This is a genomic window from Pararhodospirillum photometricum DSM 122 (assembly GCF_000284415.1).
GTDB classification, from domain to species: Bacteria; Pseudomonadota; Alphaproteobacteria; order Rhodospirillales; family Rhodospirillaceae; genus Pararhodospirillum; species Pararhodospirillum photometricum.
In genome coordinates this window covers 2,865,876-2,923,546 of record NC_017059.1, presented here as the reverse complement: position 1 = coordinate 2,923,546, position 57,671 = coordinate 2,865,876, and the positions used below count along the sequence as shown (strand labels likewise).

The following is a 57,671-nucleotide window of genomic DNA, read 5'->3' as shown; positions in this document are numbered from 1 at the left end:
GACGGCAGTCCTCATCGCGCCGTCGGCAACCCTGACGGATGCGGACTCGGCCACCCTGTCGTCCCTGACCATCACCCTGAGCAGTCGGCCGGACGGCAACGCGGTCGAAAGCCTTGATCTCAACGCCAGCGCGGCCAGCACGGCAACCGGCGCCGGCCTGACCAAAACCTACACCAGCAGCACCGGGGTCTTGACGATCACCGGCTCGGCCTCGGTCGCGACCTACCAGAGCATCCTGCAAGGGGTGGTCTACAACAACACCAGCGACGCTCCCACCACGACCGCGCGCAGTCTGACCGTGGTCAGCAGCGACGGGTCGGCCTCCAGCACCTCCCGCACCGTGACGGTGAGCGTCACGCCGGTCAACGATGCTCCCACGAACATTGCCGTCTCAGCCAGCTCGATCAATCAGTCGGGCGGCAGCAACGCGACGGTTGGCACCCTCACGGCCACCGATCCAGATTCGGCGTCGTTCACCTACAGCTTGGTGGCCGGCACGGGCGACACCAACAACAGCCTTTTCAATATTTCGGGCACGACGCTGCGCGCGACCGATGCCTCCAGCATGGCAAGCGGCACCTACTCGATCCGGCTCCAGGTGAGCGACGGCAGCCTGACCTACGAAAAGGTCATGAGTGTTACGGTCGTCGATGATGTGGCGCCGACCTTCTCGGTCAGCCCAGCGACAAGCACCGTGGGTCAAACCAGCTTTGATCTGTCGGCCACGTTAAACGAGGCCGGCACGCTCTATTACGTGGTGGTGGCCGACGGCGCCACCGCCCCCAGTGTGGCCAACGTGATTGCCGGCACCGCGGCGGGCGGCGGCGCCGCGCTGAAGGCCGGCAACCAAGCGGTGGCGTCCTCGCCCTACAGCCACACCTTCAGCATCACGGGCCTGACCTTGGGGGCGTCGTATGACGTTTATGTGGTGGCCCGCGACAGCGCCACCACGCCCAACGCCCAGGCTAGTGTCACCAAGCTTGATGTCACGACAACCTCCAACACCTCGCCCACCCTTCCCGCCTCGGCCACCACGACTCTGACCGGCACCAACGAGGATACGACCAGTTCTGTCACCCTCGTCTCGGCCCTGTGGACGGCGACCGGCGCCGCCGACGCCGATGTGGGTGATTCCCAGGGCATTGCGATCACGACCACCACGGGCACGGGCAGTTGGGAGTATTCGACCAACGGCACCACCTGGACTGCGGTGGGCACGGTCTCGAACACCTCGGCCTTGCTGCTGTCCTCGACGGCCAGTGTGCGCTATGTCCCCGACAGCCAAAACGGCGAGACGGCCAGCCTGACCTTCCGCGCCTGGGATCAAACCTCGGGGACCCAGGGCAACAAGGTCAGCACCAGCAGCAACGGCAGCGGCACGGCCTTTTCGGTCAACACCGCGACCGCCAGCCTGAGCGTCACCAGTCTCAACGATGCCCCCACCCTCAGCGCCAACACCAACAGCAAGACCTTCAACGAGGACACGGCCCAGAGCTTCACCGCCGCCGACTTCAAGTTCAGCGACGTGGACACGGGCGATACCCTTCAGTCCGTGACGATTGTCACCACGGTGGCCACGGGCGAGTTGTTCGTTGATGCCAACAGCGACGGTGTGCGCGGCGCGGGCGATACCTTGATCACCGATGGAACCGTGGTGACGGCGGCCAACCTTGCCAAACTGACCTTCCGTCCGGCTGACAACGGCAACGGCAGCCCTTATGCCACCTTCACCTGGAAGGTGAGCGACGGAACCGCCACATCGAGCGCCAGCGGCACCATGACGCTCAACGTCTCGGCGGTGAACGACGCCCCGACCCTCAGCGCCAGCACCAACAGCAAGACCGTCAACGAGGACACGGCCCAGAGCTTCACCGCCGCCGACTTCAAGTTCAGCGATGTAGACACGGGCGATACTCTCCAGTCCGTGACGATTGTCACCACGGTGACCACAGGCGAGTTGTTCGTTGATGCCGACAGCGACGGTGTGCGCGGCGCGGGCGATACCTTGATCACCGATGGRRCCGTGGTAACGGCGGCCGACCTGACCAAACTCACCTTCCGCCCGGCCGCCGATGGTAACGGCAGCCCCTACACCACCTTCACCTGGAAGGTGAGCGACGGCACCGCCACCTCGAGTGCCAGCGGCACCATGACGCTCAACGTCTCGGCGGTCAACGACGCCCCGACCCTGGATCTCAACGGCGCCGGTGCCGGCCTCAACAGCACGGCCTCCTACGCCGTGGCCGGCCCCGAGGTGGCGATCATGCCCGATGCCCTCCTCGCCGATATCGACAGCACCACCTTCGCCCAGGCGACCTTGGTGATTAGCGGCAGTTATGACAGCGGCAAGGATGCCCTGTCCTTTACCAACGATGCCTCCTCCATGGGCAATATCACCGGCATCTGGACCGCGGGCAGCGGGACCTTGACCCTGAGCTCGGCCGGTCAAAGCGCCACCTTGGCCCAGTGGCAAGCGGCCTTGCGCTCGGTGACTTACGTCAACAGCGATACCAGCACCACCAACACCGCAACGCGCACGGTCTCGGTGACGCTGAACGATGGCGCCGCCGCTTCCAACACCGCGACCGCCAGCGTAGCGGTGGTGCGCGCGCCGGTCGTTGATCTGGATGGGTCCAGCGCCAGCTTGACCAAGACCCTGTCGTTCACCGAGGGCACGGCTCTCGGCTTCCCCTCGGACAGCACGATCTCGGACGATGGCACCATCAAGGCCCTGAGGATCACACTGGCCACCCGGCCCGATGGCACCGCCGAGTCGATTTATTACGCCAGTGCGGGAACCACGAGCTTCGTGGCCGGCGGGGAGTCCTTTACCGCTGCGTACAACAGTTCGACCGGCGTCTTGACCATCACCCCTGATGACGGGGACACGTCGCTAGCCACGGCGCAAACAATTGTGCAGGGCCTTTTCTACAACAACACCTCCCAGGCCCCCACAACCACAAACCGCACCATCACGGTGGCCGCCCAGGATAACGCCAACACCTGGGGACCCGACACCTCCTTGACCGTCACGGTTCAAGGCGTGAACAACGCCCCCACGGCCACCAACCTGACCCAGACTCTCAGCGTGGCCGAAGATCCGGCTACCGCGCCCAAGGTGTTCCCAAGCCCGGTCACGGTGGCGGATGTGGACAGCGCCACCCTCACGGCCACCGTCACCCTGGCCAGTCCCGCCAAGGGCAGTCTGGCGAGCGGTAGCGTGGGCAGTTACAACAGCACCACAGGGGTCTGGACCCTGACCGATACACCCGCGGCGGTCGCGGCGGCCCTTAATGACCTGCGCTTCACGCCAGCGGCCAACCTCGATACCAACACCTCGATCAGTGTCAGCCTCAGCGACGGCGTGGCCAGCCCGATGACGGGCACGGTGACGGTGAGCATGACGCCGGTCAACGACGCCCCGACCCTGAGCAACGCCAACCCAACCAAGACCTTTGACGAGGATAGCGTCTTGTCCTTCACGGCGGCCGATTTTGGCTTTGCCGACGTGGATACCGGCGCGGCCCTGGCCTCGATCACCATCGTGAGCAAACCGGCTCTTGGCACCTTGTTTGTCGATGCGGACAACAGCGGCACGGTGTCCACGGGCGATCGCGTCATCGTTAATGGCGACACCCTCACGGCGGCCAACCTTGCCACGCTGAAATACCTGCCGCCGGCCAATGCCAACGGCGCCGCCTATACAACCTTCACCTGGACGGTCAGCGATGGCACCGCGTCGTCGGGTCCGGGCACCATGACCCTCAGCCTCACCCCGGTCAACGACGCGCCGACCCTGAGTGCCACGACCAACAGCAAGACCCTGAACGAAGACACGGCCCTGACCTTCACGGCCGGGGACTTCTGTTTTAGCGATGTGGACACCGGCGACACGCTTCAGTCCGTCACCTTGGTGAGCGTGCCGGCGGCGGGTGAGTTGTTCTTGGATCTGGATGGCGACGGCGTGCGCGGGGCCGGCGACACCTTACTGGCCGCCAATGCGGCGGTTGCGGCGACCGATCTTGCCAAACTAACCTTCCGGCCCGAGGAGAACGCCTTCAATGCGACGGCCTACACCTCGTTTCAGTGGAAGGTTGGCGACGCCAGCCTGACCTCGGCCACGACCGGGACCATGACCCTCAAGGTCCTGCCGGTTAATGATGCCCCCCGCCTCAGCAACGCCAACCCGAGCGTGACCCTGGCCGAGGACACGGCTCGGACGTTCAGCGCGGCCGACTTCATGTTCAGTGACGCCGACCCGGGGGACACGCTCCAGTCCGTCACGATCCTGACCCCGCCCGCCCTAGGTGAGTTGTTCCTGGACAACGATGCCGATGGCATGCGCGGGGCCGGCGATCCCCTGATTGCCAGCAATACCCTCATTACCGCCGCCGATCTCCCCAAACTGACCTACCGCCCGCCGGCCAACGCCAACGGCACGGCCTACACCACCCTCAGTTGGACGGTCAGCGATGGCTCCTCGTCCTCGGGGCCGGGCACCCTGACCCTTACCGTCACCCCGGTCAACGATGCCCCGACCCTCACGACGACAAGCCTCAGCAAGACCCTGGTGGAAGACACGGCCCTGACCTTCGTCGCTGCCGACTTCGGCTTTGCCGACATTGACGCGGGCGACAGCTTGCAGGCGATCACTCTAGTGACGGTCCCGACGCAAGGCGAGTTGTTCTTGGACCAAGACGGCGACGGCGTGCGGGGCGCGGGCGACAGCCTCTTGGTGGCCAACGCCCAGGTCAGTGCGGCCGATCTCCCCAAACTGACCTACCGGCCGGCGGCCGACGGGACCGGCGTGGGCTATGACACCTTCACCTGGACAGTCAGCGACGGCCAAGCGTCGTCGGCTCAAACGGGGACCCTGACCCTCACCGTCACCCCGGTCAACGACCTCCCGCGCGTCACCGGCCTCACTCAGACCTTGTCCTACACGGAAGACCCGGCGACGCCGCCCAAGGTGTTCACCACACCGGTCACGCTCACCGATCCCGACAGCGCCACCATCACGGCCCAGGTCAGCGTCGTGCCCGGCAAGGGTAGCCTCGCCAGCCCGCTGGGAGGCAGCTTCTCGGCCGTCACCGGTCTTTGGACCATCAGCGGCAGCCCGGCCGCGGTCGAGGCGGCCCTCAACGCCTTGACCTTCACCCCGGCGGCGAACCTGGACAGCGCGACCACCCTCAGCGTGAGCCTTGGCGATGGCGTCGGCACCCCGATTCAGGGGCAGGTGGCGATTGCCGTCACCGCGGTCAACGACGCCCCGACTTTAAGCGATCCCGCCCCGACCCGCACCCTGGATGAAGACAGCGTGCTGTCCTTCAGCACCGCCGACTTCGGGTTCACGGATGTGGATAGCGGGGCCGCCTTGGCGTACGTGACCTTGCTCAGTGTTCCCAGCAACGGCGTTGTGTTTGTCGATGTCGATCAGGACGGCACCTATGGGGCGGGCGATATCGCGTTGGGCGACAACACCCTCGTGATGCCGGCCGATCTTGACCGCTTGAAATACAAGCCGGCCGGCCGGGGGACCGGGCAGGCCACCTTGAGCTGGAGTGTCAACGACGGCACGGCCTCGTCCGAGACGGGGACCATGACCTTCACCATCACCCCGGTGAATCATGCCCCGACTTTGGCCGATCTCCAGCCCGTGCGGACCTCGGACGAGGATACGGCCCTGGTCTTGAGCGCCGCTGACTTTGGCTTCATCGACCGTGACCCGGGCGATACCCTCCAGGCCCTGCGGATCACCGCCGTTCCCACCGCCGGCGAATTGTTCTTGGACCGGGACGGCGATGGGCTGCGCGGCAGCGGCGATACCCTGATCGGCGCCAACACCGTGGTCCTGGCGGCCGATCTGGGCACCCTCACCTTCCGGCCGGCGGCGGACGGCAACAACGCCGACGGCTACGCCAGCTTCTCTTACCAAGTCAGCGACGGCACCGCCCTGTCGGCGCAAACGGCGACCCTGACCCTCAAGGTCCGGCCGGTCAACGACGCCCCGGTCGTGAGCGACCTCCCCGCCTCCCTGATCGGGATGGAGGACCAAGCGATCACGATGACAACGGCCGACTTTGGGTTCTCCGACAGTGACGGCGATCCGTTGCATGCCCTCGTCATCCAATCGCTTCCCGCCGTGGGCCAGTTGTTCTTGGACCAAAACGGCGACCGGGTGTTCGGCAGCGGCGATACCTTGGTCAGCAGTGGCATGGTCATTGCCGCAGCGGACATCGCGAAACTGACCTACCGGCCGGAGGCCAACGGCAACGGCTCCTCCTACGCCGCCTTCACGTGGAAGATCAGTGACGGCGCGGCGCTCTCTTCTGACACAGGAACAACGGTCTTCCACATCATCGCGCTCAACGATCCCCCCACGGTGTCGCCGACCCAGGGGACCAAGACCCTGGTGGAGGACACCGCCCAAACCTTCACCGCCGCCGACTTCGGGTTCACCGACGTGGACCAGGGCGACAGCTTGCAAGCCATCGTGATCGTGAAGGCGCCGGTGGTGGGTGAGTTGTTCTTGGATCGGGATGGCGACGGGGTGCGCGGAGGCAACGACACCGTACTGGGCGCAAACGCCGTGGTGGCCGTGGCCGATCTTGGCAAACTGACCTTCCGGCCGGCGGCCGACGCGGCCTCCTCGGGCTATGCGTCGTTCCAGTGGAAAGTCCGGGACACCTGGAGCACGTCGAGCACCATCGGCACCATGACCTTCAACGTCACGGGAGTGAACGACGCGCCGCGGGTGGGCACGGCCATCCCAACGGCGGCGGCCACCCAAGGGGCAACGTTCCGGTTCACGGTGCCGGCCACGGCCTTTGTCGATCCCGATGGCGACCCCCTGACATGGTCGGCCAGCCAGGAGTCCGGCGCGGCGCTGCCCACGTGGTTGTCGTTTGACCCGGCCACGCAGACCTTCTCCGGCACGCCAAAGCGCGGCGATACGGGCACGGTGAGCCTGAAGGTAACGGTCAAGGATAGCAGCAACACCGAGACAAGCCAGACCTTCACCCTCAGTGTTGCCGCAAATAATACCACTCCTAATGTGGGGGCTGGCCTGACGGCGCAAGGTGTGGCCCAAGGTGAACTGCTGTCCTACCAAGTCCCGGCCAACGCCTTCCAGGATGCGGATGAGGGGGACAGTCTGACGTGGTCGGCCAGCTTGGCGAGCGGAGGAGCGCTTCCCACGTGGCTGTCGTTTGACCCGGCCACCCGGACCTTCTCCGGCACAGCGACAACCAGCGGGAGCTACGTCGTGCGCGTGACGGCCACCGACCTCTCGCAAGCGTCCATTTCCCAAACCTTCAGTCTGACTGTGGCCGCATCATCGGGAACGGCCTCCCAAAGCGGGGCGCCGTTTGGCGGAGCGGCCTCGTCCATCGGCACCAACTCCTTCACCAACGCCCCCGCCACCGCCTCCTCAGACACCACGAGGCGCGTCGCCGGCGTGACAGCCCCGACGACCTCCTCCACAGAGACCGGGAACGCCCTGCTCGACAGCGGCACGCCCGTGCGTGCGGGAGCCCTGAGTTCGGGAGCCGGCCCCAATAACGGCGCCGTTCCGACGGCGGTAACGGGGCAGTTGGGCAGTCCCTCGCCCCTCGACAACACGAGCACTCCGGTCACCTCCGGCATTCAGACCTTCGGGAGTTATGCCCCGGCTGGCCTGAGCGGAACCGGCGTCTTGTCGGGAGGAACGGGATTGGGCTCGGGCTCGCTTTCCGCCGAGGGTTTGGGCGGGATCATGACCGGGTCGATTGGCATGGGCGGCCTTCTGGGGTTCTCGGGGACCGCCTTTGGGTTGGACAGACTGGACTTTTCTTCAGAGGCGCCGGCTGTTACCGGGGCTGCCGGAGGGACGGGGTCCACTGAAGGAACCTCGTCCGAGACAGGGACGACTCCCCCCCGGGGACAGGCTCCCTTGGGCCGCACGGGCATACAGCGCGCCCCCAACGTCCAGGGTCTGCTGGAAACGACCGGAGACCCCCAGCTTGTCCTGGAAGACAGCCACAAGTCTTCGCAACCCACAGGGGAAGGCGAGGCCTTTACCACCCACTTGGCCCGTCTGCACGCCCAGTTCGACGCCGAGGCCGCCGTGCTGGCGCGCTCGGTGGCCGCGCTGGCCCGGGGCGCGGTGGGGGAAGAAGCGGCCTGAATGCCAGCCCATCACACACACGTCATTTGACAAGGGGGATAAGAGTGAAGCGCATGGCGATCGGAGTCTCTTTTTGGGGGAACCGCAGGGCACGACTGGGGACTGCCAGTCTGATGGGGCTCTTGGCCCTGGGCGTGTCGGCCTGCGTGTCGCCCACGCCCTATAGCCAAGCCGAGCACGACGCGCGGGCCCAACAAGATGTGGTCTCCATGTTCCAGGACCAGCAGCCCGTGACAGGACCGATCACACTGGAAGAAGCGGTTGCTCGCGCTCTCAAGTACAACCTCGATCGCCGCCTGAAGCTGATGGAAGAGGCGGTGTCACGCCGCGAGGTGGATGTTGCCGAAATGTCGTTGCTGCCCAAGCTGGCGGCATCGGCGGGCTATTCGGCACGTTCCAACTACGATGCCTCGGTCAGTCGGACCATGAACGGGACCAATGCCGGACAGGTGGGCGATACCTACACAAGTTCGGATGCCAAAGCCTTCGAGACCGCCAATCTAGTGGCGAGCTGGAACGTGCTTGATTTTGGCATTGGCTATATCCGGGCCCGCCAGCAGGCCGATCAGTCCTTGATCGTCTCGGAACGACGGCGGCAGGTGGTGCAAAACGTGGTCCAAGACGTGCGCGCCGCCTATTGGCGGGCGGCGGCGGCGGATCGGCTTTTGAAGCGGCTAGACCCCTTGTTGGTCGAGGTCCAAGCGGCGGTGGCCGATGCCGACGCAGCCGTAAGCCTGCGGATCGGCCCCTTGCTTGAGGCCCTGGACTACCAGCGCTCGGTCCTGGAGGCCGAACGCCAGCTCAAGAGCCTGCGCAGCCAGATGACCCAGGCCCGCACCGAGCTTGCCACCCTTATGAACCTGCGCCCCGGCACCCCTTTCCTGATCGCCGCCGCCGAGTTTCCCACCCCGACCCACCTGCCAACCCTGCCGGCCGATACCGACAACCTAGAACTGTTGGCCTTGTCCAATCGCTCGGAGGTTCGGGGGGAATCCTACCAGTTGCGGATCAATGAGAACGAAAGCTGGGTTGCCATTTTGCGCATGCTGCCCGGGCTTGAGTTGAGTTCGTCCTACGACTACTCGGGCAACAAATACCTTCTGAACAACGCCTGGGCCTCGGGCAGCATGCAACTGACCTGGAACCTGTTGAACCTGCTCTCCGGCCCGCGGGCCATCGCCCTTGCTGAAAGCCAAGAGCAGCTTTCCCATGTGCGGCGCCACGCCCTGTCCATGGCGGTGCTCAGTCAGGTGAATGTCGCGGACCTTGCCTATCGGACGGCGCTTGAGGACTACCAGTTGGCCCAGCGGATCGCCGAGGTGGAGAACCGGATTTTGAGCCAGCTTGAGGCGGGCAAGGCGGCGCGCCAACAAGGCCGTCGTGCGGTGGTGCGGGGCCAGATGGGCGCTACCCTTGCGGATCTGCGCCGTGACATGGCCTATGCCGACCTGCAAGCCGCGTGGGGCCGCATGTTCGCAACCGTGGGGGCAGATCCCTTGCCCGAGGAACTGACAGCCGCCGACCTGCCAACCCTGAGTGCCACCTTGGCCCAGACCTTCCAGCGCTGGGAAAAGGGCGAGATCCGCAGCGACATGCCGGTTGCGCCGAAGACGGCGGGGTCGTGAGGGTGCGCAGCGTCCTTCTTGGGACCTCGGTGATGCTCTGCATTGCAACGGGGTCCGCCTTGGCCGACCCCGCACCCAGCGCACGGGGTCTGCTGGTTCCGGCCCGAGAGGCCGTACTCTCGGCGGAAATTGCCGGCCGGCTGGTGTCCATTCCCGTGCGCCCGGGACAGCGTTTCAACAAGGGGAGCGTTCTGGTCGAGTTTGATTGCCGCTTTTACCAAGCCCGCCTTGCCGAGGGACGGGGCAAGTTGGCGGCGGCTCAGGCCCGGCTTGCATCCAACCAGCAATTGCACAAACTGAACTCGATTGGCGACCTGGATGTGGCCATCTCCCGGGCCGAGGTTCAGGAGACCCAGGCCGTGGTCGAGGCGGCGGCCCTGACCATTGAGCGCTGCAAGCTGACCGCGCCCTGGCCGGGGCGGGTCGTGCAGCAGCACGCCAAGACCTTTGAAAGCGTCGAGGCGGGCAAGGAGCTGCTGGAAATTCTGGATGATTCCTCCTTGGACCTGGAGGTCATCGTCCCGTCATCGTGGCTGGCTTGGCTCAAGGTGGGGGCCCCTCTGAGCGTCAGCGTGGATGAAACCGGCACCAATCATCCGGCCCGGATCTCGCGGCTGGGAGCGCGGGTGGATCCGGTAAGCCAGTCGGTGACGATTTACGCCACCTTGGACGGCAGCGCGCCTGATCTTGTCGCCGGAATGAGCGGCACCGCCACCTTCAGCAGCTCTCCATGAGGAGACGGCAAGGATGAGCGAGGAGGGCGCGGTCTACGCCACGTTTCTTCAGTTGGAACGAGAAGCCCGGGACGCAGAGAACGAAGACGCCCTGCGGTTCGTGATGGTCAACCAAACCCGGCGCCTGCTGGCCTTCCGTCAGGCGATCTTGGTCCGGCACGACGGTTCCCGGGTCTCGGTGGCCGCCATCTCCAATGTGCCGGTCATCGACCATCAGGCGCCCTTGGCGAGTTGGATCGTGTCGGTGCTCAAGGTCCTGCGCCCGGACCCCGCCCGGGGAGCGGAACGCCTGGACCCGGCGGCCCTGCCCGAAAGCTTGCGCCAGGACTGGGCCTTGTGGTGGCCGCCTGAGGCCCTGGCCCTCCCGTTGATCACGGCGGGAAGCTGCCTGGGCACCTTGATCTTGGTGCGCGACGTGCCGTTTCAAGCGGCGGAGAAAGTCCTGGGAGAACGATTGAGCGAAGCCTACGCCCACGCCTGGAACGCCCTAGGCAGCCGATCAAAACCGTGGCGTTGGCGCGGGAGACGGGCGATCGCCTGGGGCCTGCTGGCTGTCGGGCTTGGGACGGGTCTTGCTTGGCCGGTCCCCCAATCGGCCCTGGCGCCGGTCGAGATCGTGCCGCGCGATCCCTGGGTGGTGGCGGCGCCTCTCGAGGGGGTTGTGCGGGAAATTCTGATCGACCCCAACCAAGGGGTTCGTCGCGGGGATCCTTTGTTCCGGTTTGAAGAAGCCCCCTTGCGCGCCAAACGCGAGGTTGCCGCCAAACAACTTGCCCTTGCCGAGGCCGATTGGCGGCTCGCTCAGCAGGCCGCTTTCCGGGATACGACACGCAAAGGCGAAGTCGCCCTTAAGGAAGCAACCGTTACCTTGCGCGCCACCGAGCTGGCCTATGCCGAGGAGCTTTTGGGACGCGCCCTGGTCACGGCCCCCACCGATGGGGTAGCGGTGTTTGCCGATCGCGATGACTGGACCGGTCGCCCGGTGGCGGTGGGTGAGCGGGTCATGGTGGTGGCTGATCCGACCCAAACCGAGGCCCGCATCCATCTGCCGGTTTCGGATGCCATCGTCCTGGAGCCTGGCGCGCGGGTCCGCCTGTTCCTGGCGATTGATCCCTTGCACCCGGTGGAGGCTGTCTTACGGCGGGCCAGCTACGACGCCGAACCCACGCCGGACGGTATTTTAGGGTATCGGATCGAGGCCGACTTTTCGGTCCCCTTGCGTCTTGGGCTCCAGGGCACGGCCAAACTGTACGGGACGACGGCCCCGTTTGCGTTCACCCTCTTGCGCCGCCCCATCGCAGGGGTCCGGCAGTTCCTGGGAATGTAACGTGGCCGCGCCCCTGGACCTGATGGCTCTCCCCCTGCCCCCTCTGCGCGATGACCTGTCGCTTCTGCCGGGGCCTCGGGCCGCCGATGGCTCGCCGACGTGGACCCTGCATGACCCGGTGCGCCATCGCTACCACCGGCTGGGGTGGTTGGCCTTTGAGATGCTGGCGCGCTGGGGGGCTGGGAACGGCCGGGCGGTGTGCGAGCAAGTGACGGCCGAAACCACCCTCACCCCGGGGCCGGCTGACCTGGAAGCCCTGCTTCATTTTCTGCGGGCCAATCTTTTGGTCGCCATGGGAACACCGGCCGACCGAACGATGTGGTTACGGCAATGCGAAGCCAATCGTCCACCCTGGGCTCAATGGCTGCTGCACAACTATTTGTTTATCCGAATCCCCTTGGTCAAACCGGATCGCTTTTTGCGCCGGGCATGGCCCTTTGTGCGATTTATTTATACAAAGAGAGCTCTTGCTGTCATTGGCCTTCTCGGTGTGCTCGGTCTTTTTTTAGTGACCCGACAGTGGGATGTCTTTATTCACACTTTCACCCAGTTCGCCAGCCTGGACGGGCTGGTCTGGATGGGGGCGGCCCTGACGCTGACCAAGGTGATGCACGAACTGGGACATGCCTTCGTGGCCCACCGCCTGGGGTGCCGCGTCCCGAGCATGGGGATTGCTTTCCTGGTGCTGTGGCCGGTTCTTTATACGGATACCTCAGACGGCTGGCGTCTCAGCGACCGCCGCCAGCGCCTCGCCATCGGGGCGGCCGGCGTCGTCACCGAACTGGCGATCGCCTTGCTTGCCACGCTTGCCTGGGCGGTGATCGAAGACGGGCCCGCGCGCTCGGCGGCTTTTTTTCTGGCCTCGGCGGGCTGGATCGCCACTCTGGCCATCAACCTCAGCCCCTTTATGCGCTTTGATGGCTATTATATTCTAAGCGACCTTCTCGATGAACCCAACTTGCAGTCGCGCGCCTTTGCCCTGGGACGCTGGGCCTTGCGCGAGATGCTGTTTGGGTTGGGGGATCCGGCGCCCGAACCCCTCCCAGGGCCGAGGCGACGCCTGTTGATTGTTTATGCCTGGGCAACCTGGGTCTACAGGCTCGTTCTCTTTCTTGGCATCGCCTTGCTTGTTTACCACTTTTTCATTAAAATCGTCGGGATCTTCCTGTTTTTTGTCGAAATTGGCTGGTTTATCCTCAAGCCCGTGGCAACCGAAATAATGACGTGGTGGCGCCGACGCCTGGATTTTCGTGTTAATCCCCAGACCCTGGCCACGCTCGCCCTCCTCGGGCTTGGCTTGGCCGCCTTGATCGTTCCCTGGCGCTCGACGGTGCCGTTAGCGGCCGTCTTGGAGGCATCCCACGCCCACGCCCTGCACGCCCCGGAACCCGCCCGGGTGGCCAAGCTCCTGGTGCGGACCGGGGATCGGGTCTCCCGGGGAACTCCCCTGCTGGTCCTCTCGGCGCCCGATCTCGAGGTCCAAAGCCGGCTGGTTGACCTGCGCTTACAGGTCAACCAGATGTCTGTTGAACGCAGTATGACCGACGATACCCTGCGCGGCGATGTCCCCTTGCTCCTCGCAGACCAGCGCGCTTTGCTGGCCGAACAAGCCGGGCTATACGCGCGCAAGGAGACCCTGACCCTGCTTGCCGAGATCGACGGCGAGGTCACCGACCTGCTTCCTGAGATCCGCGAGGGTCTGTGGGTGGCTCCCCAAAGCGTGCTGTTGCGGGTGATCGGCACCGGGCCGGGCCAGATCGTCGCTTATGCCCGGCAAGAAGACCTGAACCGCCTGCCAGCCGACGCCCCGGCCCGGTTTCATCCCGACGATGCCCTAGCCCCCGCGATCGCAGCCCGGGTCAAGGCGGTGGAGACCGTCAACCGACCGGTCTTGGACCACGCCCTGCTGGCCTCGCTTCAGGGCGGCCCCCTTGCCGCGCGTGAAGATCCCCAGCACCGCCTGATCCCGGAGCGCTCGATCTACCGGGTTCTCGCGATGCCCCTGGATACGCCCCCTCCCCGGCAGGTTCAACGGGGCACCTTACGGGTCGAAGGCCAGCCGGAAAGCCTGGTGGCCCGCCTCTGGCGCGGGGCCGTGAGCGTCTTGATCCGCGAGAGCGCCTTTTGAGAAGGAGAGGCCTGGGAAGGCCGCACCTCTTCAGCCTTCTCTTCTTTCGTCGTCAGACCGCTCTTTTCCTGGAGAATCATCTTGCTCTATCGTGGGCAAGTCGTCCCCTGCCCCCCGGGATCTTGCCGTCATGCCCCTGTACGCCGATTTGCACGTGCACTCCCACTATTCCCGAGCCACCAGCCGCGACCTGGACTTGGAACATCTGGCGTGGTGGGCAGCCCGTAAGGGCATTTCGGTGGTCGGGACCGGGGACTGTGTGCATCCGGGCTGGCTTGGCGAGATCCGCGACAAGCTGGTGGCAGTCGGCAATGGCCTTTATCGCCTGCGGCCCGATCTCGAAACGCCATTGTGGGAGACCCTGCCGCCGGCCTGCCGCCGGCCCGTCTTCTTCCTGCTCTCGACGGAAATATCGACCATCTACAAGAAAGACGGCAAAACCAGGAAGGTCCATCACCTGATCTTGCTGCCCGACCTGGACACCGCCGACCGCTTGGCGGGGGCCCTGGGCCGGGTGGGCAACATCACCGCCGATGGCCGGCCCATCTTGGGGCTCGACTCCCGCGACCTGCTCGAGATCACCCTGGCCGCACACGACCACAGCCTGCTGATCCCCGCCCATATCTGGACCCCCTGGTTTTCCGCCCTGGGTGCCCAATCGGGCTTTGACTCTCTTGAGGCCTGCTATGGCGATCTGGCGGGTCATATCGTGGCTCTTGAAACCGGGCTGTCGTCGGATCCGGCGATGAACTGGAGGGTGTCGTCCCTCGATCGCTTCCGGCTGGTGTCCAATTCGGATGCCCACTCGCCGGCCAAGCTGGGACGCGAGGCGACCGCCTTCTCCTGCCCGCCCGGCTACGACACCCTGCGCCATGCCCTGATGACCGGCGAGGGCTACGAGGGAACCGTGGAGTTCTTCCCCGAGGAAGGCAAATACCACATGGACGGCCACCGAGCCTGCGCCGTGCGCCTGGACCCCCGCGACACCTTGGCCTTGGATGGCCGCTGCCCCGTGTGTGGCCGGCCGGTGACCATCGGCGTGGCCCACCGGGTGGAAACCCTGGCGGACCGAGCGGTTCCCATCCCTCCCGCGACGGCGGGCTCGGTGGCCAGCTTCGTGCCGCTGGCGGAAATCCTGGGCGAACTCATGGACTGCGGCCCCGATACCAAGGGCGTGCGCGCAGTCTATGACCGGATGGGAGCCGCCCTGGGACCGGAACTCGAGATGCTCGGCCAAACGCCCCTGGAGGAGATCACCCGCCTCCATCCCGTGCTGGGCGAGGCGTTGGCGCGCCTGCGGGCCGGCACGGTGTATCGTGACGCCGGCTATGATGGCGCGTATGGCGTGATCCGCCTGTTTGCCCCCGGTGAGTTGGACAGCCGGCGCGGCCTGTTGTTCGAGGGGCCGTTGGGAAGCCGCCCACGCCGCGCGCCGCGCCCTTCCCAAGCCCAGCCCCCCTCCCCTCCCGACACCAGCCCCCCCGCCCCCTCCGCCACCCAATGGTCGATCGGGGGTGCTGGCGGCCCTGGACCCCGAACAAGCGGCGGCCGCCGCCGCTCCGGGCCCCTTGCTGGTGATCGCCGGGCCTGGCTCGGGCAAGACGCGCCTGCTCACCCACCGTTTGGCCCATTTGATCCTGGAGCAAGGGGTGCCGGCCTCAGCTTGCCTTGCCGTCACCTTCACCCGCAAGGCCACGCACGAGTTGAAAACGCAGCTGCGGAGCTTGCTGGGCGACGCCTTGCCCGAGGTACACAGCTTCCATTCCCTGGGCCTTTCGATCCTGCGCGCCCACGCCGATGTCTTGGGTCTGCCGCCCGACTTTCGCATTGCCGACGACAGCGAGCGCCGCAGCGTTCTCGCCCAAGCGCTGGGCCTGTCGCACGACAAGGCGGGGGCTTTGTTAAAAACCCTCTCGGCGCTCAAACGCACGGGCCAGACCGGCACCCCGGCCGAGGAGCAGGCCCGCGCGGTCCTGGAGGCCGAGAGCCGGGCGCAAGCCTGGGTCGATCTCGACGACTTGGTGAGCGGGGCCGTGAGCGTGTTGGACAGCAGCCCCGCCGTGGGGGAGTCCTGGCGCCGCCGCTTTGCCCATATTGTTGCCGACGAGTTCCAAGACGTCGATGAAAGCCAATACCGCCTGTTGCACCAGCTGGCGGGACCGGGGTCCCTGTGCGTCATCGGCGATCCCCATCAGGCCATCTATGGCTTCCGTGGGGCCGATGCCGGTTGCTTCGCGCGGTTTGCCACCGATTGGCCCGAGGCCCCCGAGGTCCGCCTGTTTCGCAACTACCGCTCTTCCGGCACCATCGTCGAGGCGGCGGCGGCCCTAATCGGCCAGCCGGCCGACGGCCAGACCCGGGGCCGGGAAGAGCCCATTGTGGTCCAAGCCAGCCCCACGGCCCAGGCGGAGGCCGAAGGCGTGGTCGCCACCCTCGAACACCTGATGGGAGGGCATGATCTCCTGGCCGCCGGACGGATCGCCGGCCAGGACCGCCCCTTGAGCTTCGCCGACGTGGCGGTACTGTACCGCACCGATGCCCAAGCCGAGGCGTTTCGCGGTGCCTTTGACCGGGCCGGCATTCCCTATCGCAAGAGCAGCCCGGCGCCCTTGGCCCAGCATCCTGGAGTGCGCGCCGTGCTGGCCGCGTTGGAAACCCTACCGCCCGGGCCTCCCCTGCGCGAATGCGTGCGGGCCGCAGTCGCCAGCGCCCAGGGGGAAGCCCCCGAGGCCTCCCGCCTCGCCCGGGATTGGCTCGTCGCCCTGATCGACGACGGAGTCGACGATCTGGAGCGCTTGCGCGAGGCCTGCGCCCTGATGACTGAGGCTGATTTTCATGACCAGCGGGGGGATCGGGTCTCGCTGTTGACCATGCACGCTGCCAAGGGTCTGGAGTTTCCGGTCGTCTTCGTCACCGGCTTGGAGGACGGGCTGATGCCGCTGTCGTGGGGCGGCGCTTCCCCCGATCCGGCGGCCTTGGCCGAGGAGCGGCGCTTGCTCTATGTCGCCCTCACCCGGGCCCGCGATCGCCTGATCCTGACCCACGCTCGCGAGCGCTTTTGGCACGGTGCGGTGCGCGCTCGGGTCCCCTCGTCGTTTTTGGCCGATCTGCCTGCCGAGTTTCTGGGACGGCCGACGGGGGGCGCCCCGAGGCGGGCGCGACAGTTGACGTTGTTCTGAAGGGAAGGCTGGGGAGGCGCGGCCTCCCCAGACCCCTCGTTTTCTAGGGGTTTGTTGGAATATTGTTCTAGAATGAAATTATAAAGCCACTTACTCAACTGGGATAAGTCTTCCGGTTTCGAGGGTCTTCACCTCGCCTCCCAGGCTTTTCAGGTAGTCGATGACCAAGGTGGTCATCAGGCGTCCGGCGCTGGCATCGACCACCGGGCGTGCCGTGCCGAAGGTGTAGCCATCCCCGCCGTCGGCGGTGAAGTTGGTGGTGGCCAGGGTATAGGAGGCGGCGGGGTCGAGCGGCGTGCCGGCCACCGCAACCGTCACGAGGCGCGACCCGGCGGGTTTTTTGCGATCCCAGGTCAGGGTGAGCCCCGAAACCTGAGGAAAACGGCCGGCCCCCTCCTCGACCGCCGACAAGCCATGCTCCAGGGCCGCGCGCAGCTCCGCCCCCGTGAGACGCAGCACCATCACCACGTTGCCAAACGGAAGCTCGGTCAGGACATCGCGGGCCGAAAGCGAGGCCCCCGCGTCGTACAGGCGATCGGCCCGGATGCCGCCGCCATTGACCAGGGCGACATCGGCCCCGGTGCCGATCCGCAGCGCATCGGCGATCAGATCGCCCATGGTGCTCTCCTGGGTGCGCACGGCGGCGCGGCGGCTGTCGAGCGGCACCCCAAGCGTGACCAAAGGTTGCCCCAAGGCGTCGTCGAGGGACGCGTGCCATTGAGCGATGAGCCCGGCCAGGGCGGGATCCGGGGTTTGGCCCACGTTGGGGATCAGGCGCACGTCCGGGCGAGTGGTGACAACGGGGCCGGTTTTGGTGGGGCGTTCCTGAAGGGTGAGGTCGATCACGCCGAGCGCCTTGGCGTCGCTGCCGGCCTTGAGAATCACCCGTCCCTGGTCGCTCCACACGATCCCCTCGTGATCGTGCCCGCCCACAATAACGTCAATGGCCGGGACCCGCTCCAGCAAGGCCCGGTCGTCGGCGACGTCTTGGTGGGTCAGGGCGACAATGACATCCGCCCCCTGGGCCTTGAGCGCCGCGACCGTCTCGCGCACCGTTTCAACCACCGGGGCAAAGCGCACCGTGGCCCCGGGAGAGGACAGTTTGGTCGTTTCGGGCGTCAGCACCCCCAAGAAGCCGACCTTATAAGCGCCGACCGACCGCAAGGCGGTGCGCTCCATACCGGCGAAGGGCTGGCCGTCTTGCCCCAACACATTGGTTCCCAGCCAGGGGAAGGGGGTAGAGCCCAGCAGACGGGCCAGCACCGGGGCGCCGAAATCGAACTCATGATTGCCCGGCACCGCCACCTCAACGCCCACCTGCCCCATGGCGGTGAGCATGTGGGCGCCCTGGTCGAGCCCCGAAAGCAGCGACGGCGAAATCAGGTCCCCGCCAAAGGTCACCACCGTTTGGTCGGCGCCCGGGCGGCTCCGTTCGTGGGCGACCAGGGTCTTGAGGGCCGCCAGCCCCCCCGCCCCTTCCGCGTCGGGATCGACCTCATACACATCGTTGACATGCAACAAACGCAAGACGGCACTGGGCCGCCCCTCGGCCCACGCCGGTCCTCCCAGCAACAGGCCCACCACCAGCAGTCCCGCGCCCCAGCGCGCTCGCCTTGTTCCCGTCATGCCCCGCGCTCCTTATTGGTTGGATAGTCCTCCCCATATTTCCTCCTCCTCACAGGAAAACCAGAGCAAAGGAAGGCTGGGGAGGCGGGCCTCCCCAGACCCCTCGTTCCCTCAGGTCCTTCGCCCCAGGATCGGAGGGGTCTGGGGAGGCCCGCCTCCCCAGCCTTCCCTTTTTCCCTCCTCAAAGCAAAGCGCCCCCCGCTTGAAGAGCAACCATAGCCTTTGCTATGGTGCCGCAGCGTCAGCCGTCCCGGCCGTCGCGCACCGGACTGACAACGATCAGGATCCCATGACCGAACATACCCTCGCGCTGGCCGCAGATTTTCCGGCCGCCACCCAAGAGGATTGGCTGGCTCAGGTTACCAAGGCCCTGAATGGCGCGCCGTTCGACAAGAAAATGGTGACGCGCACGTATGAAGGGTTTGCGATCCAGCCCCTTTATACGCGGGCGGACTGGCCCGGCGACCAGGACCCGGCCGGCTTCCCGGGCGCGACGCCGTTTACGCGCGGCGCCACCGCCACCGGCTCGGCCGTGGCCGGCTGGGACGTGCGCCAGGATGTGACCCATCCCGACCCGGCCGTTGCCAACAAGATCGTGCTGTCGGAACTGGAGCGCGGCGCCACCAGCGTGGGCGTGCGCCTGGATCTCGCTGGGCGCGTGGGGCTCGATAGCGATGCCACCGCCGCCGCCGATCTGGCCGGGGCCGAAGGGGTCATGATTGGCTCCCTGAGCGACCTCGAAACCCTGCTGGCCGGGGTCTATCTCGAGATCGCCCCGGTGTCCCTGGAGGCCGGCGCCGCCTTCGAGGCCGCGGCTGCCTTGCTGGCCGCCCTGTGGGAGCGCAAGGGAATCGCCGCTGGGGCCGCGCTGGGCGCCTTCAACGCCGACCCCCTGGGGGCCCTCGCCACCACCGGCGTTCTGCCCATGAGCATCGAGCGCGCCTTGGAGCGTCTGGGAGCCCTGGCCGCCTATACGGCCGCCACGTGGCCACGCGTCACCGCTGTGCAGGTCAGCGGCGCACCGTATCACGATGGCGGGGCGAGCGAAGTCCAAACCCTGGCCGCCATGCTGTCCACCGGCGTGGCCTACCTGCGCGCCATGACCGCCACCGGTCTTGATGCCGGCACAGCGGCGCGTCAGATCGTCTTCTCGCTGCCGCTTGATGCCGACTTCTTCACCGGCATTGCCAAGCTGCGCGCCCTGCGCCGCCTGTGGGCCCGAGTGTTGGAGGCGTGCGGCGTGCCCGAGTCCGACCGCGCCATGCGCGTGGCCGCGACCACGGCAGCGCGCATGCTGACGCGGCGCGACCCGTGGGTGAACATGCTGCGCACCACCGTGGCCGGGTTTGCCGGTGCCGTGGGCGGGGCTGACACCCTGACGGTGACGCCGTTCGATGCCGCCTTGGGGATCTCCACCGACTTCGCCCGGCGCATCGCCCGCAACGTTCAGATCCTGCTGATGGAAGAGAGCAGCGTCGGCCGGGTGGTCGATCCGGCGGGCGGCTCGTGGTACGTCGAGACCCTGACCAACCAGATCGCCCGCGAGGCCTGGACGCGCTTCCAGGGGCTGGAGCAAGCCGGCGGCATGGTGAACGCCCTGACCGAGGGCACCTTGGCCCGCGATATTGACGCCACCTGGACCGCCCGGCGCAAAGCCGTGGGCCTGCGGCGCGACGCGGTGACCGGGGTCAACGAGTTCCCCAACCTGAACGAAGCCCCGGTTGAGACCGAGGCGGTGGATCTTGCCGCCCTGCGCGCCGCCGCCGCGCCGCGTCTGGCCGCCGCTCGCGCCACGGTGCCCGATGTGGCCTGTGCCGACACCGCCATCAAGGCGGCGCTCAAGGGCACGACCCTCGGTACCCTGGTCGCCGCGCTGTCCGATGGCATGGCCGGTCGTGCCGTGGCCATCAAGCCGCATGTCGTGGCCGAGGATTTCGAGGCCCTGCGCGATGCCGCCGACGCCTGGAAGGCCGACAAGGGCCAGTATCCCCAGGTGTTCTTGGTGACCTTGGGGCCGATTGCCGACCACACGGCCCGCGCCACCTTCGCGCGCAACCTGTTCGAGGCCGGCGGGATCGAGGCGGTGCCGGGCGGCGTGCTGGAAACCGTGGAAGACGCGGTGGCGGCGTGGCAGGCCAGCCAAGCGCCGGTCGCCGCACTGTGCGCCACCGATGCCCTCTACGCCGAGCAGGCCGAGGCCGTGGCGCGCGCCCTCAAGGCGGCGGGTCTCAGCCGGCTTTATCTGGCCGGCAAGCCGGGCGAGGCCGCCGAGGCCTGGGCTCAGGCCGGCATTGACCAGTACATTCACGTGGGCTGCGATGTTCTCGCCACCCTGCGCGACCTGCATGCCCATCTGGGCCTGCCCGTGGAAGGAACCACCCCATGAGCACCATTCCCGATTTCTCCCGGATTGATCTCGAGAATGGCGCGCCCGCCGGCACCGCCGAGGCCTGGGCCGAGCGCTTTGCCGCCGGTGCCGATCCGGCCGCTGTGTGGGAAACGCCGGAGCGCATCAACGTGCGCCCGCTCTACAGCGCCCGCGATCTTGAGGGCCTGGACTTCCTCAACACCTTCCCGGGCATCGCGCCCTACCTGCGCGGCCCTTATCCCAGCATGTATGTGACCCAGCCCTGGACGGTGCGCCAGTACGCGGGCTTCTCCACGGCCCAGGCCTCCAACGCTTTTTATCGGCGCAATCTGGCGGCCGGTCAGAAGGGCTTGTCGGTGGCCTTCGACCTGGCGACCCACCGGGGCTATGATTCCGACCACCCGCGCGTCGCCGGCGACGTGGGCATGGCGGGCGTGGCCATCGACAGCATCCTGGACATGCGCACCTTGTTCGGCGGCATCCCGCTCGACAAGATGAGCGTCTCCATGACCATGAACGGCGCCGTCTTGCCGATCATGGCGCTGTTCATCGTGGCGGGCGAGGAGCAGGGCGTCAGCGCCAAGGAACTGTCGGGGACGATCCAAAACGACATCCTCAAAGAGTTCATGGTGCGCAACACCTATATTTATCCGCCCGTGCCCTCGATGAAGATCATCAGCGACATTTTTGCGTATACGTCGCAGAACATGCCGCGCTTCAACTCGATTTCGATTTCCGGCTACCACATGCAAGAAGCCGGGGCCACCGCCGACCTGGAGCTGGCCTATACCCTGGCCGACGGCGTTGAATACGCCCGCGCCGGCATGGCGGCGGGCCTGGGTATCGACGCTTTCGCCCCGCGCCTGTCCTTCTTCTGGGCCATTGGCATGAACTTCTTCATGGAAGTGGCCAAGATGCGTGCGGCGCGCCTGCTGTGGGCCAAGCTGATCAAGCCGTTTGACCCCAAAAATCCGCGCTCCTTGTCGCTGCGTACCCACTGCCAGACCTCGGGCTGGTCGCTGACCGCGCAGGACGTCTTCAACAACGTGACCCGCACCTGTATCGAGGCGATGGCCGCGACCCAGGGCCACACCCAGTCGCTGCACACCAACGCGCTCGACGAGGCCCTGGCCCTGCCGACCGACTTCTCGGCGCGTATCGCCCGAAACACCCAGTTGTTCTTGCAGCAGGAGTCCGGCACCACCCGGGTGATCGACCCCTGGGGCGGCAGCTACTACGTCGAGCGCCTGACCCACGACTTGGCCGCGCGCGCCTGGGCGCATATCGAGGAAGTCGAGCGCTCGGGCGGCATGGCCAAGGCCATCGAAACCGGCATCCCCAAGATGCGCATCGAGGAAGCGGCCGCCCGCACCCAGGCCCGTATCGACGCCGGGCGCCAGACCGTGGTGGGCGTCAACAAGTTCCAAGTGGAAAACGATGCCGCCATTGAGGTGCTGAAGGTCGAAAACGCCGCCGTGCGCCGCGAGCAGATCGCCCAGTTGGAGCGTCTGCGGGCCGAGCGTGACGCCGTCGTCGTCGAGCAGACGCTGCACGCCCTGACCCGGGCCGCCGACAGCGGCGAAGGCAACTTGCTGGCGCTGGCCGTTGAGGCGGCGCGGGCTCGGGCCACGGTGGGCGAAATCTCCGACGCCCTGGAAAAGGTCTACGGGCGGCACAAGGCCGAAATCCGTGCCATTTCGGGGGTCTACAGCAAGGAGGTCGGGACCATGGGCGGCGCCGTGGACCGCGTCAAGCGGCTGGTCAGCGAGTTTGAAACCAACGACGGGCGCCGTCCGCGCATCCTCATCGCCAAGATGGGACAAGACGGTCACGATCGCGGGCAAAAGGTCATTGCCACCGCGTTTGCCGACCTGGGCTTTGACGTGGACATTGGGCCCTTGTTCCAGACCCCGGCCGAAACCGCGCGTCAGGCTGTGGAAAACGACGTGCATGTGGTGGGCGCCTCGTCGCTGGCCGCGGGCCACCTCACCTTGGTGCCGCAGTTGCGCGAGGAACTGGCCAAGCTGGGCCGTGAGGACATTTTGATCGTGGTCGGCGGGGTGATCCCGCCCCAGGATTTCGACGCTCTCTACGAGGCTGGCGCCGCCGCCATCTTCCCGCCCGGCACCAACGTGGCCGAGGCGGCAACGGGGCTGCTGGATCGTCTGAGCGCGGCGTTGGGGTATACGACCAAGGCGGCGTAAGGGCTGAGGAAAGAAAAGAGGAAGGCTGGGGAGGCGGGCCTCCCCAGACCCCTCGTTCTTTGGGGGAATAACCAACAACGGTGGTTTAGAATTTTATGGCTCGGTTTGTGCTTTCTCTCGATGACTTGGTAAACGGGGTTTTGGCGGGGGATCGGGCGGTTGTGGCGCGGGCCATTACCTTGGTGGAAAGCCGGCGGGCCGATCATCAGCGTTTGGCCCAGGAGATGTTGACCCGTTTGTTGCCGCACGCCGGCCGGGCCCATCGGGTCGGGTTGTCCGGTGTGCCCGGTGTAGGCAAATCGACGTTTATCGAGGGCTTGGGGTGCCGGCTCACCGCCCGGGGGCACCGGGTCGCCGTTCTGGCCGTCGATCCCTCGTCGTCGCGATCGGGTGGCTCCATCCTGGGCGACAAGACGCGCATGGAGCGGCTTTCGGTGGATCCTAACGCCTTCATCCGTCCCTCGCCTTCGGGCGGGCGGCTGGGCGGGGTGGGCCGAGCCACTCGTGAGACCATGATCGTCGTCGAGGCCGCTGGTTACGACGTGGTTCTGGTGGAAACCGTGGGCACCGGCCAGTCGGAAACCCTGGTCGCCGACATGGTCGATTTCTTCTTGGTTTTGATGCTGCCCGGGGCCGGTGACGAGTTGCAGGGCATCAAGAAAGGCATCTTGGAGTTGGCCGACATGATCGCGGTCAACAAGGCCGATGGCCCCAATCGGGACAAGGCGGCCTTAGCGGTCTCGCAATATCGTGCCGCCTTGTCGATCATGACGCCAGCCCATCCCGACTGGGTTCCCCCTGTGGTCTCCTGCGCCGGTCTTTCGGGCGAAGGGCTGGATGAGCTGTGGGAGAAGGTGTTCGAGTACCGCACCCGCATGACCCAAAACGGGGCCCTTCAGGCTCGCCGTCAGGGGCAACAGGTTGATTGGATGTGGTCCATGGTGGAGGACCGCCTCAAGGATGCGGTGCATGGGCATCCCGAGGTGCGGGCCTTGTTGCCTGTGTTGACCGAGGCGGTGACCCGGGGGGGGACCACGGCGACTTTGGCGGCCACCCGGATTCTCGAGGCTTTTGGGGTGACGGCAGAGTAAGAAGGCTGGGGAGGCGAGGCCTCCCCAGACCCCTCGTGCGTTTAAGGCGCGGTTTTGTTCCAGACGATATCGAGGGTCTGAAGGTCCTGGACGTGGGGGCCGACCCCGATGATGAAGCGGCCGGGTTCCCAGATCCGGCGCAAGTCTGGGGTGTGAAATTCCAGATCATGCGGTGTCAGGGCAAAGGAGACGGTTTGCGCCTCGCCCGGAGCCAGAGCGATCTTTTTGAACCCGCGCAGCAGCCGGCCGGGTCTCACCACGCTGGCCACCGGATCCGTCACATAGAGTTGGACGACCTCCCGGCCAAACCGGGGGCCGGTATTGGTCACGGTGACGCTCACCGTCAAAACGTCGTCGCCCCACAGGCTTGTTTTGTCCGCCGTGACCGGGCCATAGGCGAAGGTGGTGGTGCTGAGGCCGAACCCAAAGGGGAAGAGCGGTTCTGACGATCCATCAATATAACAGCGGGTCGAATATTTGCCCGGGTCATTGGTGGGAGAGCCGGGACGGCCAGTGGTGGGGCGGTCGTAGGACAGTGGCACTTGGCCGACGTGGTGGGGCCACGTGGTGGTCAGTTTGCCCTCAGGCGGACGGTCGCCAAACAACAGATCCGCAATGGCATTGCCGGCCTCGCTGCCCCCGAACCACGTGATCAGCAGGGCGTCCACGACCTCGGCCTCCCAGGGCAAGGTCAAGGGGCGGCCGTTGAGAACCACGAGCACCAAGGGTTTGCCGGTGGCCTTCAGGGCGGCCAACAAGGCCCGCTGGCCCTCAGGCAAACCGATGTCAAGGCGCGAGGCCGCCTCGCCCGACATCTCGGCGGCCTCGCCCAGCACGGCCACCACAACATCGGCGGTGTTGGCCACCGCCACCGCCTCGGCGATCAGAGCGGCCGACGGCCGGGGATCCAGGCTCACCTTGGGGCCGGCAAAGTTGAGCAGCTCGATCATCCTGGGGTCTTCGGTAATGTTCGCCCCCCCGGGCGGCGCGAACCGCCCCGTGCCCAATCTTGGTCCGAATTCCCTCCAGCACGGACACCGCCGCTTCAACGTTGCCCTGGAAACTCCAGGGCCCCAGGATGTTCTTTGGGTCGTCGGCCAGCGGTCCAATCACCGCCACGGTCTGGCCGATCTTGGGCAAGGGCAACAGGCCCCCGGTGTTCTTGAGAAGCACGCAGGCGGCAGCGGCCCCCTCGCGGGCCACGGCGCGGGTTTCCGGGTCGGCCAGGGTGATGGCGGCGCGGGTCTCGTCAAACCGGGCAAAGGGATCGGCGAACAGGCCAAGGTCGTATTTGGCGGCCAGCACGGCGCGGCAGGCGTCCTCAATCTGGGCCTCGGTCACGCGCCCGGCCGCCAGCGAGGCTTCAAGACGGGTGAAATACCCGTGGCCCATCATGTCCATGTGGACGCCAGCCCGCAACGCGCGTTCCGACAGGGTTGCCAGCGGATCATCCTCGTTGATCTGGCCCGCCTCGTCGCCCAGACCGTGGGCGATCATCTCGGGAATGCCGTCGAAATCCGAGACCCGCAACACCCCAGGCAGGAAGCGCTCCAGGAGCGTGGCATCGGCATGGGAAGGAAGGCCGTTGAGCGCCGAAAACGCCATCATGGCCGACCCAACCCCAGCGGCCACCGCCGCCTGGAACGGCGGCAGATAGACGTCATAGAGGTGGGCCGGGCTCATGTCGGCATTATTGTAATCCCGGCCGCCCTGGGCGGCGCCATACGCCACGAAGTGTTTGACGCAGGCCATGACGCTGTCCGGGTTGGCGAGATCGTCGCCTTGCAGCCCCGCCACCATCGCCTCGGCGAGGCAGGCCCCCAAATAGGGATCTTCCCCCGACCCCTCAGCGATCCGCCCCCAGCGGGGGTCGCGGGCGATATCGACCATGGGCGAGAACACCCAGTTGATCCCACTGGCACTGGCCTCACGGGCAGCAACCCGGGCCGCCTTGCGCACAAACTCGGGATCCCAGGTGCACGACAGTCCCAACGGAATGGGAAAGACCGTTTCATGACCATGGATGACATCAAAAGCCAGCAGGAGCGGAATGCCCAGGCGCGAGCCCTGTACGGCAATCTCCTGGATTTCCCGCAAGGCCTGGGGACCGCCCACACCAAACGAGCAGTTGTGCAATCCGCCCAGCAGCCCGCCCACCTTGCCGGCCCGGATCTCGTCGGCCCGGTCGGACTCCAGGGGAATGTTGCTGGTTAGCAAGTTGAGTTGGCCCAACTTTTCCTGAAGGGTCATCCTCGCCAACAACGCCTCGACAAAGGCAGCCCTCTCAGCGGGATCCCCTTTGCGGGGCGTTGGAGTGATGCGGGTCATCCTCTTCGTCCTTTATCCCATAGGACAGGGGAAGCGGGCACCGCCCCCCTGGGAAGGGAGGGGCCTGGGGAGGCGAGCCTCCCCAGCCTTCCTATCCTTATACAGCGTTGGCCAGAACGCGAAAGATCACCTCAGGCGTGTAAAGACCCGCAAGGCCAAAAGCCGCCATGTTGCCCCGCGCGTTCTCGACGATGGCGGGAAGGTCGGTCTCCGGGATGCCCAGGTGCGACAGGCGCGTCGGGGTGCCGATTCTGGCGAACCAGTCTTCCAACGCGGCAATGCCCTGCTCGGCCGTTTGAACCCCAAAGAGCGTCCGCGCAAACCGCTCGAACTGGGCCAAGTTACGGGAATGGAACCATTTCATCCAAGCGGGCACCACCACCGACAGCCCCGCCCCGTGCGGCACGTTGTACAAGGCCGACAGCGCATGCTCGATGGCGTGATTGGGGTAGCTGAATCCCCCAGCCCCCGCCGACGTCAAGCCATTGAGAGCCAGGGTCGCCGCCCAGGCAAACTGAGCGCGCGCCGCATCATCGGCCGGGTCGGCCAGCAGCGCCTCGGTGGTTTCGATGACCGTGGCAATCAGGGATTCAACAATCCTTGATTGTAGCTTGGGATAAGAGGGCGCGGTAAAATAAACCTCGATCAGATGAGCAATGACATCGGACGCGGAATAAATCAAGTACTCCCGCGAGATGCTGCGCATCAACACCGGGCTCACGATGGAAACCTTGGGGAACAAGGCGGGCGACATGATGAAGAACTTTTCCTTAGTCTCTTCATTGGTCACCACGGCGCCCGGGTTCATCTCGCTGCCCGTCGCCGCCAAGGTCAAAATGGCAAACACGGGAAGCGCGCTGGTGATCCGCGCCTTCCCCGAAAACAGATCCCAAACGTCTCCCGCGTAGACCGCCCCGGCGGCGATGGCCTTGACACTGTCCAGCACCGAGCCCCCACCGACGCTCAAGACGGCGTCCACCTGATGGGCCTGCACCAGCCCAATCCCCTCCCGGACCTTTGAAATGACGGGATTGCTAACGATCCCCCCCAGTTCAACCCAGGCGACGCCCTGCTCCGCGAGGCTGGCGGTGACGGTCTCAAACAGACCATCGCGCTTGATGCGCTCGCTGCCATAGCACAGCAGAACTTTCTTAAGACCATACCCCGCCACGCGTACACCAATCAGAGGCTCCTTGCCGGCACCAAACTCCAGCGTGGTGGGATTAAAAAAAGTGAAGGCATCCATGGATTTGCCCCTCTGCGGGATGACACAGGCACAAAGGATAACGTTACGGCCAAACTGGGGGGAAGCGCAATGAGCCCTGAGCCACGATAGTGTCCCGAGGAGTGGTGTTATACCAACTCTCACTAATTAGATGTTTAGTCCCGGGAATTGGTGGTACGGATCGTGGTTGAAGCGATCTGGTTCGGTTGACTAGGTTTTGCAGACGAATTCGTAGGGTGTGAGCCTTCGTAAGGTCTTCAGTCTTCGAGCGAAATTGTAAGCGTTCACGAAGTCGGCCAGATGTCGGCGGAGTTGATCGTGATCGTCGTAGTGGATATCGCCGAAACGCGCCGATGACGGCTTCCTCCCCGGAGGAGAGCACCGTTGATCCGGCATTCTTCGGGCCCGTCTTTTCGTCCGCCACGGAGGAGCGAGCTTTCCACTTGGCGACCGTCTTGGGGTTGATCCCGTACCGGCGGGCCAGGCCCCTCTCAGGCTCTCATGCTGTATCGCTCGACGCACCGCCTCTGTCGTCGTGGCGCTCCCGTGAAGAATCTGGCCCATAGCGCATCCTTCCAGTCCTGTATCGAGAATGCACCATCAATTCCCGGGACCAAACATATAGGGTTTCAGGAGAAAGAGATGTCTTGCCGGCCATGGGGTCCATCCCGCTCGAAGTTCGAAAATCGGGCGACCCTGCCAGCGGAGAGAGGACGGGGTCAAGCGCGGGTGGGGGGGAGGATTCCCGCACCACATACGCCTTCGCCTGTTACCTATGTGTTAACTGTGCCGAGTCTGGGACGCAAAAAAGGCGTTAGCCCTTGAGCTAACGCCTTTTTTCATGAATTTTGGTTGCGGGGGCCAGATTTGAACTGACGACCTTCAGGTTATGAGCCTGACGAGCTACCGGGCTGCTCCACCCCGCGATAAGGCTATTTGACAGTGTAAAGAGGGTTTTTTGACAGACGGCTTTGAAGGCCTGGCGGCGACCGACTCTCCCACGCCTTAAGACGCAGTACCATTGGCGCTGAACAGTTTCACGGCCGAGTTCGGGATGGGATCGGGTGTTTCCTGTTCGCCATGACCACCAAGCCATCGAAGCCGTCTGATGATGTCGTTATGGGAATTTACAAGCGCTAGTGTTGGGGAGCGTGCCCAAGCCGCGAAGGTGAAGCACCTCGCCCGGCCCCAGGATCCGCTGTTCGCCCGAAGCCAGCGAAACCCGGTACTGGGGCGCCAAGTCTTCGAGGGTTTCCACCGACACGCTGCCCCTGGGCAATGGCGTGACCTCGATCACGGACCCATCGCGCCCCCGGATCACCAGGGCAAACGCCTCGCCATCCAGCAACAGCGCGGCGGTCAGGTCCGCTTTCATCTGAAACGCGGTAGTCCAGGGGTTCGGGAGTCGGGTCATCAAGCGTTCCAGCGGATGATCGTCCGCACGTCGCTTGTCGCCACCGTCGCTTTCGTACAGGTGGACGGGAAGCATAGCGACGGATTCAGAAATCAAGCGCACCGCTGCCAGCACCGGGGCGTATTCAAGCGCCGAGTCAGGCGAAACACTGATCCCCGCCGCCGTCTCATTCGCGGCCAGGATCAGGCGCTCTAACTCGCCCCAGCCCCGCGTTTCCTTTTTGCCTCGACCAAACCAGCGCATCAGCGACTCCATAGCCCAGCGCACAATCTTGACGAGTCGCGGCGATAGAGTCAAGGCGTCATCGGTGTTCGATTATCGTTCCTTGTCAAGCTGTTAAAACGTCATTAACTCATGATGCGCCGCAGAAACTCCGCCCGCTGGCCTTCGCCCAGGCGGCTTTCATCGTGTCCAGCGGGCTCTTGCGCTTGCGGTACCCCATCTCGACCGCCGCCGCGTTGCACGACAGCTTGCCGCCATCGACATCCGCCAGGAGTGCCGSCCCCCAAGCCGCCCGCACCATCGCCACCACCTTGCGGGCGTCTGGCGCGTCACCCCGCCGTGGTTTTTCGTTTCATGATTGTTTTTAATAAACCTAATAAATCATTAGGTGCTAATTTGGCCGTGTCCGGGGGGGCACGGTTACCCGGGGTTACCCGGGGTTACCCGGGCGTCTTGGGGTGGGGTAACCTAAAAATATTTTTATTATCAAAGTATTATTATATAGGTTACCCTAGTTACCCCAGTTACCCCACAAAAACAAAGAACCTCAACTTTCCTCTTTCGCTCGGTAGTAAGGCACTGCCAATTCAGCTTTTACGCGCCGGTTCAGCCGCCAGTCGGGAAGGCATTTCTGGTGAAGCCAGCGGTGCCCACCGTCACCTGACAGGACGGCAAGGGGGGCATCCGGCTTTCCGCAATGCACGCAAATGCACATCCCAGGGTCGGGTTCGGGGTTCGCGTTCAGCCACTCCACGATGGCCGTTTCGCGCTCCGCGTCCGTCATCCTGATAAATCCGGGGTAACCGGGGGAACCGGGGTAACCGCTTTGATTTTGCTCATCTTTTCCGGTTACCTCGTCCGGGTAACTCGGGGAACCGGGGTAACCTGGAGGCCCCTGGAAGCGGCGAAGAACGTCGAGAACTCCCATGGTCAAGCCTCCTCACCGATTTTCAGGGCGTAGAGCGGCAGTGCGCGGCCCGCGACTTTGATGTTTTTCCGCCGTTTGCCCTTGTCGCGCTCGGCAATCCATCCGGCTTCGTCTACGGCATCAAGGATCCGGGAAAGATCAAAACCGGGGCATGCCTCACGCAGCGCTTCACCGGTCAGGTAATGGACGCGCTCCCCGTCATCGCCGCGCCACCAGCCGGCCCGATCACGAACAACGGTATCCCCGCCGAGGGGCGAGAACCGCGCCTCGGCTTTCGTCACGAACCCCCGGAGGGCCGATAGGATGGCGTCCGTTTCCGGTGCGGCAGAGCCCTTCTGGAGCCCCCTCCATGAAGTGAACGCCCCCACCGCCGCCGCCATCGCCTCGCCCGCAGAGAAGGGGAGGATCCCCACCTCAACAGCAAGCTCACCGGCCAGTCCGACTAGGGCGAAGGCCCCCGCCGCCCGGCCTTCCATCCCTTCAGCGCGGGCGAACACATCGGCCTTGAGTGCCTCGGCGTAGAGCGCGGGCAGGTCTTCCTCGCAGGTCAAAAGCGCCTCGACAAAAGCCGCGCCAGCGACGCCATGGCTCAAACTGGTGGCGCGCTTGATTCCGTCGGCGAAGGCGCGTGGTTCCTGACCATGGCAATTGTCGAAAGCGCCGTGCGCCCGCGTCGTCGCCGGGATGGACAGCTCCCCAGACTTCCTTTCTCTACCCTGCCTTAATACATATGCTGGCCGCCGTTGATCGAGAGCGTGGCGCCGGTGATGAACTCGGCGTCATCGGCGACCAGGAACAACACGCCGCGGGCGATGTCTTCGGCCCGGCCCAGGCGGCCCACCGGGATTTTGGCGATGATCTTCTCCAAGACGGAGTGGGGCACGGCGCGGACCATGTCGGTGTCCACGTAGCCCGGGGCGATGGCGTTGACGGTGATGTTCTTGGGCGCGCCTTCCTGGGCCAGGGCCTTGGTGAAGCCGTGGATGCCTGACTTGGCGGCGGCGTAGTTCACCTGGCCGTACTGGCCGGCCTGACCGTTGATCGAGCCGATGTTAACGATGCGGCCGAAGCCGCGATCGCGCATGGAGTCGATCACGCAGCGCGCGGTGTTGAAGCACGAGGACAGGTTGGTGTGGATCACCGCTTCCCAGTTCTCCGGGGTCATGCGGTGCAAGGTGCCGTCACGGGTGATGCCGGCATTGTTGACGAGGACTTCGACGGGGCCGAGGTCGGCGACGATGCGGCCGATGCCTTCCGTCACCGACTCAAAGCTGGCGACGTCGAACTTGTAGACGGGGATGCCGGTTTCCTTCTGGAAATAGGCGGCGGCGTCATCGTTGCCGGCGTAGTTGGCGGCCACGCGGTAGCCCGCGTCGCGCAAGGCGGTGCTGATGGCAGCGCCGATGCCACGGGTTCCGCCGGTCACAAGGGCAACACGTCCTCTGCTCATGCTTTTATCCTCCCTAAGAAAGGTCGTTTTTGATGGTTTAACGCTCGACGCACAGGGCGACGCCCATGCCCCCGCCAATGCACAGGGTGGCGAGTCCCTTACGCAGGTCGCGCCGCACCAGTTCATGGAGCAAGGTGACCAGCACGCGCGCGCCGGAGGCGCCGATGGGGTGGCCCAGCGCGATAGCGCCGCCGTTGACGTTCACGCGGTCCGTATCCCAGCCCATTTCGCGGTTCACGGCGATGGCCTGGGCGGCGAACGCTTCGTTGGCCTCGATCAAGTCGAGATCGCTGACCTGCCAGCCGGCTTTGGCCAGGGCTTTTTTCGAGGCGGGAATGGGGCCTGTGCCCATCAGGGCGGGATCGACGCCAGCGGTGGCCCAGCTTTTGATGTGGGCGAGCGGGGTGATGCCGCGCCGGGCGGCCGCTTCGGCGGTCATCAGAACCAGGGTGGCGGCGCCGTCGTTGATGCCCGAGGCATTGCCGGCGGTGACCGTGCCGTCCTTGGCGAAGGCCGGGCGCAGGCGCGAGAGCATTTCAAGGGTGGTGTCGGCGCGCGGGTGCTCGTCCTTGTCCACGATGACATCGCCCTTGCGGCCCTTGAGGGTCACCGGGACGATCTGGCCGGTGAAATGGCCGGCCTTGATGGCGGCATCGGCCTTGGTCTGCGAGGCCAGGGCGAAGGCGTCTTGGTCTTCGCGGGTGATGCCGTAGGCCTTGGCGACGTTTTCGGCGGTCTGGCCCATGTGGTAGCCGTTGAAGGCGCACCACAGGCCGTCCTTGATCATAGTATCGACCAGCTCGGTCGAGCCCATCTTGACGCCGGCCCGCAGGTAGCTGGCGTGCGGCGAGAGGCTCATGCTCTCCATGCCGCCCACGACCACCACGTCGGCGTCGCCGGTCTTGATCGCCTGATACCCGAGCGCTACGGTGCGCAATCCCGAGCCGCACACCTGATTGATGCCGAAGGCCGTTTTGTCGGCTGGGATGCCGGCGTTGATCGCTGCCTGACGCGCCGGGTTCTGGCCCTGGGCCGTGCCCAACACGTGGCCGAGAATCACTTCGTCCACCTCGGCGGCTTCCGTTTTGGCCCGTACCAGGGCTTCCTTGATCGTGACCTCGGCCAGGGCGTGGGCCGGCAGACTGCTGAGGCTTCCGTTAAAGGCGCCGACCGCGGTGCGGACGGCGGCAGCGATGACGATATCAGACATGTCGTTCTTTCTCCCTGGGTTTGTTGCTCGGGCCTGAACGAGAAGACCGAGGTTGGATCTCGGACACCATACGGGTTCGGATCCGCCGCGACAACGGTTGGAGCAAAGACAGGTTGCGTTAGGGAAAGGAACCCGCTCTCCACGCTCAGGAGAGGGCGTGAAGCCACTCGATCACCAAAGGATAGAGATGTGCAGGTGAATCGCGTCCTGCCACCAGTCCCACATGTCCCTGGGGCAGATCGTGGACTCGGGCGCCGGGCAGAAACGTGCGTAAGGGAGCGCTGGCGGTCCGGGGCACCAGCGTGTCGCGCGTGCCCTGGATGAGCAAGGCGGGCGCGTGGGGCGGGCGTACAACGTGGCCCTGGACGGTCCAGGTGCCGCGGGCCGGCGCGTTGGCGGTCAGCCAGAGCCGGGCAATGTCGTGCGCGGTGGGGGTGGCGAGATCGACGCCATCGTTGAGCCAGTCTTCGATCGCCACGAAATCCCGCGCCCGCGCCGAGGCGGGATCGAGCCGGCTGAAGGAAGCGTAGCGCCGGGCCACGGCGCCGGGATCGGCCAGGATGAACGGCGCCTGGAGCAAATCGGCGGGGACGGGACGGGTCGCCGATCCCGCCGCCAGGGCCGGCAGAAAGGCGCGCACTAGCCGGAACAGGGGGGTGTCGGCCGCCTGGAAGTCCCACGGCGTGGCCAGCAGGGCGAGGCCGGCGACGGGGCGGCAGGCGGCCAGGGCCAGGGCCAGCAGCCCGCCCATGCAATACCCCAGGACCGCCGGGGGCCGGGGGGCCAGGGTCTGGACCGCCGCCAGGGCCGGCATCAGGCGCCGGGTTACATAATCCTCCAGGGTGAAGCGGGCTTCCTCTGGGCCGGGGGTGTCCCAATCGAGCAAGACGGGACGCACGCCCGCCCCGGCCAGGGCGCGGCATAGGCTGCGCTCCGGGGCGAGGTCGAGGATGTGGGCCCGGTTGATCAGCGAGGGCACCAGCAAGATCGGTTGTGCCTGGGGCCCGGCCTCGGGGGCATAGTCGCGCAGCACCGTGGTTCCGGCTTGCCAGAACGGCGGGGGGTCGGGCAGGGCGCGACGGTAGGGATGGGCGTGGTAGGCTTCGACGCCGTTCAGGAACGCATCCAAGCGCGCCGCCGCTTCTTGGGAGAGAGCGGCGGGTAGGGCGGCGGGCCATGCCGGCCGGTCAGCCCTGAAGTTTGGCCAGTAAGCCTCCCAAAGCGGTTTCCAGAAGGGCCACACGGCGTTCCAGGGCGGCCACCCGCTGGACCAGCTCGCTCCCATCCAGGGACCCAGCGTGAGGGTTTGCAGCACCAAATGCAGGGCCATCGGGCGCGGGCCCAGGCGGGGCGGCGGATGGGGCATGGGGGGTCCCTGGCGCGGTCTCCGGGGTCTGGGGGGCTGACCAGCCGCCCAGGTGGGCCATCTCGGCCATGAAGGAAAGCGAGCGCGCCGTCGCCTCGGCCAAACGTGGATCCTGGGCAACAGCCGCGATTTGGCGTTCCCAAAGATCCAAGGTGCGGCGGGCGAGGGCGGCCACATCGGGGGGGGGCGGGGGCGGGGGAGCGGAGGGGTCTTCGGTCATGGTTTTTCCACTATAGCGTGGTCTTGGTCTGGGGGCCACCGGGGAAAAGATCCGGTTGTGGGGGGCTTCGCGGTGGGAGCAAAAATAAAAGGAAGGCTGGGGAGGTGGGGTCTCCTCAGGCCCTCTCTTCCTTGGGGGGAAGTCGATGTTTTTGTTGCGTTCCTTGGGGGGGAGGGGTAGGCTCGGAACACATTGACTTCCCGATGATCGTCGCGGGAGAGTCCGCTGCGCCGAAACGGCTGGCAGTGGCGCCGAAGGAGCAACCGCCCCCGGAACCTCTCAGGCACCCAGGACCGCGATCGTTCCAGGGAACTCTGGAAAGTGGTGGGGCATCGCTCCTCACCCTCCGAAGAGGCAAGCCGGTTTCCCCGGTGACTCTTTCAGGGCCCAAGACAGAGGGGGGCATCCCGTCCGGTTTTCCACGCCGGATCCTGCCCTTGATGTCATGGAGGCCCCCCTTGGCGGTGTCCGACCTATCCTCGTGTTTAAAGACTCCTTTGTTTGATCTGCATCAAACGTTGGGGGGAAAGCTTGTTCCGTTTGCCGGCTATGCTTTGCCGGTGTCCTATCCGGCCGGGGTGTTGCGCGAGCACCTGCATACCCGGGCCCAGGCTTCCTTGTTCGATGTATCCCACATGGGCCAAGTCGTCCTCGGCGGGGCCGGGCGCGTGGCCTTGCTTGAAGCCTTGACCCCGGGGGCGTTTGCCTCCCTGGGGATCGGGCGGCAGCGCTATACCGTGTTCACCAACGACCACGGCGGGATCTTGGATGATCTCATGGTCAGCAATCGGGGCGATGACCTGTTTGTGGTCGTCAACGCCGCGTGCAAGGCCGCCGATTTTGCCCTTCTCGAAGAAGCGGCCCCTCGCTTTGGTGCCCACGTCACCCGGCTTGAGGACCGCGCTTTGCTGGCGCTTCAGGGCCCCGAGGCGGTGGCCGTGATCGCTTCCTTGGATCCCGGCGTTCTGGCGCTGCCTTTCATGGGCGGGGCGACTCTGAGCCTGGACGGGGTGGCGTGCTTTGTCACCCGCTCGGGCTACACCGGCGAGGACGGGGTCGAGATCAGCGTTCCGGCCGAGCACGCCGCCGTCTTGGCCCGGCGCCTGCTGGACGACCCCCGCGTGGCCCCGGCCGGGCTGGGCGCACGCGATTCCCTGCGGCTGGAAGCCGGCCTATGCCTGTATGGCGCCGATCTTGACCAGACCATCACCCCGATCGAGGCCGGTTTGGCCTGGGTGGTGGGCAAGGAGCGCCGGGCCCAGGGAGGCTTCCCCGGCGCCGCCGTGATCCTTGAGCAACTGGCCCACGGGCCAGCGCGCCGCCGCGTCGGGCTGGCCTTCGACGAGCGGACCCCCGTGCGCCCCCCCGCCGAGGTTCTGGACGGCGACGGCCGCGTGGTGGGGCATGTCACGTCGGGCGGCTTTGCCCCCAGCCTTGATGCCCCCGTTGCCATCGCCTTGGTTGAGGCGGCCTTCGCCTCCCTTGGACAGGCCCTCACCGTGCCCGTGCGCGGCAAGCCCCGGCCGGCGCGGGTCGTTCCCATGCCATTCGTGCCTCATCATTACGCGCGGCCCGCCGCCACCACTCAACCGATTCACACTCAGTCCACGACGGGGGGAAACCACTCATGAGCACGTTGTATTTTACCGAGGATCACGAATGGATCCGCGTCGATGCCGACGGCGAGGGCACGGTCGGCGTCACCGATCACGCCCAGCAGCAGTTGGGCGATATTGTCTTTGTTGAGCTGCCGGCGGTCGGCGCCACCTTGGCCCGCAACGGCGAGGCCGCCGTGGTTGAGTCGGTCAAGGCGGCCAGCGAGGTGTACGCCCCGGTGTCGGGGGTTGTCACCGCCGTCAACGTCGATCTGCCGGAGGCGCCGGGCACCGTCAACGAGGATCCGATGGGCGAGGGCTGGTTCTTCCGGGTCAAGCTCACCGACCTGTCGGAGCTGGACGACTTGATGGACCAGGACGCCTACGACGCGTTTGTTGCGTCGCAGGACTAGTCGCGCGATCGGGGGAACGCGGGGCTGCCGCCCCGGACCCCGCCTGGAGGCTAACGCCTCCAGACCTCCTCTTCCTTTTATTTATTGGTCCTTCTTCTCCCCTCCTTTCTGAGAAGCGCGCTTCTCAGAAAGGAGGGGAGAAGAAGGACCATGAACAGAAGAAAAAGGGGGGCTGGGGCATCGCCCCAGGCGGGTCCGGGCGGCAGCCCGGCGTTCCCCCGATCAGGCACCAGCCCCCCAAAGGACACACCCCATGCGGTATCTCCCCCACACCCCGGGCGACCGGGCGCGGATGCTTGCCCGGATTGGAGCGGCCTCCCTCGACGATCTTTTTAGCGACGTGCCGCGTGCGGCCCTGGAGCAAGCCGTATTCGATCTGCCCTCGCACCAAGGCGAGATGGCGGTTGAGCAGGCCCTGAGCGCGCTAGCGGCGCAAAACCGGCCGGCCGGCGCCGGCCCTTGTTTTCTTGGAGCCGGGTGCTATCGCCACCACGTGCCGGCCGCCGTGGATTATCTGGTGCAGCGCGGCGAGTTCATGACCGCCTACACTCCCTATCAGCCGGAAATCAGTCAGGGCACCTTGCAAGCCCTGTTCGAGTTCCAAACCCAGGTGGCGCTGCTCACTGGGATGGAGGTGGCCAACGCCTCGATGTATGACGGGGCAACGGCCTGCGCCGAGGCGGCGGCCATGGCCACGCGGGTGACGCGGCGCTCGCGGGTGCTGATGAGTGGCGGTCTGCACCCCCACTATGCGGCGGTGACCACCACCTTGCTCGACGCCCTGGGCCACGCGCCCGAGGCCCTGGCCCCCGACCCGATGGGCCTGGAGGATCTGCTGGGCCGGGTGGACAGCCGCACCGCCTGCGTCATTGTGCAAACCCCGGACGTGTTCGGCCGCCTGCGCGATCTGCGGGCCCTGGCCGAGGAATGCCACGGCGTGGGCGCGCTGCTGGTGGTGGCGGTGACCGAGCCGGTATCCTTGGGGCTGATCGAGCCGCCGGGCGCCATGGGGGCCGACATCGTGGTGGCCGAAGGGCATGCCCTGGGCTCGGCCCTGTCGTTTGGCGGGCCAGGGGTTGGCTTGTTTGCCACGCGCGACAAGTTGGTCCGGCAAATGCCCGGGCGTTTGGTCGGCGAGACGGTGGACGAGGACGGCCGGCGCGGTTTTGTCCTGACCCTGTCCACCCGCGAGCAGCACATCCGCCGCGAGAAGGCCACCTCGAACATTTGTACCAACGCCGGTTTGGTGGCTCTGGCCTTTTCTATTCACCTGAGTCTGCTTGGCAGTGAGGGACTGGCCCGGCTGGCCCGGATCAACCACCAGCGGGCGCTGGGACTGGTGCGGCGGTTGGAGAAGATTCCTGGCGTGCGGGTCTTGCCCCAGGCCTTTTTCAATGAAGTGGCGGTGCTGTTGCCGCAAGACGCCGGCCCGGTGGTGCGGCGCTTGGCCCAAGGCGGCATCCTGGCCGGGGTGCCGGGCGAGCGGTTGTGGCCGACCTATCCCGAACTGGCGCCTGTTCTGTTGATCGCGGCGACCGAGACCAACACGGACGCCGACCTGGACGCCCTGGCGGCGGCACTGACGGAGGCCCTGCGATGAGCCCGACCCCGACGATTTCCGGCCATCGCGGCCTGGACCACGAAGAGCCCCTGATTTTTGAACTGGATCATCCCGGCGCCACCGGGGTGGACCTGCCCGAGCCGGATACGCTGCCCGATCGCCTGGGCGGTCTGACCCGCACCACGTCCTTGGGATTGCCCGGCCTTAGCGAGCCCGAGGTGGTGCGCCACTATACCCGGCTGTCCCGGCAGAACTACCACATCGACGGCGGCTTTTATCCCTTGGGGTCGTGCACCATGAAGCACAACCCCCGGCTTAACGAGCGCATGGCCCGCCTGCCGGGCTTCGCCGATGTGCATCCCTTCCAGCCCGAGGAAACGGTGCAAGGCGCGCTGGCGCTCATGGACCGGCTGGCCCACTGGCTCAAGACCTTGACCGGCATGCCGGCCGTGGCCTTGTCGCCGGCGGCGGGGGCGCAAGGTGAGCTGTGTGGCGTGTTGGCTATTCGTGCCGCCCTGGCCGATCGTGGCGAGTTGGAGCAGCGTCGGATCGTTTTGGTGGCCCAAAGCGCCCACGGCACCAATCCGGCGACGGCGGCGGCTTGTGGCTTCACCGTCGAGGCAGTGCCGGCCGATGCACGCGGCCGGGTGGATCGGGCGGCCTTCGAGGCCCGGCTGGGACCGGACGTGGCGGCGGTGATGCTCACCAACCCCAACACTTGTGGCCTGTTTGAAAACGATATCATCGCGTTGTCGGCGGCGGTGCACGCGGCCGGCGGCTACGTCTACATGGATGGCGCCAATTTCAACGCCCTGGTCGGCCGGGTGCGGGCCGCTGATTTGGGCGCTGATGCCATGCACATCAATTTGCACAAGACCTTCTCGACGCCGCACGGCGGCGGTGGGCCGGGCGCCGGGCCGACCGTGCTGTCGGCGGCGTTGGCGCCTTTCGCCCCGCTGCCCTTGGTGCTCCACGACGAGACCGGCTTCCACCTGATCGAGGACGAGCGCGCCGCCCACGCCGCCGGGCTCAAGCCTTTTGGCCGCCTGAAAGGCTACCACGGGCAGTTCGGGGTTTTTGTTCGGGCGCTGGCCTATATGCTCAGTCTCGGCATCGACGGCCTTCGCCAAGCGAGCGGCGACGCGGTGCTCAATGCCAACTACCTGTTGGCGTCGCTCTCCGACACCCTGAGCGCCTCGTATCCGGGCCCGTGCATGCACGAGGCCTTGTTCGATGATCGCTTCTTGAAAGACACCGGCGTCAGCACCTTGGACTTCGCCAAGGCGATGATCGACGAGGGCTTCCACCCCATGACCATGTACTTCCCGCTCGTGGTTCACGGCGCCTTGCTGATGGAGCCCACCGAGACGGAAAGTCGGGAGACCCTGGATCAGTTCATCGCCACCGTGAAGGGCTTGGCCCAACGCGCCCAGGCCGGCGATGTCGCCTTCTTCAAAGCCGCCCCAACCCGGACCCCGCGCCGACGCCTAGACGAAACCCGCGCCGCACGCCAACCCGTGTTGCGCTGGCAAGCCTTGGTGTAAGAACACCGGGCTTGGTGCTTGGCGCGGTAACGCGGGGCTGCCGCCCCGGACCCCGCCTGGAGGCTGACGCCTCCAGACCTCCGCTTTTCTTTTTATTACTTGGCCCTCCTGTCCCCCCTCCTTTTTGAAAAGCGCGCTTTTCAAAAAGGAGGGGGGACAGGAGGGCCATGAACAGAAGAAAAAAAGGGGTCTGGGGCATCGCCCCAGGCGGGGCTCGGGGCAGCAGCCCCGAATTGCCGCGACAAGCACCAGGCTCTGTCAAGCAAAGGAGGCCTTCGTGTCCGCGGCTTTTATTTTTCTCCGCACTACGTTTCTTGAGGGCTTGCGAACCTATTGGACGTTGGTGCGCCTGATGATTCCGGTGATGATCGGGGTCAAGGTTCTGGTCGAACTGGGGTTGTTGCCGGTGTTGGCGCGCCTCGCCGCTCCGGTGATGCAGGTGGCGGGGCTGCCCGCCGAGACCGGGCTGGTGTGGGCGTCGGCGTTGCTGGTCAACCTGTATGGTGGCGCGGTGGTGCTCCTGGCCCTGCTTCCCACCATGCCGTTGACGGCCTGCCAAGCCACGGTGATTGGCCTGATGATGCTGATGGCCCACGCGATTCCTCTGGAGCAGAGCATCGCGCGCCGGGCCGGGGTGGCTTTTGTCTTTTCGGCGCTGTTGCGGGTGGGCGGGGCGTTTGCGGCGGGGGCGTTGTTTGCGTTGGTTTGCCAGAGCCTGGGCTGGCTTCAGGGACCGGCACCGGTGCTGCTGACGGCCATGAGTGGCTCGGGCGTGCAGCAAGGGGCCTGGGATGTGTGGGCTCTCGACTCCCTGCGCTCGCTGGCGATGATTCTGGGTATTGTGATCAGCTTGGTGTTTTTGCTGCGGGTGCTTGATCGCCTGGGCGTGACGGCGCGCCTGACCCGAATGCTGTCGCCGGTGCTGGGCCGGGTAGGGATTGGCGGGCGGGCCATGCCGCTCACCATGGTGGGGGTGTTGCTGGGCTTGTCGTATGGCGGGGCCTTGATCATCCGCGAGGCCCAGGCCGGAAGTATTCCTCGGCGGCAGGTGTTTTTGGCCGTGTGCCTCCTCAGTCTAACCCATAGCCTGATCGAGGATACCCTGTTCGTGATGGCACTGGGGGCGCACTGGATGGGGATTGTGGTGTGGCGGGTTGCCTTTACCTTGGCCGTGATCTGGTGCCTCGATCGCTTACTTGACCGCCTGCCCGAGCCGGTGAGCGAGCGTGTCTTTTATGCCGGGTCCAGTAGCAAGACTTGAGTCGGTATCATTGTTCCTGGTTTACGAATTGGCAAGGGGTTGTCGCGCTATGATACCAAAAGAGCGGTCTGCGAGGGGGCAGGGGGGATATCATGGGCACGCAGAAGGCCATCACCATTCTGCTGATCGAGGATAACCCGGGCGACAGCCGCCTGATTCAGGTCCTTCTCGCGGAGCAGACGGCTTATTCCTTTGAGATCACCGCGCGAAGCACGTTGGCGGAGGGGCTTCAGGCTTTGGAAGCCCATCCCTTCGATGTGGTGCTGCTGGATTTGTTTTTGCCCGATTCCCAGGGTCTTGGCACCTTGCGCGCGGTGTTGTTGCAAGCCGGCGAGGTGCCGGTGGTCGTGCTGTCGGGCCTGGATGATTTCGACATGGCCGTGGGTGCGGTGCAAAATGGGGCCCAGGACTACCTTGTCAAAGGCAAAGGAGACGGCGAGGTCATTCGTCGGGCTATTTTCAACGCCATCGAACGCCAGCGCTACCGCGCCCAGTTGCTGTTGGCCGAGGCTGTGTTCAACCACACCGACACCGGGATGATGGTCACCGATGCCCGGGGCATTGTCACCCGCGTCAACCCGGCCTTTCTCGAGGTCACCGGGTTTGTTGAAAGCGAGGTGGTTGGGCGCCTGTCGTGGGTGTGGGATTCTGACTTGCATGACCCGAGCTTTCATCGAGACATGCGTCGCCACCTGGAAACACGCGGCACCTGGGAGGGTGAGGTGTGGAGTCGGCGGCGCGATGGGGCCATTCATCCCGAATGGATGCGCGTCAACGCCGTGCGGACTCCTACCGGGGCGATTTTGGGGTATGTGACGATTTTTTCCGATGTCACCTTCCGCGTCCGCGCCGAGGAGGACTTGGTGCGCCAAGCCACCACCGATCCCCTGACCGGCTTGCCCAACCGCGCCTTGTTTCAACGGATCTTGAGTTCGGGCGTGCAGCGCGCCTTGCGGTATGACCGGTTGTTAGGCCTGCTGTTTATTGATCTCGATGGCTTCAAGGCCATCAACGATCGCTTTGGCCACGAAGCCGGCGACGACCTGCTGCGCGAAATGGCCCGCCGCCTGCGGCGCGCCGTGCGCCAGTCCGACGAGGTGGCCCGCCTGGGTGGCGACGAGTTCACCGTCTTGTTGAGCGAACTGCGGGGGCTGCCCGACGCCGAGATGGTGGCGGCCAAGGTCGTTCAGGTTCTGGGCGACCCCGTGGTGGTCGAGGGGCAAAGTGTGCGGGTGTCGGCCAGCGTCGGCATCGCCACCGCTCCGGCGCACGGGATCGATGCGGACCAACTCCTTCGCGCCGCCGACGAGGCGATGTATGCCGCCAAAAAGGCCGGCAAGAACCGCTATGCTTTTGCACGCGAACGGAGCCTTTGATTTTTCATGGGCTTATTGTCCTCGGGGAGTGGCGTGGTGCTCCCGGACACGATACACTTTGCCTCTGTGGATGGGGGGCCTGTCCTTGCGCCGGCACTCCATCACCCGTCGCAGGGGGGCTGCCGTGAAGAGGGGAAAAGAAAATGGACATCCTTCTGGTTGAAGACAACCCGGGTGATGCCCGTTTGGCGTCAGAGGCCTTCAAAGAGGGCGGCCTGCCCACCATTTTGCATATGGTGCAAGATGGGATCGAGGCCATGGCCTTTCTGCGCCGCGAGCCCCATTACAGCACCGTCCCTCGACCTGATCTGATTTTGCTCGACCTCAACTTGCCTCGCAAGGATGGGCGCGAGGTGCTGGCCGAATTGAAGCAAGATCCCGATCTCAAGCGCATTCCGGTCATCGTCCTCACGACGTCGCAGGCCGAGGCCGATATCATGCGCAGTTACGATCTTCACGCGAATTGTTACATCGTTAAGCCGGTTGATTTCGACCAGTTTATTGATGTGGTGCGCGGGATTGAACAGTTCTGGTGCACGTTGGTCAAGCTGCCGCCGCGTTAAGAAAAAGAAGGCTGGGGAGGCGTGGCCTCCCCAGACCCCCTCGGGTCTTTTAGGGGTTCAGAACCTTCGGGACGTAGTTGTTGCGCAGGCGATAGGCGTCGGGCAGGCCCCGGCCCAGCAACGGACGCAGATACATCAAGAAGGCGTCGGTCACGTCGTTGCCGCTGGCGGCGATGAAGTTGTCGGGCATAACGCGGGTCTTGCCGGCGACCTCGGTCAGTTCGGTGAAATGATAATCGACCGAGTAGAAACCGGTGCGATGGATGGTGACCGACCCATCGCGCGAGCCCCACATGGCGAACTGCACCGCCTTTTCCCCGACCTCGCGGGCCTCGCGTTGGTCCACGTCGGAGACGCAGCCGACGAAGGAGCGCTGGAGGTAGCCCAGGGTATCGCCGCGCACCCGCTTGATCCCGGTCTTTTTCTTGACGAGATCAACCAGCAGGTCGGCCAGGGCGCCGGTGCCGGAGAGCTGGACGTTGCCGTGAGCATCGCGCTCGACCTGATCGGTCAGGCGGGTGATGATCGGCGCGCCGGTCGCATCGTGGATGCCTTCGGACACCGCGACCACGCAACGGCCGTAGGTGTCGTAAACCCGCTTGACGTCGGCGACAAACTGCTCGGGATCAAAGGTCCGCTCGGGCAGGTAGATCAGGTGGGGGCCGTCGTCGGGGAACTTCTTGCCCAGCGCGCTGGCGGCGGTCAAAAAGCCGGCATGGCGGCCCATGACAACGCCAATGTACACCCCAGGTAGGGCCCAGTTGTCGAGGTTGATGCCCATGAAGGCCTGGGCCACGAAGCGCGCCGCCGAGGGAAAGCCCGGGGTGTGGTCGTTGACCATCAGGTCGTTGTCGATGGTCTTGGGGATGTGGACGCAGCGCAGGTCATACCCGGCGTTCTTCGCCTCGTCCGACACAATGCGTACGGTATCCGAGGAGTCGTTGCCGCCGATGTAAAAGAAATAGCCGATCTCATGGGCCTTCAGGACCTTGAAGATCTCCTGGCAATATTTCAAATCCGGCTTGTCGCGCGTTGAGCCCAGCGCGGACGAGGGGGTCTCGGCCACCATCTCCAGGTTGTGAGTCGTCTCCTGGGTCAGGTCGAGGAATTCCTCATCGACGATGCCGCGCACGCCATGGGCGGCGCCGTACACCAACTCGACATTGCGGAACTTGCGCGATTCCAAAACCGCGCCGACCATGGACTGGTTGATGACGGCCGTGGGTCCGCCGCCCTGGGCGACAAGAACCTTACCCTTGAACATGCTGCCTATCCTCATGAGCTTGAGGGTCTTTGGGAAGGAAGGTCGGCACCCTAGCGCACTTTCCCCGGCGGCGGGAGCGAAAAGCAGGACCGTCGCTCTGCGTCCGAAGGCCCAAAAGACGGCGGGGTCTGGGGAGGTCCCGCCTCCCCAGCCTTATCTTTTCCCTTGGCCCGATGCCCCTGGAGCCCGGCCCGGGTGAATGCTATAGGTGATCTTTTCCAACGTGTTGCAAACGGGATCCTCCCATGCCCCTTCTTGTTACCGGAGCCAGCGGCTTTGTCGGCGCCGCCGTCGTGCGGGCCTTGCGGGCCCGGGGCGAGCGCGTGCGGGTGCTGGTGCGCCCCACCTCGCCTCGTCGCAACCTGGAGGGCTTGGACGTCGAGGTGGTCGAGGGCGATCTCGCCGACCCGGCCTCGCTCCCTGCGGCCGTGGCCGGGGTGCACGGGCTCTACCATGTCGCCGCTGATTACCGGTTGTGGACCCTCGACCCCCAGGCCATGATCCGTACCAACGTGGACGGCTCGGTCGCCATTGTGCGCGCTGCCCAGGCGGCGGGGGTCGAGCGCATCGTTTACACCAGCTCGGTTGCCGTCTTGAAACCCCGGGCCGATGGTCAGCCCGCCGACGAAACCACCCCCAGCCGGGCCGAGGACATGATCGGCCCCTACAAGCTCTCCAAGTTCCTGGCCGAGGAAGCGGTGCGCCGTCTGGTGCACGAGGAGGGGGCGCCGGTGGTCATCGTCAATCCCTCGACACCCATTGGCCCCGGCGACGTGCGGCCCACCCCGACCGGCCGCCTGATCGTCGAGGCCGCCTCGGGCCGCATGCCGGCCACCGTCGATACCGGCCTTAACATCGTCCATGTCGATGACGTGGCCGCCGGCCATCTGCTGGCCTACGATAAGGGCGTGATCGGCGAGCGCTATATTCTGGGCGGCGAAGACCGCATGCTGGGCGACCTGCTAACCGAGGTTGCCGGCCTGCGCGGCCGCAAGGGCCCCCTGGTCCGTCTGCCTCACGACCTGATTGTCCCCCTGGCTTGGGCCGTCGAGACCTGGGCCCGCCTGACCCGCCGGGAAAAAGAGCCGTTTGTGACCCTTGATGGCCTGCGCATGGCCCGGGCCCGCATGTTCTTTTCCTGCGATAAAGCCCGCGCGGCTCTGGGCTACGCGCCCCGCCCGGCCTCCCAGGCTCTCGCCGACGCGGTGACGTGGTTTTATGACAATGGGTATGTGCGGTAGTCTCGAGACGGTAGGGATAAGAAGGGAAGGCTGGGGAGGCTGGCCTCCCCAGACCCCTCACCACGTTAGAAGGAAAGCCCCAGGAATCGAGGGGTCTGGGGAGGCCAACCTCCCCAGCCTTCCCTTTTCTCCTTTCCCGCCACAGGAATAACGCCATGAGTGATCTTGCGCCCTTGTCCTATCCCGATGCTCAGATCCGGCGGATTCTGGCCCAGGTTCGGACCCTTGCGGTGGTTGGAGCCAGTGCCAACTGGAACCGGCCGAGCTACTTTGTAATGAAGTATCTTCAGGGCAAGGGCTACCGGGTCATCCCCGTCAACCCGGGGATCGCCGGCCAGGAACTGCTGGGCGAAACCGTGGTGGCCAGTCTGCGCGACATTGGCGAGCCCGTGGACATGGTCCAGGTGTTTCGCCGCTCCGATCAGGTGGGGCCGGTGGTGGACGAGGCCATCGCCCTTGGGATCGGCGTGGTGTGGATGCAATTGGGCGTGCGCAACGATGAAGCCGCCGCCCGGGCCGAGGCCGCCGGGCTGGAGGTCATCATGGACCGCTGCCCCAAGATCGAATACGGCCGGCTGGGCGGCGAGTTGGGCTGGAGCGGCGTCAACACCGGCCTGATCCACAACCATCCCCCCGAGCCGCCGCGCGCCCGGCCGCGCAAGGATCACGACCAAGCGCCGCGCGGTCAGGCCTATGGCTTCGAGACCCGGGCCATCCATGCCGGGGCGGCGCCCGATCTGGCCACCGGGGCGCGCATCACCCCAATTTATCAGACGGCCTCCTATGTGTTCGAGGATACGGATCAGGCGGCGTCGCTGTTCAATCTGCATACCTTTGGCAATATTTACTCGCGGCTGACCAACCCGACGGTGTCGGTTCTCGAGGAGCGGGTGGCGGCGCTGGAGGGCGGACGGGCCGCTGTGGCTGCCGCCTCGGGCCATGCGGCCCAGTTTCTTGCCTTCTTTACCCTGCTGGAGCCCGGCGACTGCTTTCTCGCCTCGCGCAACCTTTATGGCGGCTCGCTGACCCAGTTCAGCCAGTCGTTCAAGCGCCTGGGCTGGCGCTGCGCCTTTGTCGATCCCACCGACCCGGAAAACTTCCGCCGCGCCCTGACCCCTGACTGCAAGGCCATCTTTGTGGAAAGCCTCGCCAACCCGGGCGGCATCGTCGTGGACCTGGAAGCCGTGGCCGCCATCGCCCACGAGGCCGGCGTGCCCCTCATCGTCGATAACACCCTGGCCAGCCCCTTCCTGTGCCAGCCCCTGGCCTGGGGCGCCGACTTGGTGTGTCACTCCACCACCAAGTTTCTCGCCGGCCACGGCAACGCCCTGGGCGGCGTGGTCGTCGAGTCCGGGCGCTTCAACTGGGCGCAAAACGACAAGTTCCCCTCGCTGACCAAGCCCGAACCCGCCTACCACGGCTTGACCTTTTACGAGACCTTTGGCGACTTTGCCTTCACCACCAAGGCCCGCGCCGTCGCCCTGCGCGACTTCGGCCCGGCCCTAGCCCCGATGAACGCCTTCCTGACCCTCACCGGCATCGAAACCTTGCCGCTGCGCATGGAGCGCCACGTTGCCAACGCGCTGGCCGTCGCCCGTTTTCTCGACCAGGATCCCCGCGTGGCCTGGGTTTCTTACGCCGGCTTGCCCTCCAGCCCTTTCCACGCCCTGGCCACCAAATATCTGCCCAAGGGGCCGGGCGCCGTCTTTACCTTCGGCGTCAAAGGCGGGTTCGAGGCCGGGACCCGGGTGGTCGAGCGCGTCCGCCTGTTCTCTCACCTCGCCAACGTCGGCGACACCCGCAGCCTGATCTTGCACCCGGCCTCCACCACTCATCGCCAACTGAGCGACGAGCAGCGTCTTGCTGCTGGTGCCGGGCCCGATGTCGTGCGCTTGTCCGTGGGCCTGGAATCCGTGGACGATCTGATCCGCGATCTCGACCAAGCCTTGGGCTGAGGACTGACGCCCTCATCCAGGCCCCCGTATGTTTTTTCAAGGAATGGCGGGGTCTGGGGAGGCCCCGCCTCTCCGGCCTGTCCTTTTTCTCCGTTCCCTCCCGGTCAGTCGAGTTTTTAGAGGAGGTAGGATGGACGAGGTTGCGCAACAGGTTTTGCTGGAGTTCGTCAACCGCGCCCGCTTGCAGCCGGCCGTGGAAGCGGAGCGGCACGGGGTGGTTTTGCCGCCTGGGGTGTTACCCGTTCCGCCCGTGGCCCCCAGTGCTTTTCTCGCCGACCTTGCCCGGGCCCACAGCCAAGCGATGGCCGAGCACGGTCTCTTCGGTCATCAGGGGCGCGACGGGCGCGGACCTCTTGACCGGGCCGTGGCGGCGGGCTTTCCTGTGACCGGCTCCTGGGCCTTTGGCGAAATTCTCTCCGTGCGCCTGCTGGACGGTGATGACGTTCCGTTGGCTGACCAGCACGCCGACCTGTTCCGCTCCCCCGGTCATCGCCAGATCATGCTGAGTCCCGACATGCGCGAGGTCGGGATCGGGCTGGCCCAGGGGGCCTGGAGCTTTGAGACAGGCGTCGGGGGCCCTGCTTCCTTTCTTACCGAGACCTTTGCCGCCAGTGGCCGCGCGGTGTTTGTCACCGGCGTGGTCTTTCGCGATGGCAATGCCGACAAGGCCTACGACGCGGGCGAGGGCGTGGGCGGTATTGTTGTGAGTTTCGATGGCCAGGAGACCCGTACCACCGAGGCGGGCGGCTATACCTTGGCCCTGACGGGACCTGCCCAAGGTATGATGACCCTGGGGGCCGCCACTCTTCCCCTGACCGTTGCGGCTGTGAACCGCAAGATCGACCACGATCTCACCTCCGGCCGCGTTTTTGTCCGTGACGATGGCTCTTATGGCGAGGGAGGCCTTCCTGGCCGATGAATGGGCGGGCGATCACGGGATGAGGGCTTGTGTCCGGGAGGTGTAACAAGCATAACGGCACCTAAATGAATTTTAGGGGGACCCCATGACCGAGATCGCCTTTCAGGATGCCTACCCCGAAGACCTTAGTCACTGTTACGGGTGTGGTCGGCACAACCCCCAGGGCCACCAGCTCAAGAGCTTCTGGGACGGGGAAGAAACGGTAGCCGAATTTCAGCCCGAGCCCCAGCATACCGCCGTGCCCGGCTTTGTGTATGGGGGGCTGATTGCCTCGTTGATCGACTGCCACGGCACGGGGTCGGCGTCGGCCGCCGCCTATCGCGCCGAGGGCCGGGCCTTGGGGAGTGAGCCTCCCTTGCGGTTTGTCACGGCGTCGCTGCACGTGGACTTTTTGCGGCCGACCCCGCTGGGGCCGGTGCTCAAACTCCGGGGCACGATTGAGGAGGTGAAGGAGCGCAAGGTGGTAGTGGCCATGACGGTGTCGGCCAACGATCAGGTGTGCGCCACGGGCCGGGTGGTGGCGGTGCGGCTGCCGGCCGCCATGGCGTGACGGCGAAAAGAAGGCGGGAGGAGGGCGAATAACCCTCTGATGTGGTCGGATTAAGATGTTGACTTGAGCGCTGGGTTAAGAGAAGATGCTCTCCATGGACAGGGCGCCCCCGTTTCCCTCCCGGTGGCTCCCGGTCCTGATCCCGGGATCGGTGCACAACGATCCCTCGCCAAGGCCCCCGATGTCGGTCCGTAGGATCGCCGGGGGCCTTCTAATTTCCAGGGGGGCAAGAAGGCAGGCCGGGGAGGCGCGGCCTCCCCAGACCCCTCGACGAGTTATCCGAGGGTGGTCTTCATTTTTTCGACGTCGAGTTCCTTTTCCCAACGCGAGACAACGATCGTGGCGACGCCGTTGCCGATGAAGTTGGTCAGGGCGCGGGCTTCCGACATGAAGCGGTCGATGCCCAGGATCAGGGCAAGGCCGGCGACGGGGACAGAAGGCACAACGGCCAAGGTGGCGGCCAAGGTGATGAAGCCGGCGCCTGTGACGCCCGAGGCGCCTTTGGAGGTCAGGATGGCGACGCCCAGCAAGGTCAGTTCCTGGCCCAGGGTCAGCTCGATATCCAAGGCCTGGGCGACGAACAGGGCGGCCATGGTCAGGTAGATGTTGGTCCCGTCGAGGTTGAAGGAGTAGCCCGAGGGGACGACGAGGCCGACGACGGACTTGGAGCAGCCCAAGCGCTCTAACTTGCTCATCAGCGGGACAAGGGCGGACTCGGACGAGGACGTGCCCAAGACGGTGAGAAGCTCTTCCTTGATATAGACGATAAAGCGGAAAATATTAAAGCCGGTGATCAGGGCGATGGTGCCGAGCACCACAAAAATAAACAGAAGGCACGTCAGGTAGAAGCTGCCCATCAAGGACAGAAGCGGTGCCAGCGCCGCCACGCCATATTTGCCGATGGTGAAGGCCATGGCGCCGCCGGCGCCGATCGGGGCTAGCTTCATGATGACATTCATCATGGCAAAGAAGATGTGGGAGCACTCTTCGATGAAGCGGTGGACAGCCTGCCCGGCTTGTCCCAGGCGCATCATGGCGTAGCCAAACAACACCGAGATGAGCAGCACCTGCAACAAGTCGCCGTTGGCGGTGAAGGCGTCGGTGAAGGTCTTGGGAATAATGTGCAAAACGAAATCGACGGTAGATTGCTCGCCGGCCGCCTTGGCGTATTTGGCCACCGCCTGAGCGTCGAGATGGGCGGGGTCGGCGTGGAAGCCTTCGCCGGGGCGAATGACGTTCATGACCACAAGGCCGATCACTAGGGCCAAGGTCGAGACGACCTCGAAATACAAGAGAGCCTTGCCGCCGACCCGGCCCACTTTTTTCATATCGCCCGCACCGGCGATGCCCAGCACCACGGTGCAGAAGATGATCGGCGCAATCAGCATTTTAATAAGAGAGATAAAACCGTCGCCCAGTGGTTTCAGGCTGACACCAAGGTCGGGTTTCAAATACCCCAGAAAGCCGCCGGCAAAAATGGCAACAACGACCCAAAAGTATAGATGTCCTGTCAGGCGCTTCATCGATCTTCCTCTCTCTCGTCCAGAAGACTCTGGAAAAAAGGGTTTCAGGGACTCCGGCTAACCGGGGAAACGTGTATCGGCGACCAGGGGGGAGGGTCGCGCGGCGCGCATCCTCGCCGATCGGCGGGCCCTTGGCGAGTGGTATCTTGGTGCGAAAAGCTGCTTTTCTTGGTTTTTCGGCCGAAAAAGTCTCTTTATCGCGCGTGACGGGAGTTTGTTCTTGGGAGAGGTGGGGGCATTGCTTTCCGTTTTCGTAAACCTCTCGCTTCCCTGCTTTGGTAAAAGGAGAGGGAAATAACAAAGTCCCTTCGCAAAACGTCTCTCCTCGCGCTTTTGGTGTTGCAGCCTCTCGTCTGACGTCGTCATCTCCCGAGAAAAGAAAACCCGAGGGGCGTCTTGTTCCGAGGGGCGGTTCTATAGAGGTTCCAGCCTAAATTTGAGGTATGCGTATTACGAATATCAGAAACCTTTTCGTCACATGCCTGCGCGCGCCTCGCTCGCGGGCGGCGGGAAAAATTGCCTGGGATCATGCTGTTAGGGGGAGGGGCGGCGTGAAGTCGGACGTTGCCGGGGTATCGCCCATCTGCTAAAGTCCCGCGACCTTCTCCCGGGATCCGTCCGCCGGGCGCGATCCTCGTGCCGGGTGGGAAGGGCCGGGTTTCCCCTGTCTTGCTTCGGCGGTCCCCGCGCGAGGCAGACGCGACGGAACAGTTCAGCGTTGAGCACCAGCACGCCACACCCGACCGACCCGGATATCTCTCCCGTCTCCATTGAAGAGGAAATGCGGCGCAGCTATCTGGATTACGCGATGAGCGTGATCGTCAGCCGCGCCCTTCCCGACGTGCGGGATGGCCTGAAGCCGGTTCATCGCCGTATCCTGTTCTCGATGAAAGAGAGCGGGTACGAATTCAATAAACCCTACCGCAAATCGGCCCGCATCGTCGGCGATGTCATGGGTAAATATCACCCCCATGGCGACTCGGCGATTTATGACGCCATGGTCCGCATGGCCCAGGGCTTTTCCATGCGGCTGCCCCTCATCGACGGGCAGGGCAACTTCGGATCCATGGACGGCGACAAGGCCGCCGCCATGCGCTACACCGAAGCCCGCTTGGCCAAAGCCGCCCACAGCCTGCTGGACGACATCGACAAGGACACCGTCGATTTCCAGCCCAACTACGACGAAAGCACCCGCGAACCCATCGTCCTGCCGGCCCGCTTTCCCAACTTGTTGGTCAATGGCGCGGGCGGCATCGCCGTGGGTATGGCGACCAATATTCCGCCGCATAACCTGGGCGAGGTGATTGACGCCTGCTGTGCCCTGATTGATGACCCCACCTTGTCGGACGACGCCCTGCTCACCTTGGTGCCGGGGCCGGACTTTCCCACCGGCGGGCTGATCCTGGGGCGCTCGGGCATTCGCTCGGCCTTCCTGACCGGGCGCGGCTCCATCATCATGCGCGGGCGCTGCGAAATCGAGGACATGGCCCGCGACCGCCAGGCCATCGTAGTGAGCGAGGTTCCTTACCAGGTCAATAAAGCCGCCATGGTCGAGAAGATCGCCGACTTGGTGCGCGAGAAAAAGCTGGAGGGCATCTCCGACATCCGCGACGAATCCGACCGGCGCGGCGTGCGTGTGGTGATTGAAATCAAGCGCGATGCCGTGGCCGAGGTCGTGCTGAACCAGCTGTATCGCTTCACGCCGCTGCAAACCAGCTTTGGCGTGAACATGTTGGCGCTGACCCAGGGCAAGCCCGAGTTGATGACCCTGCGCGGCATCATCTCGGCCTTCATCACCTTCCGCGAGGAGGTGATCCGGCGGCGCACCATCTTCGAACTCGGCAAGGCGCGCGAGCGGGCCCATACCCTGGTCGGCCTCGCCATTGCGGTGGAAAACCTGGATCCGGTCATCGCCCTGATCCGTGCCGCGCCCGATCCTCAGTCAGCCCGCGAGGCCCTGATGGGCCGCGACTGGCCGGCCCGGGAGGTCGAGCCCCTGATTCTTCTGATCGACGAACCCGGGCGCACCGTGGTGGACGGTCATTATCGCTTGTCGGAAGCCCAGGCCCGCGCCATCCTTGACCTGAGGTTGCACCGTCTCACCGGCCTGGAACGCGACAAGATCCACGGCGAACTGCGCGAGATCGGGGCCAAGATCGAGGAATACCTGGGCATCTTGCGCTCACGCGAGCGGCTTTACGAAATCCTGCGCGCCGAACTCGTCGAGATGAAGGAAGCCTACGCTACGCCGCGTCGCACCTTCATTGAGGAAAACGAATTCGAGCACGACATCGAAGACCTGATCCAGCGCGAGGACATGGTCGTCACCGTCACCAGCACGGGCTACATCAAGCGCGTGCCACTGGTCACCTACCGCGCCCAGCGCCGAGGCGGCCGGGGTCGCTCGGGCATGACGACCCGCGACGAGGATTTCGTGACCTCGATCTTCGTCGCCAATACCCACACCCCCTTGCTGTTCTTCTCGTCGGATGGCTTGGTTTACCGCCTCAAGGTCTACCGCTTACCGCTGGGCACCCCCCAAGCCCGGGGCAAGGCCATGGTCAACCTGCTGCCCTTGTCCGAGGGCGAGCGGATCACCACCGTGATGCCCCTGCCCGAGGACGAAGACACCTGGGGCGACCTGGATGTGATGTTCGCCACCGAATCAGGCAACGTGCGGCGCAACCGCCTGTCGGACTTCTCCAACATCATGGCCAACGGCAAGATCGCCATGAAGCTGGACGAGGGCGACCATCTGGTGGGCGTGCGGACCTGTACCGATCACCAGGACATCTTGCTGACCACCGACCAGGGCAAGGCCATTCGCTTCCCGGTGACCGAGGTTCGGGTGTTCGCCGGGCGGACCTCAACCGGCGTGCGCGGGATCAAGCTGGCCGAGGGCGACCGAGTCAACGGCTTGTCGGTCCTGACCCATGTCGAGGCCACAGCCGAGGAACGGGTGGCCTATTTGAAGCAGGCAAGCGCCTTGCGCCGGGCCGCCGGAGGCGAGGGCGAAAGCGAGGAAGAGACTCTCCTGGAAGCCGATCCCGGCCCCTTGTCCCCCGAGACCTTCGAGCGTCTGCGGGCCCAGGAAGAGTTCATCCTGACCGTCACCTCACGCGGCTTTGGCAAGCGCACCTCGGCGCACGAATACCGCATCGCCGGACGCGGCGGCCAGGGCATCGCCAACATCGAAATGAGCGAGCGTAACGGCCACGTCGTCGCAGCCTTCCCCATCGGCCACGAGGATCAGGTGATGTTGATCACCGATGCCGGCCAACTGATCCGTATGCCGGTCAACGACGTGCGGATCGCCGGGCGGAAGACCCAGGGCGTGACCTTGTTCCGCTTGTCGGACGGCGAACGGGTGGTTTCAGTCGCTCACCTGCCGGAAATGGCGGGCAGCGAAGGTCCCGAGGGCGACGACGGCGACACAACACAGGCCGACACCACGGAGACAGGCGATGACGCGTGAGCGGATCGGGATCTATCCCGGGACCTTTGATCCGGTGACCAACGGCCACCTCGACATCATCGGCCGCGCCACCCGGCTGGTCGATCGCCTGACGGTGGGAGTAGCGGCCAACGCCGGCAAGGGCCCCCTGTTTTCCCTGGCCGAGCGGGTCACGATGGTCGAAGAGGTTCTGGCCACGCTGCCGACCCCGGGCGTGACCATTGAGGTGGTGCCGTTCTCCAACCTCCTGATGGACTTCGCCGTCGGCCAAGGGGCCTCGATTCTGGTGCGAGGCCTGCGCGCCGTTTCGGATTTCGAGTACGAATTTCAGATGTGTGGCATGAATTCCCGGCTCAATCCCTCGATCGAGACCGTTTTCCTGATGGCCGCCGAGGGATGCCAATTCATCTCGTCGCGTTTTGTAAAGGAAATCGGCCGCTTGGGCGGAGATATCACCGGGTTTGTGCCGCCGCTGGTTCACGACCGCCTGATGACCCGCTTCAAGGAACTGGACGCCCAAGAAACCTCCCCGGCCTCGCCTTAAAAGGCGGGGAACCCGGGCCTGGGAAAGGGATCTAAAAGAAGATGGGACGACTTTCTCGTTTTGTGGGGACCATGGGGGTCCTCCTGAGCTGCATKGGGATAGGAATGACGGACGCAACGGCCGCCGATCCAGAAAACACACTCTATATGGACCTGGAAACGGGCCGTGTGGTGATTGAAATGCGCCCCGATCTGGCGCCCAAGCACGTGGACCGCATCAAGACCCTGGCCCGCCAGGGCTTCTATGATGGCACCGTGTTCCACCGAGTGATCGACGGCTTCATGGTGCAAGGCGGCGATCCCACCGGCACCGGCCGTGGCGGCTCCGAGCTGCCCGATCTCCCGGCCGAATTCAGCCCGTCGTCCAAGGCCCGCCACGTGCGCGGCGCCTTGTCGATGGCCCGCACCGCCAATCCCAACAGCGCCAACAGCCAGTTCTTCATCATGCTGGCCCCGGCCACCCACCTGGATGGCCAGTACTCCATCTGGGGGCAGGTCACCCAGGGCATGGATCTCGTGGACCGCATCAAAAAAGGCGATCCCCGGGCCAATGGCGCCGTCACCGATCCCGACAAGATCGTCCACCTGCGCGTCGCGGCCGACGTAAAGTAAGGCCCTCGCAAAAATCTGGTTGACAGGTCCGGTCGTTCCGCCGTATATCCCGGCTCCCTTCTGGACCTGCCTGCCTCGCGCCGGTAGATCCCTTCATGAGAGCCCGTAGCTCAGCCGGTAGAGCAGCTGACTTTTAATCAGCGGGTCGCGCGTTCGAGTCGCGCCGGGCTCACCAAAATCTAAGCCGGATCAATGCGTTAATCGCTGAGATCCGGCCATGATTTCCAGGCTAGACACTCCAGATCAGACGGCTAGACACTTGGGGTCTTTCTAGGCTTGGCCATGGACTCGTCAAGGCGGTCAATAGCCTTGCTCGCCCTCTTCTTCTGGGCGCTGTATTTCCGGGTCATCTCGGCTGTTTGATGCCCGGTGATTGCGGCGATATCCTCCCAGTCCATTCCCACCTCGCGCAAGCGGGTTGCGGCCGTGTAGCGCAAGCCATGCGTGGTGACGCCCTTCAAACCGGCCGTCTTGAATGCTCTTGACATGCGGTGCCGGAAGCCATCCGCCAGCATTGAGCCCAAAATCCTGTCGCCCTCAAGCCCGGCCAGCCAGGGGCCCAGAACGTCCCCAAGGGCGGTACTGATCTTCACTTCCACCATCGCGCCGGTCTTTTTTTGGTGGACCTTGATCACACCCCCCACCACCTGGCCCCGCTCCATTGCCAGCACATCGCCACCGCGCTGGCCGGTATTGAGGCACAATTCAAACGCCACGCGCTCCCAGGTCCCGGCGGGCCACGTTGCGCGGAAGGCGTCGATCTGCGCTTCTTCCCATGGCTTGTGACCCGGCCCTTCCTTCAGGCCTTTCGGTCGGGCCGCCACGTTCACCGTGACGCCGTATGTGGTGGGGCGGTCCAGGGCGTAGTTAAAAAGGATCCGCAACATTTGGATGATGTAGTTTGCTTTGCGGGGTGTACTCGCATACTTGTCGCGCAGGGCAAAAATAAAATCGCGTGGCATGGTCTTAACGGGAAGATTTCCGTAACTTACTTTTAGTAATTCAAGATAAGTCGAATAATCTTTTCTTGTTTTTTCTGATTTTTCTTTGAATTCTGGTGACTTTTTGTAGTCCTCGATCAGATGCGCCAGTGATCCGCGCCCAAACGCCGGGTGCGGCGCCACCTCGAAAGAGGCGTGGATGCGCTGGTAGGCGTCGATGAACCCGCCGTCCCCCGGCAGTAGCGCCGCGCCATCTGGCGCCGTTACACGAACTCGCTTCCCGCTGCGTCGGTAGTAGGCGTATCGTTTGTTTCCAGACCGATAGACAATTAGGTACGGCAGGTCAACGGGTGACATCTCAAAGCGCTTTCATCCAGGCGGCGGCACCTTCATCATTCTGGCTGCGACCGGCCTTCCGGTCCAGCCAAGCATCCAGATCTTCCCGAAGCCATACCTTACGACCTGGGGACAACCATACAGGATTCGGAGCGTCCCCCTTCGCCACTAGGGCGGCGAGGGTTTGCTCTGAAAGGCCAACATAAGCGGCGGCCCGCTCAGCACTCAGTCCCCGTGGCCACGCCTGGATGACGACGCTGGTGGCCATTTCTATCCCTCCCCGATCGGAGAATTAGCGATCTCCAGCAAAACGTCGGCATGACACGGTTGGTCCAGTGGGCACCAACAGGCAAGATTTCTGCCGCGAAGCCCGGGAATGAGCTCTTGGAACCACCATTGAGCAAGCACCATTTCGCGGTAGGCCTGGACGGCGGTGGCGGCATCTGAGACGGGCCACACGCTCCAGAAATCAACGTTACGGCGCCAATCTGGGTGATCAACCGCTCGGCTGGGATCGACCACAAAATGGTTCCCCCATATCGTCGGTCGCCCAACGTAGACCGTGTCCGGCGGCATGCGCCAGCCCTTGGCGCGGAGGCGCTGGATCCTGGCGGGGCGGTCAGTCATTTTTCGCCCTCGGCAATGGCGCTCCCACCATTGAAAACCCCCCTCATCGCTCTTAAAGATACGCAAGACGGCTTCGATCACGTCATTCACGAGCTTTTCTGCTGGCGCCATGAACCGCTCTTGCCGCCAGACATCATCCCGCAAGTCGGCGCCCGTTATGTCGGCGCTTTGCAGGTGGCGCGCGGCAAGGGTGCGGGCGATTTTTTCAGTGATCATGCCGACTCCTCCAGTCTTGACAGCTCTTCGCGGCCGGCATCGGTCAGCATGTAAATACCCAACACCCTTAGGCCCCCTGGCGCAAAGCGGATTTCAACAAGCCCTTTTTTAATGAGGCTATTGATGATATTGAGTCTTGCCCCCTCTAATTTTACTTTTGGGCCAGACTGCCGAAAGATGATGATTTTTCTAACATTGCCGGCCTTAATGGACTTGAGGGTTTCTTTCTGGAGGGGCGTCATTCCCCGCCCTCCAGCTTGGCGATCGCGGCCACTGCAACCATGACCGCTTCGAATAGTGCGTTGTTGATTTCCTCCAGGTCCTGCAACGAACTCCAGTTGGAGCGAACATGGGCTTCGAAGGTGGCA

Annotated in this window: 42 protein-coding genes, 2 tRNA genes, 1 rRNA gene, 2 pseudogenes and 1 riboswitch (2 of these 48 cut by a window edge); of the genes and pseudogenes, 24 read left to right on the top strand and 23 right to left on the bottom strand. The window is 64.9% G+C overall.

Translation table 11 applies throughout. From position 1 onward, the window contains the following. The 5 genes from RSPPHO_RS21580 to RSPPHO_RS13080 form a co-directional block, all read left to right on the top strand. Positions 1-8,164, top strand: the 3' portion of a protein-coding gene (locus tag RSPPHO_RS21580; RefSeq protein ID WP_041795521.1) for a tandem-95 repeat protein. Its footprint begins 2,015 nt before the window's first position; the window shows 8,164 of its 10,179 coding nt (coding positions 2,016-10,179); the start codon falls outside the window, past its left edge; it ends in the stop codon at positions 8,162-8,164. A 113-nt stretch (positions 8,165-8,277) separates the two neighbouring features. Next, positions 8,278-9,789, top strand: coding sequence for a TolC family protein (locus tag RSPPHO_RS18395; RefSeq protein WP_041795519.1), 1,512 nt, complete (start codon positions 8,278-8,280; stop codon positions 9,787-9,789). Then, on the top strand, positions 9,786-10,523 hold the full coding sequence (locus RSPPHO_RS13090) for an efflux RND transporter periplasmic adaptor subunit (RefSeq protein WP_242390497.1): 738 nt from the start codon (positions 9,786-9,788) through the stop codon (positions 10,521-10,523). The genes RSPPHO_RS18395 and RSPPHO_RS13090 overlap by 4 nt, the downstream gene beginning before the upstream one ends. Before the next feature lie 13 nt (positions 10,524-10,536). After that, positions 10,537-11,850: an efflux RND transporter periplasmic adaptor subunit gene (locus RSPPHO_RS13085; RefSeq protein ID WP_014415690.1), complete on the top strand. Its 1,314-nt coding sequence runs from the start codon at positions 10,537-10,539 to the stop codon at positions 11,848-11,850. A 1-nt stretch (position 11,851) separates the two neighbouring features. Beyond that, entirely contained in the window at positions 11,852-13,978 is a 2,127-nt protein-coding gene (locus RSPPHO_RS13080; RefSeq protein ID WP_157879241.1) for a site-2 protease family protein, read from the top strand. Positions 13,979-14,054: 76 nt separating this feature from the next. On the opposite strand, the gene RSPPHO_RS20575 is transcribed toward RSPPHO_RS13080, so the two are convergent. Beyond that, entirely contained in the window at positions 14,055-14,684 is a 630-nt protein-coding gene (locus RSPPHO_RS20575; RefSeq protein WP_197535610.1) for a hypothetical protein, read from the bottom strand. Positions 14,685-15,345: 661 nt separating this feature from the next. On the opposite strand from RSPPHO_RS20575, the gene RSPPHO_RS20570 reads away from it, so the two are divergent. Further along, a complete protein-coding gene (locus tag RSPPHO_RS20570) occupies positions 15,346-17,157 on the top strand; it encodes an ATP-dependent helicase (protein WP_339325413.1) in 1,812 nt (603 codons plus the stop codon). Positions 17,158-17,247: 90 nt separating this feature from the next. Here RSPPHO_RS20570 and RSPPHO_RS13070 read toward each other — a convergent pair whose 3' ends face one another. After that, positions 17,248-18,783: a bifunctional metallophosphatase/5'-nucleotidase gene (locus RSPPHO_RS13070; protein WP_014415687.1), complete on the bottom strand. Its 1,536-nt coding sequence runs from the start codon at positions 18,781-18,783 to the stop codon at positions 17,248-17,250. 289 nt (positions 18,784-19,072) lie between these two features. Between RSPPHO_RS13070 and RSPPHO_RS13065 the strand changes: the two genes are divergently transcribed. From RSPPHO_RS13065 to meaB, 3 genes are all read left to right on the top strand, one after another. Next, on the top strand, positions 19,073-21,169 hold the full coding sequence (locus RSPPHO_RS13065; protein WP_041795514.1) for a methylmalonyl-CoA mutase subunit beta: 2,097 nt from the start codon (positions 19,073-19,075) through the stop codon (positions 21,167-21,169). Then, a complete protein-coding gene (scpA, locus tag RSPPHO_RS13060) occupies positions 21,166-23,355 on the top strand; it encodes a methylmalonyl-CoA mutase (protein ID WP_014415685.1) in 2,190 nt (729 codons plus the stop codon). The genes RSPPHO_RS13065 and scpA overlap by 4 nt, the downstream gene beginning before the upstream one ends. 95 nt (positions 23,356-23,450) lie before the next feature. Further along, the gene (meaB, locus tag RSPPHO_RS13055) at positions 23,451-24,446 is read left to right on the top strand and encodes a methylmalonyl Co-A mutase-associated GTPase MeaB (RefSeq protein WP_014415684.1); all 996 of its coding nucleotides are present in this window, start codon (positions 23,451-23,453) and stop codon (positions 24,444-24,446) included. Between the two features lie 41 nt (positions 24,447-24,487). Here meaB and RSPPHO_RS21575 read toward each other — a convergent pair whose 3' ends face one another. From RSPPHO_RS21575 to RSPPHO_RS21200, 15 genes and pseudogenes are all read right to left on the bottom strand, one after another. Beyond that, positions 24,488-25,282, bottom strand: a complete 795-nt coding sequence (locus tag RSPPHO_RS21575; protein WP_277905332.1) for a glycoside hydrolase family 3 C-terminal domain-containing protein — start codon at positions 25,280-25,282, stop codon at positions 24,488-24,490. Next, positions 25,233-26,774 (bottom strand): glycoside hydrolase family 3 N-terminal domain-containing protein, encoded by a 1,542-nt coding sequence (locus tag RSPPHO_RS13050; protein ID WP_014415682.1) that lies wholly within the window; start codon positions 26,772-26,774, stop codon positions 25,233-25,235. The genes RSPPHO_RS21575 and RSPPHO_RS13050 overlap by 50 nt, the downstream gene beginning before the upstream one ends. A gap of 97 nt (positions 26,775-26,871) precedes the next feature. After that, positions 26,872-28,020: an iron-containing alcohol dehydrogenase gene (locus RSPPHO_RS13045; protein WP_041795512.1), complete on the bottom strand. Its 1,149-nt coding sequence runs from the start codon at positions 28,018-28,020 to the stop codon at positions 26,872-26,874. A 126-nt stretch (positions 28,021-28,146) separates the two neighbouring features. Continuing rightward, positions 28,147-28,332 (bottom strand): annotated as a pseudogene (locus RSPPHO_RS22060) (IS481 family transposase); the annotation flags it as partial. After that, positions 28,328-28,563: pseudogene (locus RSPPHO_RS22055) on the bottom strand (helix-turn-helix domain-containing protein); the annotation flags it as partial. The pseudogenes RSPPHO_RS22055 and RSPPHO_RS22060, both read right to left, overlap by 5 nt. Before the next feature lie 285 nt (positions 28,564-28,848). Continuing rightward, positions 28,849-28,925 (bottom strand) — tRNA-Met (locus tag RSPPHO_RS13040). A gap of 51 nt (positions 28,926-28,976) precedes the next feature. Next, positions 28,977-29,091: ribosomal RNA gene (rrf, locus tag RSPPHO_RS13035) — 5S ribosomal RNA — on the bottom strand. 25 nt (positions 29,092-29,116) lie between these two features. Next, entirely contained in the window at positions 29,117-29,656 is a 540-nt protein-coding gene (locus RSPPHO_RS13030) for a phage portal protein (protein ID WP_157879240.1), read from the bottom strand. Between the two features lie 109 nt (positions 29,657-29,765). Continuing rightward, on the bottom strand, positions 29,766-29,936 hold the full coding sequence (locus RSPPHO_RS20170; protein WP_157879239.1) for a hypothetical protein: 171 nt from the start codon (positions 29,934-29,936) through the stop codon (positions 29,766-29,768). 246 nt (positions 29,937-30,182) lie between these two features. Next, a complete protein-coding gene (locus RSPPHO_RS20165) occupies positions 30,183-30,563 on the bottom strand; it encodes a hypothetical protein (protein ID WP_157879238.1) in 381 nt (126 codons plus the stop codon). 2 nt (positions 30,564-30,565) lie between these two features. Then, positions 30,566-31,156, bottom strand: a complete 591-nt coding sequence (locus RSPPHO_RS13025; protein ID WP_014415680.1) for a hypothetical protein — start codon at positions 31,154-31,156, stop codon at positions 30,566-30,568. Between the two features lie 128 nt (positions 31,157-31,284). After that, complete coding sequence (gene phbB / locus RSPPHO_RS13020; RefSeq protein ID WP_041795510.1) at positions 31,285-32,013, bottom strand: acetoacetyl-CoA reductase; 729 nt, start codon at positions 32,011-32,013, stop codon at positions 31,285-31,287. A 37-nt stretch (positions 32,014-32,050) separates the two neighbouring features. Beyond that, positions 32,051-33,223, bottom strand: a complete 1,173-nt coding sequence (locus tag RSPPHO_RS13015) for an acetyl-CoA C-acetyltransferase (RefSeq protein WP_014415678.1) — start codon at positions 33,221-33,223, stop codon at positions 32,051-32,053. 145 nt (positions 33,224-33,368) lie between these two features. Further along, positions 33,369-34,352, bottom strand: coding sequence for an alpha/beta fold hydrolase (locus tag RSPPHO_RS13010; protein ID WP_242390496.1), 984 nt, complete (start codon positions 34,350-34,352; stop codon positions 33,369-33,371). A gap of 58 nt (positions 34,353-34,410) precedes the next feature. Continuing rightward, a complete protein-coding gene (locus RSPPHO_RS21200; RefSeq protein ID WP_242390495.1) occupies positions 34,411-34,809 on the bottom strand; it encodes a hypothetical protein in 399 nt (132 codons plus the stop codon). A 203-nt stretch (positions 34,810-35,012) separates the two neighbouring features. After that, positions 35,013-35,115, top strand: a riboswitch (glycine riboswitch). A gap of 158 nt (positions 35,116-35,273) precedes the next feature. On the opposite strand from RSPPHO_RS21200, the gene gcvT reads away from it, so the two are divergent. From gcvT to RSPPHO_RS12975, 7 genes are all read left to right on the top strand, one after another. Continuing rightward, positions 35,274-36,440, top strand: a complete 1,167-nt coding sequence (gcvT, locus tag RSPPHO_RS13005) for a glycine cleavage system aminomethyltransferase GcvT (RefSeq protein ID WP_051014047.1) — start codon at positions 35,274-35,276, stop codon at positions 36,438-36,440. Continuing rightward, entirely contained in the window at positions 36,437-36,817 is a 381-nt protein-coding gene (gcvH, locus tag RSPPHO_RS13000; protein WP_014415675.1) for a glycine cleavage system protein GcvH, read from the top strand. Before gcvT ends, gcvH begins: the two co-directional genes overlap by 4 nt. Positions 36,818-37,070: 253 nt before the next feature. Next, positions 37,071-38,417: an aminomethyl-transferring glycine dehydrogenase subunit GcvPA gene (gcvPA, locus tag RSPPHO_RS12995; RefSeq protein WP_014415674.1), complete on the top strand. Its 1,347-nt coding sequence runs from the start codon at positions 37,071-37,073 to the stop codon at positions 38,415-38,417. Continuing rightward, entirely contained in the window at positions 38,414-39,922 is a 1,509-nt protein-coding gene (gene gcvPB / locus RSPPHO_RS12990; protein ID WP_041795503.1) for an aminomethyl-transferring glycine dehydrogenase subunit GcvPB, read from the top strand. Before gcvPA ends, gcvPB begins: the two co-directional genes overlap by 4 nt. Positions 39,923-40,046: 124 nt before the next feature. Further along, the gene (locus RSPPHO_RS12985; RefSeq protein WP_014415672.1) at positions 40,047-41,183 is read left to right on the top strand and encodes a nucleoside recognition protein; all 1,137 of its coding nucleotides are present in this window, start codon (positions 40,047-40,049) and stop codon (positions 41,181-41,183) included. Positions 41,184-41,275: 92 nt separating this feature from the next. Then, a complete protein-coding gene (locus tag RSPPHO_RS12980; protein ID WP_014415671.1) occupies positions 41,276-42,559 on the top strand; it encodes a diguanylate cyclase domain-containing protein in 1,284 nt (427 codons plus the stop codon). Positions 42,560-42,702: 143 nt separating this feature from the next. After that, the gene (locus tag RSPPHO_RS12975; protein ID WP_014415670.1) at positions 42,703-43,122 is read left to right on the top strand and encodes a response regulator; all 420 of its coding nucleotides are present in this window, start codon (positions 42,703-42,705) and stop codon (positions 43,120-43,122) included. A gap of 49 nt (positions 43,123-43,171) precedes the next feature. On the opposite strand, the gene RSPPHO_RS12970 is transcribed toward RSPPHO_RS12975, so the two are convergent. Continuing rightward, positions 43,172-44,386 carry a 6-phosphofructokinase gene (locus RSPPHO_RS12970; protein ID WP_041795500.1) on the bottom strand — a complete coding sequence of 405 codons (1,215 nt, stop codon included), beginning with the start codon at positions 44,384-44,386 and terminating at the stop codon, positions 43,172-43,174. 245 nt (positions 44,387-44,631) lie between these two features. Here RSPPHO_RS12970 and hpnA point away from each other — a divergent pair, with 245 nt between their 5' ends. The 4 genes from hpnA (at position 44,632) to RSPPHO_RS12950 (ending at position 49,051) form a co-directional block, all read left to right on the top strand. Then, entirely contained in the window at positions 44,632-45,627 is a 996-nt protein-coding gene (gene hpnA, locus RSPPHO_RS12965; RefSeq protein ID WP_014415668.1) for a hopanoid-associated sugar epimerase, read from the top strand. 155 nt (positions 45,628-45,782) lie between these two features. Beyond that, on the top strand, positions 45,783-47,582 hold the full coding sequence (locus RSPPHO_RS12960) for an O-acetylhomoserine aminocarboxypropyltransferase (protein ID WP_014415667.1): 1,800 nt from the start codon (positions 45,783-45,785) through the stop codon (positions 47,580-47,582). A 130-nt stretch (positions 47,583-47,712) separates the two neighbouring features. After that, a complete protein-coding gene (locus RSPPHO_RS18025) occupies positions 47,713-48,501 on the top strand; it encodes a CAP domain-containing protein (protein WP_051013877.1) in 789 nt (262 codons plus the stop codon). Between the two features lie 85 nt (positions 48,502-48,586). Then, on the top strand, positions 48,587-49,051 hold the full coding sequence (locus tag RSPPHO_RS12950; RefSeq protein WP_014415664.1) for a PaaI family thioesterase: 465 nt from the start codon (positions 48,587-48,589) through the stop codon (positions 49,049-49,051). Between the two features lie 275 nt (positions 49,052-49,326). Here RSPPHO_RS12950 and RSPPHO_RS12945 read toward each other — a convergent pair whose 3' ends face one another. Next, positions 49,327-50,574 carry a dicarboxylate/amino acid:cation symporter gene (locus RSPPHO_RS12945; protein WP_014415663.1) on the bottom strand — a complete coding sequence of 416 codons (1,248 nt, stop codon included), beginning with the start codon at positions 50,572-50,574 and terminating at the stop codon, positions 49,327-49,329. 718 nt (positions 50,575-51,292) lie between these two features. Between RSPPHO_RS12945 and gyrA the strand changes: the two genes are divergently transcribed. From gyrA to RSPPHO_RS12925, 4 genes are all read left to right on the top strand, one after another. Beyond that, positions 51,293-54,049, top strand: coding sequence for a DNA gyrase subunit A (gyrA, locus tag RSPPHO_RS12940; RefSeq protein WP_041795498.1), 2,757 nt, complete (start codon positions 51,293-51,295; stop codon positions 54,047-54,049). Further along, positions 54,039-54,572, top strand: a complete 534-nt coding sequence (gene coaD, locus RSPPHO_RS12935; protein WP_014415661.1) for a pantetheine-phosphate adenylyltransferase — start codon at positions 54,039-54,041, stop codon at positions 54,570-54,572. The genes gyrA and coaD overlap by 11 nt, the downstream gene beginning before the upstream one ends. Before the next feature lie 179 nt (positions 54,573-54,751). Next, a complete protein-coding gene (locus RSPPHO_RS12930; RefSeq protein ID WP_422610597.1) occupies positions 54,752-55,183 on the top strand; it encodes a peptidylprolyl isomerase in 432 nt (143 codons plus the stop codon). Between the two features lie 99 nt (positions 55,184-55,282). Beyond that, positions 55,283-55,358, top strand: a tRNA-Lys gene (locus RSPPHO_RS12925). Between the two features lie 76 nt (positions 55,359-55,434). Here RSPPHO_RS12925 and RSPPHO_RS18020 read toward each other — a convergent pair. From RSPPHO_RS18020 to RSPPHO_RS12900, 4 genes are all read right to left on the bottom strand, one after another. After that, entirely contained in the window at positions 55,435-56,481 is a 1,047-nt protein-coding gene (locus RSPPHO_RS18020) for a tyrosine-type recombinase/integrase (RefSeq protein WP_014415659.1), read from the bottom strand. A 249-nt stretch (positions 56,482-56,730) separates the two neighbouring features. Next, positions 56,731-57,303 carry a DUF4326 domain-containing protein gene (locus tag RSPPHO_RS20565; RefSeq protein ID WP_051013874.1) on the bottom strand — a complete coding sequence of 191 codons (573 nt, stop codon included), beginning with the start codon at positions 57,301-57,303 and terminating at the stop codon, positions 56,731-56,733. Beyond that, the gene (locus RSPPHO_RS12905; protein WP_041795496.1) at positions 57,300-57,545 is read right to left on the bottom strand and encodes a hypothetical protein; all 246 of its coding nucleotides are present in this window, start codon (positions 57,543-57,545) and stop codon (positions 57,300-57,302) included. The genes RSPPHO_RS20565 and RSPPHO_RS12905 overlap by 4 nt, the downstream gene beginning before the upstream one ends. After that, positions 57,542-57,671, bottom strand: partial view of a hypothetical protein gene (locus RSPPHO_RS12900; protein ID WP_014415657.1) — the end only. Its footprint extends 137 nt past the window's final position; only the last 130 of its 267 coding nucleotides appear in the window; the start codon falls outside the window, past its right edge; the stop codon is at positions 57,542-57,544. The genes RSPPHO_RS12905 and RSPPHO_RS12900 overlap by 4 nt, the downstream gene beginning before the upstream one ends.

Bases quoted from the DNA above. Each gene is read 5' to 3' on its own strand.
- RSPPHO_RS18395 (WP_041795519.1), top strand. From the start codon at position 8,278: ATGGGGCTCTTGGCCCTGGGCGTGTCGGCCTGCGTGTCGCCCACGCCC.
- RSPPHO_RS13085 (WP_014415690.1), top strand. From the start codon at position 10,537: ATGAGCGAGGAGGGCGCGGTCTACGCCACGTTTCTTCAGTTGGAACGA.
- RSPPHO_RS20575 (WP_197535610.1), bottom strand. From the start codon at position 14,684: ATGACCCGCCAGATCGCCATAGCAGGCCTCAAGAGAGTCAAAGCCCGA.
- RSPPHO_RS13070 (WP_014415687.1), bottom strand. From the start codon at position 18,783: ATGACGGGAACAAGGCGAGCGCGCTGGGGCGCGGGACTGCTGGTGGTG.
- RSPPHO_RS13065 (WP_041795514.1), top strand. From the start codon at position 19,073: ATGACCGAACATACCCTCGCGCTGGCCGCAGATTTTCCGGCCGCCACC.
- scpA (WP_014415685.1), top strand. From the start codon at position 21,166: ATGAGCACCATTCCCGATTTCTCCCGGATTGATCTCGAGAATGGCGCG.
- meaB (WP_014415684.1), top strand. From the start codon at position 23,451: ATGGCTCGGTTTGTGCTTTCTCTCGATGACTTGGTAAACGGGGTTTTG.
- RSPPHO_RS13050 (WP_014415682.1), bottom strand. From the start codon at position 26,774: ATGACCCGCATCACTCCAACGCCCCGCAAAGGGGATCCCGCTGAGAGG.
- RSPPHO_RS13045 (WP_041795512.1), bottom strand. From the start codon at position 28,020: ATGGATGCCTTCACTTTTTTTAATCCCACCACGCTGGAGTTTGGTGCC.
- RSPPHO_RS13030 (WP_157879240.1), bottom strand. From the start codon at position 29,656: ATGCGCTGGTTTGGTCGAGGCAAAAAGGAAACGCGGGGCTGGGGCGAG.
- RSPPHO_RS20165 (WP_157879238.1), bottom strand. From the start codon at position 30,563: ATGGGAGTTCTCGACGTTCTTCGCCGCTTCCAGGGGCCTCCAGGTTAC.
- phbB (WP_041795510.1), bottom strand. From the start codon at position 32,013: ATGAGCAGAGGACGTGTTGCCCTTGTGACCGGCGGAACCCGTGGCATC.
- RSPPHO_RS13015 (WP_014415678.1), bottom strand. From the start codon at position 33,223: ATGTCTGATATCGTCATCGCTGCCGCCGTCCGCACCGCGGTCGGCGCC.
- RSPPHO_RS21200 (WP_242390495.1), bottom strand. From the start codon at position 34,809: ATGACCGAAGACCCCTCCGCTCCCCCGCCCCCGCCCCCCCCCGATGTG.
- gcvH (WP_014415675.1), top strand. From the start codon at position 36,437: ATGAGCACGTTGTATTTTACCGAGGATCACGAATGGATCCGCGTCGAT.
- gcvPA (WP_014415674.1), top strand. From the start codon at position 37,071: ATGCGGTATCTCCCCCACACCCCGGGCGACCGGGCGCGGATGCTTGCC.
- gcvPB (WP_041795503.1), top strand. From the start codon at position 38,414: ATGAGCCCGACCCCGACGATTTCCGGCCATCGCGGCCTGGACCACGAA.
- RSPPHO_RS12980 (WP_014415671.1), top strand. From the start codon at position 41,276: ATGGGCACGCAGAAGGCCATCACCATTCTGCTGATCGAGGATAACCCG.
- RSPPHO_RS12975 (WP_014415670.1), top strand. From the start codon at position 42,703: ATGGACATCCTTCTGGTTGAAGACAACCCGGGTGATGCCCGTTTGGCG.
- RSPPHO_RS12970 (WP_041795500.1), bottom strand. From the start codon at position 44,386: ATGTTCAAGGGTAAGGTTCTTGTCGCCCAGGGCGGCGGACCCACGGCC.
- hpnA (WP_014415668.1), top strand. From the start codon at position 44,632: ATGCCCCTTCTTGTTACCGGAGCCAGCGGCTTTGTCGGCGCCGCCGTC.
- RSPPHO_RS12960 (WP_014415667.1), top strand. From the start codon at position 45,783: ATGAGTGATCTTGCGCCCTTGTCCTATCCCGATGCTCAGATCCGGCGG.
- RSPPHO_RS18025 (WP_051013877.1), top strand. From the start codon at position 47,713: ATGGACGAGGTTGCGCAACAGGTTTTGCTGGAGTTCGTCAACCGCGCC.
- RSPPHO_RS12950 (WP_014415664.1), top strand. From the start codon at position 48,587: ATGACCGAGATCGCCTTTCAGGATGCCTACCCCGAAGACCTTAGTCAC.
- RSPPHO_RS12945 (WP_014415663.1), bottom strand. From the start codon at position 50,574: ATGAAGCGCCTGACAGGACATCTATACTTTTGGGTCGTTGTTGCCATT.
- coaD (WP_014415661.1), top strand. From the start codon at position 54,039: ATGACGCGTGAGCGGATCGGGATCTATCCCGGGACCTTTGATCCGGTG.
- RSPPHO_RS12930 (WP_422610597.1), top strand. From the start codon at position 54,752: ATGCGCCCCGATCTGGCGCCCAAGCACGTGGACCGCATCAAGACCCTG.
- RSPPHO_RS18020 (WP_014415659.1), bottom strand. From the start codon at position 56,481: ATGTCACCCGTTGACCTGCCGTACCTAATTGTCTATCGGTCTGGAAAC.
- RSPPHO_RS20565 (WP_051013874.1), bottom strand. From the start codon at position 57,303: ATGATCACTGAAAAAATCGCCCGCACCCTTGCCGCGCGCCACCTGCAA.
- RSPPHO_RS12905 (WP_041795496.1), bottom strand. From the start codon at position 57,545: ATGACGCCCCTCCAGAAAGAAACCCTCAAGTCCATTAAGGCCGGCAAT.